57 protein-coding genes and 1 riboswitch (2 of these 58 only partly in view) are annotated in these 57,671 nt (G+C 25.8%); of the genes, 12 read left to right on the top strand and 45 right to left on the bottom strand.

All coding sequences use genetic code 4. The features are described from left to right. The 5 genes from AAHM97_RS01635 to AAHM97_RS01615 all read right to left on the bottom strand — a co-directional run. Positions 1 to 120, bottom strand: partial view of a ThiF family adenylyltransferase gene (locus tag AAHM97_RS01635; RefSeq protein WP_342269437.1) — the 5' end (the start) only. The gene continues 639 nt to the left of window position 1, outside the view; 120 of the gene's 759 nt are visible here — the first part of the coding sequence; it begins with the start codon at positions 118 to 120; its stop codon lies off the left edge, out of view. A gap of 65 nt (positions 121 to 185) precedes the next feature. Then, positions 186 to 461, bottom strand: coding sequence for a hypothetical protein (locus AAHM97_RS01630; protein ID WP_342269215.1), 276 nt, complete (start codon positions 459 to 461; stop codon positions 186 to 188). Positions 462 to 661: 200 nt separating this feature from the next. Then, the gene (locus AAHM97_RS01625) at positions 662 to 988 is read right to left on the bottom strand and encodes a hypothetical protein (protein WP_342269214.1); all 327 of its coding nucleotides are present in this window, start codon (positions 986 to 988) and stop codon (positions 662 to 664) included. A gap of 33 nt (positions 989 to 1,021) precedes the next feature. Then, complete coding sequence (locus AAHM97_RS01620) at positions 1,022 to 1,285, bottom strand: hypothetical protein (protein ID WP_342269213.1); 264 nt, start codon at positions 1,283 to 1,285, stop codon at positions 1,022 to 1,024. A 17-nt stretch (positions 1,286 to 1,302) separates the two neighbouring features. Beyond that, positions 1,303 to 1,623 (bottom strand): hypothetical protein, encoded by a 321-nt coding sequence (locus AAHM97_RS01615; protein WP_342269212.1) that lies wholly within the window; start codon positions 1,621 to 1,623, stop codon positions 1,303 to 1,305. A 654-nt stretch (positions 1,624 to 2,277) separates the two neighbouring features. Here AAHM97_RS01615 and AAHM97_RS01610 point away from each other — a divergent pair. Then, positions 2,278 to 2,646: a hypothetical protein gene (locus tag AAHM97_RS01610; RefSeq protein ID WP_342269211.1), complete on the top strand. Its 369-nt coding sequence runs from the start codon at positions 2,278 to 2,280 to the stop codon at positions 2,644 to 2,646. Beyond that, positions 2,567 to 3,163, top strand: coding sequence for a hypothetical protein (locus tag AAHM97_RS01605; protein ID WP_342269210.1), 597 nt, complete (start codon positions 2,567 to 2,569; stop codon positions 3,161 to 3,163). Before AAHM97_RS01610 ends, AAHM97_RS01605 begins: the two co-directional genes overlap by 80 nt. A 627-nt stretch (positions 3,164 to 3,790) precedes the next feature. Here the strand turns inward: AAHM97_RS01605 and AAHM97_RS01600 are convergent. After that, positions 3,791 to 4,327, bottom strand: coding sequence for a lipoprotein (locus tag AAHM97_RS01600; RefSeq protein ID WP_342269209.1), 537 nt, complete (start codon positions 4,325 to 4,327; stop codon positions 3,791 to 3,793). A gap of 159 nt (positions 4,328 to 4,486) precedes the next feature. On the opposite strand from AAHM97_RS01600, the gene AAHM97_RS01595 reads away from it, so the two are divergent. The 3 genes from AAHM97_RS01595 (at position 4,487) to AAHM97_RS01585 (ending at position 10,543) form a co-directional block, all read left to right on the top strand. Continuing rightward, a complete protein-coding gene (locus tag AAHM97_RS01595; RefSeq protein ID WP_342269208.1) occupies positions 4,487 to 7,252 on the top strand; it encodes a hypothetical protein in 2,766 nt (921 codons plus the stop codon). Further along, a complete protein-coding gene (locus AAHM97_RS01590; RefSeq protein WP_342269207.1) occupies positions 7,245 to 9,386 on the top strand; it encodes a hypothetical protein in 2,142 nt (713 codons plus the stop codon). Before AAHM97_RS01595 ends, AAHM97_RS01590 begins: the two co-directional genes overlap by 8 nt. A gap of 380 nt (positions 9,387 to 9,766) precedes the next feature. Beyond that, positions 9,767 to 10,543 (top strand): lipoprotein, encoded by a 777-nt coding sequence (locus tag AAHM97_RS01585; RefSeq protein ID WP_342269206.1) that lies wholly within the window; start codon positions 9,767 to 9,769, stop codon positions 10,541 to 10,543. A 712-nt stretch (positions 10,544 to 11,255) separates the two neighbouring features. On the opposite strand, the gene AAHM97_RS01580 is transcribed toward AAHM97_RS01585, so the two are convergent. The 11 genes from AAHM97_RS01580 to AAHM97_RS01530 form a co-directional block, all read right to left on the bottom strand. Continuing rightward, positions 11,256 to 11,432 carry a hypothetical protein gene (locus AAHM97_RS01580; protein WP_342269205.1) on the bottom strand — a complete coding sequence of 59 codons (177 nt, stop codon included), beginning with the start codon at positions 11,430 to 11,432 and terminating at the stop codon, positions 11,256 to 11,258. 345 nt (positions 11,433 to 11,777) lie between these two features. Next, complete coding sequence (locus AAHM97_RS01575) at positions 11,778 to 12,428, bottom strand: uracil-DNA glycosylase (RefSeq protein ID WP_342269204.1); 651 nt, start codon at positions 12,426 to 12,428, stop codon at positions 11,778 to 11,780. Positions 12,429 to 12,435: 7 nt separating this feature from the next. After that, positions 12,436 to 13,749 (bottom strand): methylenetetrahydrofolate--tRNA-(uracil(54)-C(5))-methyltransferase (FADH(2)-oxidizing) TrmFO, encoded by a 1,314-nt coding sequence (trmFO, locus tag AAHM97_RS01570; protein ID WP_342269203.1) that lies wholly within the window; start codon positions 13,747 to 13,749, stop codon positions 12,436 to 12,438. Positions 13,750 to 14,473: 724 nt separating this feature from the next. Beyond that, the gene (locus AAHM97_RS01565) at positions 14,474 to 14,623 is read right to left on the bottom strand and encodes a hypothetical protein (protein WP_342269202.1); all 150 of its coding nucleotides are present in this window, start codon (positions 14,621 to 14,623) and stop codon (positions 14,474 to 14,476) included. Positions 14,624 to 14,685: 62 nt separating this feature from the next. Next, a complete protein-coding gene (locus AAHM97_RS01560) occupies positions 14,686 to 14,985 on the bottom strand; it encodes a hypothetical protein (RefSeq protein WP_342269201.1) in 300 nt (99 codons plus the stop codon). A gap of 874 nt (positions 14,986 to 15,859) precedes the next feature. After that, the gene (locus AAHM97_RS01555; RefSeq protein ID WP_342269200.1) at positions 15,860 to 16,813 is read right to left on the bottom strand and encodes a hypothetical protein; all 954 of its coding nucleotides are present in this window, start codon (positions 16,811 to 16,813) and stop codon (positions 15,860 to 15,862) included. After that, positions 16,765 to 16,974: a hypothetical protein gene (locus AAHM97_RS01550; RefSeq protein WP_342269199.1), complete on the bottom strand. Its 210-nt coding sequence runs from the start codon at positions 16,972 to 16,974 to the stop codon at positions 16,765 to 16,767. The genes AAHM97_RS01555 and AAHM97_RS01550 overlap by 49 nt, the downstream gene beginning before the upstream one ends. Positions 16,975 to 17,210: 236 nt before the next feature. Beyond that, entirely contained in the window at positions 17,211 to 17,573 is a 363-nt protein-coding gene (locus AAHM97_RS01545) for an ATP-binding cassette domain-containing protein (RefSeq protein WP_342269198.1), read from the bottom strand. Between the two features lie 85 nt (positions 17,574 to 17,658). After that, on the bottom strand, positions 17,659 to 18,822 hold the full coding sequence (locus tag AAHM97_RS01540; RefSeq protein WP_342269197.1) for a hypothetical protein: 1,164 nt from the start codon (positions 18,820 to 18,822) through the stop codon (positions 17,659 to 17,661). A 393-nt stretch (positions 18,823 to 19,215) separates the two neighbouring features. After that, positions 19,216 to 19,701 carry a PTS glucose transporter subunit IIA gene (locus tag AAHM97_RS01535; protein WP_342269196.1) on the bottom strand — a complete coding sequence of 162 codons (486 nt, stop codon included), beginning with the start codon at positions 19,699 to 19,701 and terminating at the stop codon, positions 19,216 to 19,218. 187 nt (positions 19,702 to 19,888) lie between these two features. Further along, positions 19,889 to 22,102, bottom strand: coding sequence for a PTS transporter subunit EIIC (locus AAHM97_RS01530; RefSeq protein WP_342269195.1), 2,214 nt, complete (start codon positions 22,100 to 22,102; stop codon positions 19,889 to 19,891). Positions 22,103 to 22,428: 326 nt separating this feature from the next. Between AAHM97_RS01530 and AAHM97_RS01525 the strand changes: the two genes are divergently transcribed. Then, on the top strand, positions 22,429 to 22,707 hold the full coding sequence (locus AAHM97_RS01525; protein ID WP_342269194.1) for a hypothetical protein: 279 nt from the start codon (positions 22,429 to 22,431) through the stop codon (positions 22,705 to 22,707). A 119-nt stretch (positions 22,708 to 22,826) separates the two neighbouring features. Here AAHM97_RS01525 and AAHM97_RS01520 read toward each other — a convergent pair whose 3' ends face one another. Genes AAHM97_RS01520 through AAHM97_RS01510 form a run of 3 tightly spaced genes read right to left on the bottom strand, consistent with a single transcriptional unit; the run spans position 22,827 to position 25,644 of the window. After that, positions 22,827 to 23,369, bottom strand: a complete 543-nt coding sequence (locus tag AAHM97_RS01520; protein WP_342269193.1) for a hypothetical protein — start codon at positions 23,367 to 23,369, stop codon at positions 22,827 to 22,829. A 37-nt stretch (positions 23,370 to 23,406) separates the two neighbouring features. Beyond that, positions 23,407 to 24,507, bottom strand: coding sequence for a hypothetical protein (locus AAHM97_RS01515; RefSeq protein WP_342269192.1), 1,101 nt, complete (start codon positions 24,505 to 24,507; stop codon positions 23,407 to 23,409). A 45-nt stretch (positions 24,508 to 24,552) separates the two neighbouring features. Next, positions 24,553 to 25,644 (bottom strand): hypothetical protein, encoded by a 1,092-nt coding sequence (locus tag AAHM97_RS01510; protein ID WP_342269191.1) that lies wholly within the window; start codon positions 25,642 to 25,644, stop codon positions 24,553 to 24,555. A gap of 376 nt (positions 25,645 to 26,020) precedes the next feature. Here AAHM97_RS01510 and AAHM97_RS01505 point away from each other — a divergent pair, with 376 nt between their 5' ends. After that, positions 26,021 to 27,604 carry an amino acid permease gene (locus tag AAHM97_RS01505; RefSeq protein ID WP_342269190.1) on the top strand — a complete coding sequence of 528 codons (1,584 nt, stop codon included), beginning with the start codon at positions 26,021 to 26,023 and terminating at the stop codon, positions 27,602 to 27,604. Here the strand turns inward: AAHM97_RS01505 and AAHM97_RS01500 are convergent. Together AAHM97_RS01500 and AAHM97_RS01495 are read right to left on the bottom strand one after the other, a co-directional pair. Beyond that, a complete protein-coding gene (locus AAHM97_RS01500; RefSeq protein WP_342269189.1) occupies positions 27,585 to 27,947 on the bottom strand; it encodes a hypothetical protein in 363 nt (120 codons plus the stop codon). The genes AAHM97_RS01505 and AAHM97_RS01500 overlap by 20 nt on opposite strands. A 23-nt stretch (positions 27,948 to 27,970) precedes the next feature. Beyond that, positions 27,971 to 29,029, bottom strand: coding sequence for a hypothetical protein (locus AAHM97_RS01495; protein WP_342269188.1), 1,059 nt, complete (start codon positions 29,027 to 29,029; stop codon positions 27,971 to 27,973). A gap of 141 nt (positions 29,030 to 29,170) precedes the next feature. On the opposite strand from AAHM97_RS01495, the gene AAHM97_RS01490 reads away from it, so the two are divergent. Together AAHM97_RS01490 and AAHM97_RS01485 are read left to right on the top strand one after the other, a co-directional pair. After that, positions 29,171 to 29,359, top strand: coding sequence for a hypothetical protein (locus AAHM97_RS01490; RefSeq protein ID WP_342269187.1), 189 nt, complete (start codon positions 29,171 to 29,173; stop codon positions 29,357 to 29,359). A gap of 150 nt (positions 29,360 to 29,509) precedes the next feature. Then, the gene (locus tag AAHM97_RS01485; RefSeq protein WP_342269186.1) at positions 29,510 to 30,238 is read left to right on the top strand and encodes a type III pantothenate kinase; all 729 of its coding nucleotides are present in this window, start codon (positions 29,510 to 29,512) and stop codon (positions 30,236 to 30,238) included. Here the strand turns inward: AAHM97_RS01485 and AAHM97_RS01480 are convergent. From AAHM97_RS01480 to AAHM97_RS01400, 17 genes are all read right to left on the bottom strand, one after another. Next, positions 30,227 to 30,730, bottom strand: coding sequence for an isochorismatase family protein (locus tag AAHM97_RS01480; protein ID WP_342269185.1), 504 nt, complete (start codon positions 30,728 to 30,730; stop codon positions 30,227 to 30,229). The genes AAHM97_RS01485 and AAHM97_RS01480 overlap by 12 nt on opposite strands. Beyond that, entirely contained in the window at positions 30,723 to 31,088 is a 366-nt protein-coding gene (locus AAHM97_RS01475) for a hypothetical protein (RefSeq protein WP_342269184.1), read from the bottom strand. Before AAHM97_RS01475 ends, AAHM97_RS01480 begins: the two co-directional genes overlap by 8 nt. Positions 31,089 to 31,109: 21 nt before the next feature. Beyond that, positions 31,110 to 31,472, bottom strand: coding sequence for a 50S ribosomal protein L20 (rplT, locus tag AAHM97_RS01470; protein ID WP_342269183.1), 363 nt, complete (start codon positions 31,470 to 31,472; stop codon positions 31,110 to 31,112). A gap of 22 nt (positions 31,473 to 31,494) precedes the next feature. Further along, positions 31,495 to 31,689: a 50S ribosomal protein L35 gene (gene rpmI, locus AAHM97_RS01465; protein WP_342269182.1), complete on the bottom strand. Its 195-nt coding sequence runs from the start codon at positions 31,687 to 31,689 to the stop codon at positions 31,495 to 31,497. 42 nt (positions 31,690 to 31,731) lie between these two features. Continuing rightward, on the bottom strand, positions 31,732 to 32,268 hold the full coding sequence (infC, locus tag AAHM97_RS01460; RefSeq protein ID WP_342269181.1) for a translation initiation factor IF-3: 537 nt from the start codon (positions 32,266 to 32,268) through the stop codon (positions 31,732 to 31,734). Positions 32,269 to 32,500: 232 nt separating this feature from the next. Continuing rightward, positions 32,501 to 33,388, bottom strand: coding sequence for an energy-coupled thiamine transporter ThiT (locus tag AAHM97_RS01455; RefSeq protein WP_342269180.1), 888 nt, complete (start codon positions 33,386 to 33,388; stop codon positions 32,501 to 32,503). A 495-nt stretch (positions 33,389 to 33,883) separates the two neighbouring features. Then, a complete protein-coding gene (locus AAHM97_RS01450) occupies positions 33,884 to 36,886 on the bottom strand; it encodes a hypothetical protein (RefSeq protein ID WP_342269179.1) in 3,003 nt (1,000 codons plus the stop codon). Between the two features lie 466 nt (positions 36,887 to 37,352). After that, positions 37,353 to 38,528 (bottom strand): acetate kinase, encoded by a 1,176-nt coding sequence (locus AAHM97_RS01445; RefSeq protein WP_342269178.1) that lies wholly within the window; start codon positions 38,526 to 38,528, stop codon positions 37,353 to 37,355. Next, on the bottom strand, positions 38,529 to 39,536 hold the full coding sequence (locus AAHM97_RS01440) for a phosphotransacetylase (RefSeq protein WP_342269177.1): 1,008 nt from the start codon (positions 39,534 to 39,536) through the stop codon (positions 38,529 to 38,531). 15 nt (positions 39,537 to 39,551) lie between these two features. Further along, positions 39,552 to 42,170 (bottom strand): bifunctional acetaldehyde-CoA/alcohol dehydrogenase, encoded by a 2,619-nt coding sequence (adhE, locus tag AAHM97_RS01435; RefSeq protein WP_342269176.1) that lies wholly within the window; start codon positions 42,168 to 42,170, stop codon positions 39,552 to 39,554. Between the two features lies 1 nt (position 42,171). Then, positions 42,172 to 42,948: a pyruvate formate-lyase-activating protein gene (gene pflA, locus AAHM97_RS01430; protein ID WP_342269175.1), complete on the bottom strand. Its 777-nt coding sequence runs from the start codon at positions 42,946 to 42,948 to the stop codon at positions 42,172 to 42,174. 66 nt (positions 42,949 to 43,014) lie between these two features. Continuing rightward, on the bottom strand, positions 43,015 to 43,251 hold the full coding sequence (locus tag AAHM97_RS01425; protein WP_342269174.1) for a glycine radical domain-containing protein: 237 nt from the start codon (positions 43,249 to 43,251) through the stop codon (positions 43,015 to 43,017). 67 nt (positions 43,252 to 43,318) lie between these two features. Next, positions 43,319 to 45,409 carry a formate C-acetyltransferase gene (pflB, locus tag AAHM97_RS01420; RefSeq protein ID WP_342269173.1) on the bottom strand — a complete coding sequence of 697 codons (2,091 nt, stop codon included), beginning with the start codon at positions 45,407 to 45,409 and terminating at the stop codon, positions 43,319 to 43,321. A 418-nt stretch (positions 45,410 to 45,827) separates the two neighbouring features. Further along, a complete protein-coding gene (locus tag AAHM97_RS01415; RefSeq protein WP_342269172.1) occupies positions 45,828 to 46,790 on the bottom strand; it encodes a hypothetical protein in 963 nt (320 codons plus the stop codon). A 9-nt stretch (positions 46,791 to 46,799) separates the two neighbouring features. Next, positions 46,800 to 47,672: a hypothetical protein gene (locus AAHM97_RS01410; RefSeq protein WP_342269171.1), complete on the bottom strand. Its 873-nt coding sequence runs from the start codon at positions 47,670 to 47,672 to the stop codon at positions 46,800 to 46,802. A 10-nt stretch (positions 47,673 to 47,682) separates the two neighbouring features. Then, positions 47,683 to 48,612 (bottom strand): alpha/beta hydrolase, encoded by a 930-nt coding sequence (locus AAHM97_RS01405; RefSeq protein WP_342269170.1) that lies wholly within the window; start codon positions 48,610 to 48,612, stop codon positions 47,683 to 47,685. Between the two features lie 2 nt (positions 48,613 to 48,614). Beyond that, positions 48,615 to 49,487, bottom strand: a complete 873-nt coding sequence (locus AAHM97_RS01400; protein ID WP_342269169.1) for an HAD-IIB family hydrolase — start codon at positions 49,485 to 49,487, stop codon at positions 48,615 to 48,617. Positions 49,488 to 49,593: 106 nt separating this feature from the next. On the opposite strand from AAHM97_RS01400, the gene AAHM97_RS01395 reads away from it, so the two are divergent. After that, entirely contained in the window at positions 49,594 to 50,064 is a 471-nt protein-coding gene (locus AAHM97_RS01395) for a hypothetical protein (RefSeq protein WP_342269168.1), read from the top strand. Positions 50,065 to 50,350: 286 nt separating this feature from the next. Here AAHM97_RS01395 and AAHM97_RS01390 read toward each other — a convergent pair whose 3' ends face one another. Beyond that, a complete protein-coding gene (locus AAHM97_RS01390; protein WP_342269167.1) occupies positions 50,351 to 51,793 on the bottom strand; it encodes an NCS2 family permease in 1,443 nt (480 codons plus the stop codon). A 65-nt stretch (positions 51,794 to 51,858) separates the two neighbouring features. Next, a riboswitch (purine riboswitch) is annotated at positions 51,859 to 51,953 on the bottom strand. A gap of 377 nt (positions 51,954 to 52,330) precedes the next feature. Between AAHM97_RS01390 and AAHM97_RS01385 the strand changes: the two genes are divergently transcribed. Together AAHM97_RS01385 and AAHM97_RS01380 are read left to right on the top strand one after the other, a co-directional pair. Next, entirely contained in the window at positions 52,331 to 52,816 is a 486-nt protein-coding gene (locus AAHM97_RS01385) for a Holliday junction resolvase RecU (protein WP_342269166.1), read from the top strand. Positions 52,817 to 52,899: 83 nt separating this feature from the next. After that, positions 52,900 to 53,316, top strand: coding sequence for a hypothetical protein (locus tag AAHM97_RS01380; RefSeq protein ID WP_342269165.1), 417 nt, complete (start codon positions 52,900 to 52,902; stop codon positions 53,314 to 53,316). Positions 53,317 to 54,026: 710 nt separating this feature from the next. On the opposite strand, the gene AAHM97_RS01375 is transcribed toward AAHM97_RS01380, so the two are convergent. The 5 genes from AAHM97_RS01375 to der all read right to left on the bottom strand — a co-directional run. Further along, positions 54,027 to 54,899, bottom strand: a complete 873-nt coding sequence (locus tag AAHM97_RS01375) for a hypothetical protein (RefSeq protein WP_342269164.1) — start codon at positions 54,897 to 54,899, stop codon at positions 54,027 to 54,029. A gap of 19 nt (positions 54,900 to 54,918) precedes the next feature. Beyond that, positions 54,919 to 55,488 (bottom strand): DnaD family protein, encoded by a 570-nt coding sequence (locus AAHM97_RS01370; protein WP_342269163.1) that lies wholly within the window; start codon positions 55,486 to 55,488, stop codon positions 54,919 to 54,921. 76 nt (positions 55,489 to 55,564) lie between these two features. After that, positions 55,565 to 55,843, bottom strand: a complete 279-nt coding sequence (locus tag AAHM97_RS01365) for an HU family DNA-binding protein (RefSeq protein WP_342269162.1) — start codon at positions 55,841 to 55,843, stop codon at positions 55,565 to 55,567. Positions 55,844 to 55,869: 26 nt separating this feature from the next. Further along, complete coding sequence (locus AAHM97_RS01360; RefSeq protein ID WP_342269161.1) at positions 55,870 to 56,874, bottom strand: NAD(P)H-dependent glycerol-3-phosphate dehydrogenase; 1,005 nt, start codon at positions 56,872 to 56,874, stop codon at positions 55,870 to 55,872. 11 nt (positions 56,875 to 56,885) lie between these two features. Continuing rightward, on the bottom strand, positions 56,886 to 57,671 hold the 3' portion of the coding sequence (der, locus tag AAHM97_RS01355; protein ID WP_342269160.1) for a ribosome biogenesis GTPase Der. The gene runs 531 nt beyond the window's last position; only the last 786 of its 1,317 coding nucleotides appear in the window; the start codon falls outside the window, past its right edge — the gene reads right to left on this strand; the stop codon is at positions 56,886 to 56,888.

Raw genomic sequence — 57,671 nt, 5'->3', positions numbered from 1 at the left:
TTTTTCAACAATATCTTTATCTATTATCATTATATTTTTTGCACCTATTGATGATAAACAATAAGATATTGCATTTCCTATCCCCCCAGCTCCAATAATAATATAATTAAATTCTGCGATTTTATTCTTAATATCTTTGTAGTTTCCATTGCCCGCAAAATAGTTTAAGTATAAATCGCTTCTACTTAAACTTGAATTTTCATCATAACTGAGTCTATTAAAACAGCTTTGGTATTTATGTAATTTTTAATCTCAATATCAATTAACATTTTTTCACACATTAAATCTATTTCGCCAAGTGAAATAGATTTACTATTAAAAATTCATTCAAAAATTTTTTTGTTTTTATTTCAACTATCAAGGCTAATAATTTTTTGATTAGTGCCTTTATTCAAAATAACAATATTTTTTAATTTATAAATAGTAAACGTCTTTGCTAGACAGTATTTTTTTTCATTCATAAATCCCCAAAAAAATAAAATAAAGATTAAATCTTTATTTTATTAAATTAATTTGACATTTGTCCAATAATTATATCCATTGTATCCACCTCCTTTCTAAGCAAATATGAACCTATGTCACCAGCTGTAAAATAAATATTTTATTTTCATTATGATTGAGCATAAAGGGAGCTAAGTGCACTGTTTTTCACTTAGTTTTTTTACTTATTTCTATTAATATTATAATTGATATCTTTGAAATAATTTCACTTATTTATAAATAATTTAAAATAATTTAAGAAATCTAATTGGTCCTTAGACCTATCGCCAAATGTTCTTATAAATATTTGCTTAATCCAACCATGTAAACTTTCGGTTGGGGAATTGTGTTTAAAACCACTATTTGACATTGAGTGGATTATTTGATGATCATTTTTCATTAATTCATAAACTTTTAGATTTGCAAATGCAGTTCCACGATCTGATTGGATAATTAATTTTCTTTTATTTTTTTTATCAAAAAAAGATATTTGCTTAAAAACTTTCATTACACTTTCAGAATTTTCACTTTTATCAAAATATTATGATAGGACCTTTTTATTTTCTCAAATATATGAAATTAAACAATTAAATTTTTTGTAGCAATGTTTATATTCAAGAAATATTTTGATATTTGTGCCATCAACTCCAACAACATTTGGAGTTTTATAATTCATATGGATAAAATCATCCTTAACATATTGATTATGTTTTTTAGATAAGCGTATGCGTCTTTTTTTTCTGATTGCTGTTTTAAACAAGTTTGGCTCGTCTTGTAAAATTTCTCTAATTAATTTTACGGACACATTTGTATGTTTAAATGTTATAATTCAATTGAAATATCAATTACACTGATGCAAAAAGCCTTATTTTCCTTTAATTTTCAGTAATTTTTGCAATAAGTCATATGCGCTTTCTTCCTTTTCAAAGGAAATAATGAAAGAATTAAATCTCAATTAAAAACTAATTCTCTTATTTTCAATAGATTTGAAAAATTAGTATAACAAAATGATTTTTTTCCAAAGCCGAGAGCAGATTTAATAAAAAATGAAATTTGTCGCTCTGTACAAGATGATGATTGAAAATCTTTATAATAATTTTTTATTCCTTCTAAGTTATTTTTGAGATATGCATAAAATGACATAAATTCTTTTTTCTTACTATAATCAAGATCATTTAGTAATTTATCCTTATGTTTTTCTATATAATTTACAAGGTCGAAAAATTGATATTTGTTCTCTTTATTACAAATTATTTGTCAGAATGAGTGACTCTAAGTAGACCAATAATTTAAAAAATAACTTTTCTTGAATTAGAGGAGAACTAGAATGGGTAAGAGATATAGTGAAAATGTAAAAAACAGCATTATAAAGATTTAAAAAAGGAGAAAATGTTAGAAAAATAGCCAATGAACTAAATATCGTTTCTGGTCCACAATTAATATATATTTGAGAAAAAAATGAAAAATTTTGTTATTCTAAAAGTATTGATAAGTGTAAAGGAATGAATGAGATGGCAAAAAAAATAGAAAAGAATATATGGCAGCTGAATTGAAGGCAAATATAAAAGAAAACAAAGAACTTAAGAAAAAAATGCATTATTGCAAAAACAACATGAAAATGATTTGATTGATAAATTACTTATGAAAGGAGAAATTTAAGTTTTAAAAAGTCCATTCCTTCTTGCACGGCAACAATGATGATCAATTTGATGAGGATGAGTAAGAAGGACAAATTAGAAGTTTAAAACCAAAATATATAAACATTATGCTAGTTCTCAAATTTATATTTTTGAGGCAATGTACGGCATTGGTACAAATAAATTGATTAAATATTTTACCATCACAAAAAACACATATAAAAAATTTAAGGTAAAATGAAATCTTAAATCCCCAATTGAAATCTATAAAAAATGTTTGGATATTCCTTCTATACCAAATTATGTTAGTATTAGTTATTCAAAAGCTCTAGATTATATTTTTGAATTTAAGGCAATAAACAAGGGGATTGTAACCAGCGCTCAAGATATTCATAGCCAAATATTACTCAAAAAAGGTGAAAATGTATCAATTAAAATGGTAAGAAGAGTTGCTAAAGAAAATCCAAATATTTTTAAAACAGTATCTAGACCAAAAAAAACAAAATTATTTTTCATCAAATCACAATAAATATGTTAGGGATGACCGTGTCAAGAATACCTATAAAACCCCAATTGTTATTGGGATTAATGGTACATATTTTAGATTCTATTTAAAAGGTAAAAAGAATATAACAAAAACATGTGCGATAATTTCATATGGTTGAGCTAAAAAGAATATTATTTCATGTTCGTTTCAGCCAACAGAAAATTTTGCTAATGTTTTAAAAGTTATAAAAAAAATTAATAATTATGCTAAGAATGAAAATAAAAAAATAATTATTCAAATAGATCGTGGAACTGCGTTTGCAAATAAATCTATTTATGATTATGTTGATAGTTCAAAAAATATATTCCACTCAATGTCTAATAGTGGTTTTAAACACAACTCTCCGACAGAGAGCTTAAATGGTTGGATTAAACAAAAGTTTTTTAAATCATTCGGTAGAATATTTAGAGATATGAAACATTTTTACAATTGTTTCCAAAAATTTGTTAAAAATTGAAATTGAATAAAGGAAATAAATTATAATTTAGAAAGAAAGTAGAATAGTTATTAGATTAACTGGTCTACTTAGAGTTATTTTTTCTAGTAAAATATAAATAAAATTAAAAATTATTATGTAATCAAATTTAGTTTAAAATTGTTTAATTTTTAGAAGTGATATTACTATATTTTTTAAAAATTTCTATATTAGAATAATCCAAATAAAAAATCAAATAAAATAATAAATACTTGCAGTAAATTTTTAAGATCATTTATATAATCGAAAAGGATTAAATTATTACGTCGTATAGTTTTTAAATTATAAAAAATGTATTCAAGATTAATATTGACAAATTGTCAAAACTCTTTTTATCAGTAAATGTTTAGTACATCGTGTTGTTAGTTAATTTAAGTTTTATCGTTTATATGTTCATAAATTTATGAATTAGTTTTTATTTGTCGATAATGATTATTTATTTTCCATTAATAAATTTTTTGAAAATTTATTTAACTATCACCCTTGATATAGATCAACACTTATTGATAATAGGAATATTAGGGTGCGATATCATAAATGAGGAGTAGTAACTTATATTACATTTTTATTTTTATAAAAAAATGGAGGCTTTGATCCACCCCCAATAAACATAGATTGCTTTTTTTATCAATCATAAACAAAATAATGGTATTATTTTGGATAATTATTGACTCAATCATTTATTTGAACATAATATTTTTCATATTTTTTAGATAAATTAATGAAATATTTATACTCACTATCATAATAATCTTTATCATTTGTTGATATAAAACTTAGTTCGTTACCTTCTACAGTATCAATTTCATCTACATTCTTATTATTATTTGACATAATATAATAAAAATAACCTAAAGCATTATATAATTGATTAAAAACTTGAAATTTTAAATAGTCCTCATTGGTTGAACGAAACTCATCTTCTCATTCTTGTGACCACGGCTTTGTATGATATGCTTTAAAACTTCGCTCATAAAATGGTTGAGCTGATTTAGAAATCTCAATCCCAATATTTTTTAGATCATCCTTATTATTTGGATATTGAGCGGGCATCTTAAACCAAGGTTTTTCTACATTTTCATCTGGTTTATTCGGTTTGTTATTATTATCATTTTCACAGCTTATAACTGTTGTAGATGATGAAATTAGCAAACCAATTCCACCCAATAGCGCTAATATTCTTTTCATATTTAAATCCTCCTATATAATACTATATACCATATTTTATCAAAAAGTTTTTTTTTACCGATTTTTTTACCTTTTTTTATTACATTTTTATTAATTAATGATACATTTTTATTAAGGAGGTGATAATAGATAACAAATATTAGAAAAAAAGGAGGGAAAGTGAAAAAAAAGAATTCATATTTACAATTATTAACTAATATGTTTGATAAACATAAGAATAAGAGTAAATTTAAAAAAATAACATTAATATTATTAACTGGATTAACGATTTCTAGTTCAATAGCAACTGGTTGTGTACTGGCAACAAAACATAACAATATTCAACAGCCAGAACAATTTTATTATAAGTACGATAATACAAACTTTAAAGATAAGGATGATTTATTAAAATATGCTTTGTCTAAATCAAAACAAAAAGAATATGATTATCAAAGCTCACAATACTTATTTCAAGGTCAATATTATCAAAGTCAAGACCAATTAAATAAAGGCTTAGCTGATAAGTTTAAAATTGATGAGGTTTCAACAATTAAAAACCCCATAAACTACATAACAGAATCATCGGGAAAACTATCTAATTTAGTTATTACAGATAAAAATGATAGTAATGTAAAAGTATATCAAGGTAGTAATGGAAGTGCTTATTTAGATAAAAATGATGCGTTAGAAACCTATAAAAATAATTATAATATTACATATAAGGCTTGTGACAAAGAATTTGAAAATATATATTCTGCGCAACAATATTATAAAGATGTAAAACTAAAAGAATTAGAAAATAATAATGAGTCAGCACAAACCTGTTATATGCAAGGTGCATTAGCAGAAACAAAGGATGAAATAAAAAACTGAATTAGAAAAAATATAAAAAAGGGCTTTGATGTTAATGGGAATCAATTTAGTGATTATAATTATTCAGAGTTTCTCAATCAATATAAAAATATTGATAACGGAATAACTGACAAATATATAAAAAAAGCAGATGATGCTAAATTAAATACATATTGAATTGACCAAATTAATACAAATGTAATGGGATATTTTTCAGGACCAAAATATGTAGAAACACCCCAAAATTTAAATGAAAGCCTTAACTTCGAAGAATCAAGTTCATTTGATATCAATGCCCTTTTAATCCCAAAATATCTTGAAGCAGTTGGTGGATGTGTTATCTATAATGTTCTTACACAATCAGAACAATCTAATGAAAATTATGATTTTTTAAAATATTGAGGTGAGGTAAAAGAAACAATTAAAAGTAGCGTTGATGATAGTGTTATTAGCCAAATAGATAATTATATTTCTAAACTAGGTAAAGATATTATTAATAAAGCAAACGAGCAATTAGCATGTATTCAAGACCCCAAACTAAATAATTTTTATAAATTTTTGATATCAATGAAGAGAATATTAGAGAGAATGAAAATGTTTCCAAATCACAGCATAAAACCAGCTGAACTTGAAAAACTTTTCAAACAAATAATTATTGGTGTAATAGATAGTAAAAAAGAATTTTCAAATAAATTTTTTAAACCTTCAAATAACACAAATATACTTTTAGATGATAGTGTTTCATTTAAAGATTTGTATAATTTATTCTTAAATACAAATCAATTTTATAACGATAGCAGTAGCAATCCCCTATCAAAATTAAATAATTTTGTAAAAAATGCACAAGGTGTTCTTAATAATATTTTCGATTTAATAGGAAACGGTGCAAGCATGTGTTCTGGTCTTAACGAATACACTAAAGGACCAAAACAAGATAATAAAGATGTATCTGGTAAAATAAGGGAAAATCAACAAATATGTAAAAATACCCTATCAAACCAATCAGATAAATTGTTTGATGCATTGGGTTTCAAAAATAATGAACTAAAGACGAATTTGAGTATTGGGGCACCATCAGTTTTAGGAATAATTAGTGAAGCATGAAGTCTTGGTAATTCATTAAGTTTTTTATCGGTAAAAACATATGAAGCAAAGATCGATGAAAATCAATCAATTTATTATACTGTTCCAGTACTTAAAATACCTGTAATAAATTTTGATATCACAAAACCTGATATAAAAACACACGTTTATGAATTAACAACCGCACCTGTTCAATACTCACCAGAAGGAAAGAATGCGGATGTTTATCAGTTTAATGACTGTTATTATTTTAATAAAGAACAAGCAATAAATGATTTAAGAATTGATATGTACCAAAATCCTGAAAAATATTTTATCACAAAAAAAATATTTGTATCAAATTTAGACAATTCTGAGTTTATTATTAATCTTGATAAAATTAAGACAGATTACGATAGTAATGGGATAACATCTGCTAAATACCAAAAAGCGTTTAATGAAGCAAAAGAAAATTTTGTTGATAAATTGTTTAATAAATACTACGAAAATACAAAGAAAACTTTTTATCTCGATGGTTTTGGAAATTATTTTGAAGAGAAAGAAAGCGCTATAGCTAGTTTAAATAAAAATGTTGATAAACTGGATAACTATAAAAAATTTTATACATATAAAACAGAAAATGATAAAAAATTTTATTTTGAAAAGAAACAAGATGTAGAAAATTTTATTGTTAATAACCAATTAATCAAAAATAAAAATGTATTATCATCGCAATTATATACAACAATGATTTACGGACAATTAACAAGGTTAGATGACCAATCATATACAATATATAGACTTGATTATTATGGAAAATATTTATATTTTACATCACGTTTGCAAGCTTTTAATTATTTAAAAAACCATGTTGATTATAAAGTTGTGAATACTGATAATCAATTATTTGAATATAATATCAATGATAAAAAATTTTATAATAAAAATGATTTTGATAGATATATTCTCAACTTAGCTGAAAAAATTTATAAGCAATGATGTGATAATAAAGGAGACAAGAAATATGCTTAAAACATACCTATCGATAACAACAGCAATGTCAATTGGTGTTACAACAGCTTCAACAACAGCTATAAATATAACACAAAATGATAAAAATACTGATTATTATCAGAACTTATATGATGATATAAGGTTAAATTCAAAAAATTTAGGGTCATCCTTTTATACTGAATATGACAATCAAAAATTTTATTCTGAAGATGAATTTGATGGTTATTTAGCAAAAAAATCATTAATATCACAAGTAACAACCACATCAAACCCTAGTAAAATTGTTAAGGACTATGAAAATCAGACCTTAGACCCAAATAAAATATATGATACTAATATAAATAAAGCACATCAGGTTTTTAGAGATGCTTTTGGAAATATTGCAATGTCTGCAAATGATGCATTAAATACGTATACAAATGAAGGTTTGGTAAAGGATAGATACAGTTATGATAATATTGATTGATATGCTAGTCCAGAAGAGGCCAAGATTTCTCAAAAAGATAAATTAAATATTCAAAGTTCAATCTTTTATCTTTACAAGGATAGATACTATAACGCTTTTAATACAAAAGATATTTCTCAGTTATTAAATAGATTTGAAGATGGCTATTATGTTAATATCAATAAAAATTACTCAGGTCAACCACTAAGTACTAATATTAATCTTTGAGGTAATGCAAAAGATATTCACGATAAATTGCGTGATTCACCACAATTAAAGGATGATTTTATTTCTAATTATTATAAAAATGCTATTGATTTTACTTCCACAAATGTACTTACAATAAATTGTCATGGAAGTCATGAATTAAGAGTTAAATACGACAATCAAAAAGAAGAGACATATAAAGAGGGTTCTCCGTTTAAATTAAAATTTGCAAATAAATATAAAAGTGATGAGGAAATGTTGAACGATTTTAAATGTAAAAAATTGTGAAACCAGGATAATATGGAAAATCATTGTTTGAAAAAAAGAAATTATTGAACCAGAAAAATGGAAATTTTGGATAATAATGGTGAAAAGCAAGATGTAACATTAGAATTATGAGCGTCAGAATTAGGAGTGAAGGATTGAAGTAATTATACTTCAACTGATGATTTCAAATATACATTTGAAACAGAGGCATCGATTACTCCATTTATTTATAATGATAATGGGTCAAAAGATTATCTTACTCCAATTAAATATTTACCAGGTAGATATACAAAAGATGAATTAACTATTGATGAAAAAGACCAAATTTATAATATATGATTTGATAATTATTTTGACAAAATTTTAACCAATTTTTCATATGGTAAAAATGATAATATTGACTGAAATAATAAAGAAGTTGAATATAATGATCTTCTACAAGAAAAGTATATAAAAAATAATGATGGTACAGTTCTAAAAGATAAATTATTCGCTCTTAACGAAGGCATTGGGAAAAAATATTCACTAATTCAAGCAATGTTAGAATTTAAAGATAAAAAAGCTCAATTATTGAGGAACCCACATTTAATAAATGGAGTTAAAAAATATGAAATAAGACCTGATTTTTTTGCAACAGAAGATGATCTTAATATATTCTTACCACTAATAGATTCAATGGAGAATCGAGTAAAATATTTTGAATCTAATAATAATAAGTTTTCTGACCAAGAGTGTATATTATTATCAAATACACAACAAGAAGCTTTGGAAAAATCATTTGTAAATGCAAATATATCACTTAAAAAAAGATATATTGCCTATGATGTTTTTGGCAATAGCATAACATCGGGAGTAAGTGAAGATGATGCTGTCAGACGTTTACAAAACAATTTAAGTATTGAATCTAGAATGGTTAGCGATAAAGAATATAATTCTTGAAATCTAAATTATAAAAAAGATTTTAGTAGTATAATTTCTGATGGAATATATGTTATCTATAGAATTCAAGACCCATGTAAACAAGATAATTACTTATATTATCCATCCTTTGAATTAGCATTAAAAGCCTTTAAAAGTTCTTTAAGAATTGAAAACACTGTTTTTGATTCCGAAACAGAAACTTTTTTATATAACTATATTGATAAAAATAACAAGCAAGTAGCAATAATTTATTATAATAACGATATTGACGGGGCAATTAATCAAATTAAAAAGTATAATAAAGAACAATAATAAATATTGTAGAAATTTTTATAAAGTATAGGAAAACTAAGCATGCTGGAGGGTAAAACCTCCAGTTTTTTATAAAACAATATTATAACAACTTGATAATAAATATGTTAAAAATAGTTTAAATTATTTTGCCTATTATCATTTTTTTACAATTGATTGTTAGCGTTCTAACACTTGTAGTTAGATATTTTTCATTGTTAATAACATCACAAAACAGCAAAAATTTATTAAAAAATATGTTATTATATAAAAAATTATTTTCCTCAAAAGGCTTTATTAGTAGACATTGCAAAATATTATGATATAATATATCTGTGAGAAAAATATCTATAATTTAATTAACGATATTTTTTCTCAATAAAAACAAAGGAGTAATAAATATGAAAAAATTATTAGGAATACTAGGAGCAATGGGGTTAGTTTGTTCTACAAGTGCAAATGTTATTTCTTGTGGTGATAATAGTCCTAAAGCTGATGATTCAGATATATTGGCTTTATTACCAAAGGAATATCCAAAATCTGTTGATGACCTAAAAGCATTATTGGCCTCAAAAAAAGAAACAATCAAAAATATAAGTGATGCAGCTTATAAAGCTATTATGCAGGCTAATAAAGATAACCCAAAAATTAGTCTTGAACCGAAGGTTGATTCACTTAATAATGATACAAAAGAATTTATAAAATCTAACAATGATTATCAAAAGTTTATTGTTCTTGAGGATGCCGCAACAGCGATTGGTTATTTATATTTTCATTTAACGAATGACAAAGGTGATGGATTTAATTATGCAGATGGGTCACACATAAGCACAATTACTAGTCCATATCATAAATTCGGTTTCGATGATTATCTAACAAATCATACGAACACTATTAAATCAATAGCCGATTGGTATAAAAAAGTTCCAAAACTTAAACTTAGTGACGTGGTAAAAACTACACAATTGACTATTACTTATTCTAAGGATATGGGAGATGACCAGATTATATCAAATATAGATGAGAACAACAAGGATTTAAATTTAGATAGTGAATCAGTTACAATTACAAATAAAAAAGAGGCAGGATTTACTATAACTGCTAATGATGGATCAAATTCCGATGGTGAAATTTGCGCCTTTACTGGAAAAGTTGACCTAACATTTAAAACTACTTAAGACAAAATTATAGCTAAATATTTTCTTTTACAAGGAAAATTAATGATGAAAACCTTGATTTACTTCATATTTCATTGAAATTAAACATGTTGCAAATTATTATACATAATTAAATTTACATAATAATGTGCCTTATTCATACTAAAAATCATTTCCATATGGAAATGATTTTTTATTTATTTTTATATTGTATTATTATATTCTTTTATTTTTGCAATTGCTTGATCTATATCATAGTTAAAAAATATGATTGGTACAAGTTTATTGTTTTTATCAATATAATTGTACAAACATGTTTGTACTTCTGAATCAAAAGCAATGTTACTTGCTCTAAAATTATTTTTTACAGACTTAAGAGCTTGCTCATATGATGCATAATATATATCCTTGCCATTATTATTAACAACCCAATTTTATAGACAACATATCTCCCATCACTAATAATACTTTTATAATCTTTTTTGAAGTTTTTATTTCATGATTTAAATTCATTATCACTTATCATTTTAGACTCAATATTAATTTTATTTTGAAGTTTTAAGATTACATCATCTTCCCTTATACTCGATGTTATACTATTGCCAAAAACATCATAGGCAATATATCTTTTTTTAAGTGAAAGATTAGAATTTACAAAGGATTTTTCTAAGGCTTCTTGGCGAGTTTCGGAAAGTATTTTTCCTTCATAATCTGATAAAAGATTATCATCAGATTAAAAAAATTTTATTTTTCCATCAAGTGCCCCTAAAAAAGGTAAATACACATTTAATTGTTCTTTGGTTACAAAGAAATCTGGTCTTAGTTCATATTTAGTTTGACCGTTAACAATTTGTGGATTTGCTAGGATTTGTTGTTTTATAGGTTGAAAGTCAATGTGAGATTGAATCAATGAATACTCTTATAAAAAATTATAATATTTATTTTAGATAAAATTATGACATCAAATATTTATTTATACTAAATTATAATATTATTTACTCTTTCTAAGGTACCTTTGATTTATTTGTTTTAAATGTGTAACTTAATTTTTTTTAACACTTGTAAAACACTATGCAAATTTTGTGATCTGTAGAATAAATAAAATATATTTCATAATTCTATTTTATATAAAATTATATCGCAGATTTTTCTAAAATAATTTACACATGACATTATCTATTTCAATTGAAAAAAGAACTCTTAAAATGAATCTGATATTTATCTTATAACTATAAATATTGATTTTTCATATAAGCTATTTTTCTCAAAAGATTGGTATTTTTTTAAGTTCTAAAAGTAAACTATTTATCTTTGAAAATGGCTTACTATCTTTAAAATATTTATAATAACTAAATGGTGAAGGATGGCCAGAAACGATAAGATTATTTGAATAAATATTTAGTTGGTCAAATACATTTTTTGCATATTTTCCCCAAAGACAAAAAATAATATTTTTATTTATTTCAAATAAGTGTAAAAGAATTTTTTTTGTTATATTTTCTCAACCCATATTTTTACAACTATTTGGTTGGTTTTTATTAACAGTTCAAACTGTATTAATTAATAAAACACCTTGTCTAACCCATTCACTTAAATCATTATTTTTAAAATGGTTGATATTTAAATCATTATCTAATTCTTTAAATATATTTTGTAGGCTAGGTGGAGTTTTAATATTATTATTTACACTAAAAGCTATACCATTTGCTTGGTCTTTTCTATGATATGGGTCTTGACCAATAATTACAACTTTAACATCCCCATCTTCTACTAAATTAAAAATATTAAATAAATTATCCTTTGGTGGGAAAACTTTAATATTTTGATTGTATATTTTGTTAATTAAAATATTAATATCATTATTTATTTTAGACTCTTTAAAAAAAATATCTCAGCTTTTCTTCATTTTTATCTTAAGTGCTCTCAATCATACAATGTCTTAAATAGTTAATTAATGTCTTTATTTCTTGTTGAGATTGGTCAAAAGAGTAAAATTCACTTTTTGTATTTTTATTTTTTTGGTCAAGAATTCCCAGGTTTGCTTTCATGGGTTTTAGATTTTCATGACGAGGATTTGTAATATAATAGTTTAGTGCACCAATCATACTTCTTCTAGATAATGGTCTTAGTGTTATATTTCTTAAATATGCTAAAACACAAATACCAGTCCAAATTCCACTACTAGCAGATTCAATGTAACCTTCAACTCCAGTTATTTGTCCTGAAAAAAATAAATTATTATTAACTTTTGATTGTTGATTAAAATTGATAACCTTGGGACTGTTTAAATAATAGTTTTTATGAAGAACACCATATCTCACAATCTTTATATTTTTCATTCCAGGTAATGTTTTTAATACTCGATCTTGCTCACCTCATTTAAGATTAGTTTGAAAACCAACAAAACTAAATAAATTGCCAAGACTGTCGTCTTGCCTTAACTGAACAACAGCTGTATAATTAATATCATTATTATTCAAATTATTTGGAGAAAGTGGTCCATTGATAAGTAATTTTTTAGACTTTGTCGCTAATTCTTCAATTGGCTGACAACCCTTAAAAAAGTTATTTTTATCAATTTCATTTAATTTTGTTTTTTTTGCATTAATAAGTTCTTTGTAAAAATCTTCAAATTGTTTTTCGTCTAAACCTACGCATAAATATTTGCCATCATTTTTATGTCGGTTTTGTCAATATGTTTTACTAAAATCTATTGAGTCTTTTTCAACAATAGGACTAGAAGCATCATAAAAAAACATGTCATCTTGGGTAATGTTTTGCTTTATTCAACTTTTTAATTTCTCGCTAGTTAAAGGTCCGGTTGCGATTATATTAATCTCATCATTGTTTAATTTAGTTATTTCCTCATTATTATAGGAGATATTTGGATGATTTATAATTGTATTTTCTATAAAAGATGAGAACATAAAACGATCAACACTTAATGCATCATCACTTACAATTTTAGCTTGTTCTGCTGCCTTTATAATCAATGAATTTAAGAGTTTCATTTCCTCTTTCAATATTCCAGCCGCATTAAGCTTTGATAAACTTCTTAAACTATTAGAACATACCAATTCTGCTAAAAGATCTGATTTTTGAATTTCATTTTTTTTAATTTTTTTTGATTCAAAAAGATTAACCATAACACCGTTATTTGCTAAAAATCATGCAATTTCACAACCAGCAAGTCCACCTCCAATTATATTTACATTTTTATTAGTCATTTATAAATCTCAACATAATTCTTTTAATATTATACCAATATATTTCAATTTTATAAGCTTAAAATGATAAAGTTTATAATAATAATACAACAAAAGTAGTTTTTTCACAAATAATAAGCAAAATTTAAATGTTTTTTTGGACCAAAGCTATTTTTACAAGTTTATTAAATAATTGCTAGATATATTACTATTATAATTAGTAAAAAAAAATAACTATCAAAATAGTGGTTATCTCTTTTTTTAGCTTTTAAAATTAAAATGTCACTTACAAAAAGAAATGATATTTTAATTGATAAAAAAACATATTTTAAACTAATCAATCTATTTTTACAATATATTGTAAAAATAGATTGAATGTATTTATTTGTAAGATCGAAAGTTATTTAAATAACCAATCTCTATTAATTAGTATATTAGTTGTTGATAGTATAAAGTAAATATTAAGGATTAATATAGCATTATCAGGGGTAAAGTTATCATCAATATCTATGATACTTCTATTAGTATATGGATATATTAAATATCTAATAAATACTGCAATTAATCCTATTGATAGAAAGGCCAATCCAATAAAAAATAATATAATGTTTGATTTTGTTTTTCTAAGTTTTAAAAAGAAACGACTATCTTTATGTAGAAATCTATCTGCAAATCTAAGTGCAATGTTACCAATAACAAATATAATTCAAAATATAAATGCAAAATATTCTTTAATAAAATATGATTAATCCTTTAATAAAGTTTCAAGAGCGAATAAAGCTGTATATACTGAGCAAAATGTGCAGACAGATGCGATATAAAGACTAAAGTATATGTGATCAATTTTAGAAAGGTCGTTTTTATTTAATTTCTTAGAACTTTCATATGTTAACATATTATATTCCTCCTTTATTATAATATTAGATAGTTTTTATAATAAATTAATTTAAAGAACCTCTAATTTCAATCAAAATCGCTTGGTAATAAAACTAAATTAAACATAATATATTCTAAAAATTGAATTTTTACACCATTTCCTAAATCCATTAATTTAATTTCCGCCGCAGAAGAAATTATACCCAAGGCTACTGCCTCAGCAATTGTAGACGCTTTAGGAATAGCTTCTGTTGCTTCAGAAATTCCCTTTGCTATTTCAGAAGCATCCATTTCACCTTCTTCAATTTTTTCACATAAAGCATGAATAAAATGCAGCGATCATTCCCCAGTAATTCATTCATATCAATGATTTGGATACATTATACCAAATTCACCAGTTTGTTTTTGTGTTTGTCCAAGTGTTGGGTTTTTAGATTGATACTTTTCAAATATTGTTTTATTAAGTTTATATTTTAATATGTAATTAAATAATTATTTTGTTGAATTTATATAATTATAATTATTTTTTGTATTTCTTGTATCACAAGAAATATTTTTGTTCAATTTCTCATTATTTGCATTTTCATTACTATTAATTAATTTTTAATTAACAACAACAGATAAAGGTGTAGCAACTAAAGCTAAACTGCAAAAGCTTGTAATAAATTTTTTCATAAAAATCTCCTTATTATAGATATTTTAAAAATGATATTAAATATTTAACCTTGATATGGATAATTATATAAAAATTAATATTATATTAACTATTTGGGCAATTTCATTTAAAATAATAAGAATAAAATTACCTATAATTATTGTACAATAAAAATAATAAATATGTGTATTTAGTATATTATTTTTTATTATTGTAAAAAAATATCAAAACTTAAATTGATATGCAATTCTATTTATATTCTATGCTTAAATCTAAAATTAGTTTTTTTAAACACTATTTAGAGTTTTGCAATATACACGTTCTTTTTTTTGCTTATTTCTTTCAAATATGGATTATTTCAAAAAAGGTTACCAGTATGTTAGCAATCATTGTATTACATAAGTTTTTATTACTAAATTTAGTGTTTTTAACTCCTTAAATCTATTTAAAAATTATTAAAATCTTTAATTATGTTTTTTGAAATATTTTAGAAATTTTTAGTTTTATTTGAGGTAACAAAATTATTGATGGGAAAGTATCCTTAAAATTGTTATTAAGATTCCAATCTGTAAAAGCATAGTTAACCTTAAGGGGAGAAAGTTAAATAAATATCTCACCTCTTTTTTGTTTGTAAATATAAGTTTGTAATAAATTTTTGTTTTTAATAAATGTTTTGAATGCTTTGTAAAAATCTGAAAGTGAATTAAAGTGATTTCCAACTGATAAATAGAATTGTTCTTTAATTCAACCATTTAATGCCTCTGTTGATGAATTGTGCTTAAAACCAGAATTAGACATTGATATTATAAAATTGTGTTGATGATTTTCATAATTTAGAACTTCATAGGAAAGATTGGCTGAACCTCTATCCATTTGAACTATACAATTTGTGAAGTCATTTTTTGACAGATATTTAGATATACCATATAATGTTGAAACAACAGTTTGTGTATTTTCACTTTCACCGATTGAATATGACACAATTTTTCAAGTAAATCAATCATAAGCAATTTCACATAATAACTTAGTTTTTTTTCCATTTATAAATAGATCCTTAAATCAAGTTCCATCAATACCAATTTTTTGTCCTGGACATGTTGTATATGTATCATTTCCAATTAAGTCATTTCTAATGTTTTGTTTAATTCGCGCTGCCTTACTTCTCTTAGTTCAACGAACAGCTACAGGAAATTTTAGAGGATACTTTAATTGGTATTCTCGAATGATTTTCTGACTAACATTAACATTATATGTAGTGTTTATTCACTTATTTATTGTAAAAGCGCTTTCAGGAGGATTAAATGTTGTATAAAATTTAGTAATCATATCCTCTGCATTAGGATTAACTTTTGATATATATTCAGGGATGAAAGGTGGATAATTTCAGTATTTGAATTCTGATTTTTTTAACAAATTAAAACGTTTTTTGAATGCATAATATTTACTTACAGATACTCCCAATGCATCACACATTTTTTTAACAATCGCAGTTCTTTTAAATTCTTTTATATATATTTTACAAAATGAATGATGCTTATATGGTTTAGTTGTCATCCTCTCCTTCATTTATGTATCTGTCATGAAGGATTGAACTTTTTTAGCACATTATTTTGCATCTTAAGTTTTTCATTTTCCCATTTTAATTCTTTATTTTCTTGCTCCAGTTTTTTCATTTTTTTCTTGTTTAATATTTCTTCAGATTCAATTTTTACCATATATTCTTCTTCTTTTATTGAAGATAATTTTAATTCTTCAATATTATTATACCTAATAATCCAATATTAAATAAGCGGTGAACCAGAAGTTATGTTGTATTTTTTAACTATTTCACAAATTTTCATTCCATTTGAATAGTCTAATATTGCTTGATATTTTGTTTTGTAACTATATTTTTTCATAAAAAAGTAACCTTTCTACTAGTGAGAGTAAATATTATTTCCTCCCCTTAGGGTTACCTTTGCTCAAAATATTTAACGAGCTTATGATAAAAATCATTGTCAATTTTATTTTTAAATTTCAGTGTCAATTCTAAATATTCTTTTCCTGTTAAATATTCAAATAAATATAATTCTCCAGAAATATAACCAATTTCTTTTAAGATTTCTTCTCATTCATTATTAGATTTACTTTGAGAAAATATGATTGACCCCTTATCAATTTTTATAAATTGCATAATTTGTCTAATCAATGTTGATTTGCCTGACCCATTTGGTCCTAGAATTGCTAATGCTTTTCCTTCTTCAATTTTAATATTAATATCAAAATTTCCCATATCTTTACCATAAATTTTATTTAGATCTTTGATATCAATCATAAAATACCTCCAAAAACAATTAGACATCTGACATACATTAATGTTAAATATTGATAATGTTATAAATGATTAAAAAATACTCATTTTATAAAGAAAATTCTAATGAATCTATCGAAGCTTGACACTCAGATCTAGCTCAATAAGCATTATACCATTCTGCATCTGCAGTTACTGATACTTTGATTTTTATATCTAATATATCTCCGTGTCACAACCAATCAAGTTCAATCGAAGATGACATATTGTTAACATTTGAGTATTTTCTCGATACTAATGTTGTTGACTGGCTATTTGTATTTAAATCAATATTTGTCATTGTTATATTTAATTGGCCAATTTTTTGATTTTTACTATCTGAATTTATATTATTTAATACATCTCTGCCATCTTCATTATCCCGTGTATAACCATTTAATTTGTATAAAATTTTAGAGAATGATTCTTGAAGTTTAGCTCTCCCTAATTTGAAATTTATAGATGATCAACTTTCTTTACTTTCGGATTGTGAATTTGAATATGAATCAACTCTTGCTATAGCTGTTGATAACTTACCATTGATATTAAAGTCAGTTTTATATTTAAATACTATAGTTCCCTTAAAATTGCTATTAGAATTAGCCTGAATTGTGGTTGATTGATAATTTATATCAATAAAAGAAACATCTGATAGAGAAACATCTGTCCTTGGATTGGTAGATATAATTTTTGATCAAATATAGTTTTCTTTATCTGTAAAATCATCATTATTTAATATACCCAAATCTGTGCTGCCAAATTCATCAATTAAGTATTTTTTTTCTGCTGAATTATCATTACTTAATGTTACTTCAAATGTCAATTGACCATTAAAATTTCCCTCTCCTGCATATAATATTTCAATACTATATTCTTCATCTCTCCCTAGGTTAGGATAACTCTTTGGAAACTTTAAAAAAAATCAATCATTTGGATTTTTTAAATAGTCTTTTAATATGGTCATAATATTCTTTGATTCTGATTTGTTAAATTTTATTTCCTCTCCCATAATTAATTTAAAAAGTTCGTCATCATTTACTTTGTTGTTGTTCTTGGCAATATCAAAAACATTTATTGTTAATTTTGATAATGTTATATTATTTAGGTCGATAACTTCTTGGTCAATAGATTTGTCATATTCTAATTTATCATTAATTTTATTGTTAATAATACCTGGTGTAAGTGTTGTTGGAAATGTTGTTAATAAACTAAAAATATAAAATAATTTATTCATTGTTTTCTCCTTATTTAATAATTACAATATTAGTATATCATATAAAATAGAAAAAATAGTAAAATATGTTTGTTGATAAGTTAGGATAATATATTCTTTTTTATTAATATTTCCCTTTTATGAAAAAACTGGGTGAGTATAAGGGAGCTGAGTATACTGGAGGTTAAGCATCCATCGCACTTACTTTTCTTACGATATAACTATTAAAATATTTAAGATTTCTTTTATGACTATTATTATCTTAATTTTAGAATGATTTATTCATATATATTTCTAGTATTATAGTAATTATTTTAAGAAAAAAAGATATCGATAATAAAAACCAATTCTAAGGCGAATTGGTTCTGGATTATATCTTATTATCACGATATAATAATTTATTAAAATAAATATTTACTTAACAGTAATTGTTCCAATGTGATCACCAGCAAAAACTGATCCACTTTTTTCAAGTTTGAATGTAAATTCTAAGTTAGTATCACCCTTGTCAACAACAATAGGTGTTGATGATTTTAATTGTGCAGACTTAATTGTATCAAGGTCAACAATCATTATTTTTGATTTAGGTTTTACTTTTTTACCTTCAGAGACTTTCATTTTAAAAGGTTCACCTTTTAAGGTTACAGTGTCTATACCAAAATGCATTAATATTGATATTTCAGTCTCTATATCTTTAAAAAAGATTGCATGCTTTGTTTCAAAGATTTGTTGGATTTGTCCAAAAACTGGAGATAAAACTTTTAATGATCCATGTTCAATTGCTGGATTAATGAAAAAACCATCACCCAACATTTTTTCTGAAAAAACACCATCATCTAATTTTGAAATTTCCTCCACTGTCCCATCGAATGGGGCATATATTTTAAATTCTTTTGCCATAATTATCCTTTCTTTTTGATTAATTATAAGTTAATTATATTTGAATATTTCTTTTTTATGTGAAAAAAATACAATTAATTAAAGAAATTATCTCATTAAAATTAAATAAAATCGTATTTTATTAAATTTTAATATATATAAAGACAAAAAAAATAGTGCCTAAAGGCACTATTTAAATAATAATATGTTAACTACGTCTTCAGATAGTTTCTAAAGCAACCTTAATATTTTGTGCTTCTCCACCATAAATCAGCTGTACACTATTACCGCGTTTTACAACAGCAATTGCTTTTGCTTCTTTAAGAATTTTTTCATCAACTAAGTTACCGTCTTTAACATTAACTCTTAATCTTGTTGCGCAATTATCCAACACAGTAATGTTTTCATGTCCTCCAAGACCTTGAAGTATTTTTTCTAAATAATCATGACTATATCCAGAACTTGATTTACCAATTTCTTTATTGTCTTTTTTGTACATTGCTTTATCAATAAGTTCCATTATTTCAGTTGAATCTTTTGTCAATAAAGTAACATTGTTTTTATCGATAGTAATTGTTTTAATTCCAGAAGTTTTAATAATTCCTTCATTAACTTTTTTAGCAGATTTAACTTTTACTATAAGTGATGTTTTAGTGTCATTGTATTCAGAAATATTGTCTACACCACCTAGACCGTTAATAATTTTTTCTTCTTTAGTAATATCGTGTTTAGTACCAGAAGCTAGAGAAGCAGAAACAGCTTCTAATGCAACATCATCAACTTCGTCTCCTCTTCCTGGTGTTTTATAATCTTTTCAAATAATAATTCCTCAGAATCCAAAGAAGTATGCTGGTGATAGAATTAATAATCCGTATAGTGGAATTCATAATGCTCCACATCTTCCAGCTCACATGTTTGCAATAGTATTTGGACCATGTGTTGCTACCCCATTTGAAAATGAAGGTATTAATCCAAAGAATGAGTAATCAATAAATCCTGCTGCAAAACCTTGCCCAACATTTATGTTTAATGCATAACAAATTGCAAAACTACATCCTGCCAAGATTGCATCATATACATAAAGTAATGGTGCAACAAACAAGAATGAGAACAATATTGGTTCTGTAATTCCTGTTAGGAATGAAGTTGCTGCTGCAGAACCAATAATACCTATTGTTCTTGATCTGTTTTCTTTTTTAGAAAGCATTATAATTGCTGCAGCTCCGAATGGATATCCATATTGCATAAATGCAAATCTACCACTTGAGAACACTGTTCCAACTTCCATAGTAAAGTGATTATATGCTATGTGGTGTATACCAGCAGAATCAGTTCATACTTGACTTGCAATTTTTGAATAACCATCCATACCTAATAATGTCTTATAGGCTGAATCTGATATTTGATACTCTTTTCCCATATAATTCATTTGTTCAAAGAATATATTATATGAACCAGATGTTGTACTTCAACCATTAATTATTCCATCATGAATTTGTTTTGGATCTGGACCAATTCATTGTCCACCAGCAGATGAATATCAAAATGGTGAGTAGAAAACGTGATGTAATCCTGCGGGAATTAATAAACGTTCAATAAAACCAAATATAAATGTTATTGCCATTCCGCTAACTGTTTTACCAGCAGAGTGTTTATTTGCCTCTGTACCACTATCCATAGCAGCTCCAAGTCCACTACCAACTTCATATAATCCTTTTAATATCATAGGTCATACAAAGAATAATATACTTCCCATTATAATCCCCATTAGGAATGTTGCAATTGGGACAAATTTTTCTCCCCCAAAGAATGCTAACACTTTTGGGACTTTAATATTATATGTTTTATTATGAACAAGAGATGTTAATCATCCAACAAGAATACCTCCAAGTACAGATAAATCTAATGTTGGTGAAATCCCATCAACATTTTTTAACATTCCATTATCTTCACCAGTTTTAATTAATCCATTATCTCCACCTAATTTTCATGGATCAAAACCAAGTGTACCAGCGGTTGTATTTGGGATAAATAATGCAGATATTGTCACTTCCATTGTTAAAAATGCAATGAAACCTGCAACAGCAGCTACCCCTTTACTTGCCTTAGCAAAACCAAATGCCACAGATATTGCAAATAATAAACCTAGGTTTGCAAAAATAATATTACCAATTGTTTTAACAACTGTAAAAGTATTAACAATACCTTCACCTCAGTGATTTGTGTCAGCAGCTGACGCAAATCCTCCTCCAATTCCTAAAAATAGACCAGCAATTGGAAGAACTGCGATTGGAAAAACAATAACTCTGGCAACATTTTGTAAATGACCAAAACTAGTACTTTTGAAATTTAGTCATTTTTTTGAAAATGCAGATTGTTCATGATGCTTCTCATGAACTACAACTTCATCTTTTTCTTTCATTTAAGTTCCCTTTCTTACTTTTAATGAGATTTTCTATTTAGTAAGGTAACATAAAATTATTGCTACAAATATTGATATTTAATTTTGACCATAAAAAAAATATAAGTTTTGTCCGTCAACAATAAATTTGTTAGAAATTTATATTATTTCTTTAACAAATATAAACTATCTTACTAAGAAAATTCATTCACAAACTCTTATAATAAACGCATTGAAATAAACATTACAATACATAATTATTATAAACCTATTTATAAAATATAACAACATTTTGCTACATTTTATGTATAATTAAAATAAAGTTTATAAAAAAAATGGGGGTAAAAATGCAATCTTGAGCATTTATGGTGCTAATTATAATGTCATTAATGGAATTTTCTTTGTGAATATTATTTTTTAATTACTGAATTATTAATTCAACAGATTTTGTAAATAAAACTCTTATATGATTATATACATCACTTTTAGCTTTGGCTAACATTATAATTATTTGAATTCCGATATTTGTATTTACAAATCCAGTATCCCTTGCCTGATTTTCATTACCATTAATGTTTATTCCAATTATTATTGGTCATTTTATATTTCATTTTTTTCGTAAATAAAAATAAAAAACATACAAAAATTAATAATAGTAAAGAAAACTATGAATATACAAGTAAGGTAATAGTATTTTTTGGTTTAGTCCAAGGATCTAATTAATTATAATATGTTGTGACTATTATTAGAAATTAATATCACATATAAAGGGCAATATTTCTTTTAACATTTGTTTTTCAGAATCAATAGCAATAAATAAACCATTTTTCATTTTTCAAATATTTAAATTTGGATATGTTAATACTTCTAGAAAAAAATATCTAACATCAGGATTTGACTTCTCATAGTAATTTAATAGTTGGCGCATTTTAGTGTCCATATTTTCTTCAATAATAGTAAGTCCATCCAATGAATGAGAATTTGAATAGTCTTTATATATTTGATCTATTTGTTTATTAGAATTTATCATATATGTTGAGCGAAAATACATTTTTGTTTCAAAATTTCTTACCAAGTAAATATTTTCTAATGTGTTCAAATGAACAAAAGTAGATATAAAGATTCCATGTTTGTTAATTAAATTAATTAAAAATAAATCATTATAAAATTCTTTCTTTTGACCAATATAATAATAAATATCTTGTTTTTCAATTAGCGTTACATTTTTACAATCGTTATTCTTAAAAAAAGAAACAAACTTATTTATACTTTTTTCGTTTAAAATCATTTATATTTCCATTCTATAAGTAATGAAATTACATAGTTTATTTATTTGATAGTTCACGTATCTCATACAATTCATTTATCCATTCTTCAATAGATAAACAAATTTCCTTCCCCATTTTATTGTAAGAATCTTGACCACATTCAGAAAGATAACTAACACGTTTATCTCAAATTAATACATCCTCTGGTAATTTAATCTTTTGAACCTCTGCAACAACAGTTTCATAAAAATTATTAGTGTGCCGCTCAAGTATATCCCTTGTTCTTTCAATAAGATCATCGGTAACTTTTTTAACATCACCTTCAATGACAATGTTAGGAGAAGTGTTATCTGTTATTACCTCACAAGTAAATGTACATACTCATCGAAATATTTGTGAACCCTTAAAAGCAATAATATTTTTTTGAAATTCTGTTAAACGACATTTTCTTTTAATTTCATCTGCAATTTTAATAAGATCCATTACTGCTGGAAATAATAACACTTGTTGGACAGTACCAAAGTTATCAATAGATATTTTATATGGATTTTTCTTTTTTAAATAACTATTAAGATTTTCTATATGTGGCAGTGAATCTTTAGCTCAATATTCACTTTGTTGGATACAAAAATCATTAAATTTTAGTTCATCTTTTATTGTTGAAAAAACTCTTCTAAGTTCATTTGCAGTTAGTAAATTTTTTCAATAAATGTCATAAAAAGAAATAATATACCTTGATGGAGCAAAACTATGTCCATTCATATAATTTGTTCAAACTTTTCTAGTAACAATAGGCTTCCCAGTTCTCTTAAAGGTTAAATAATATTCTTCTGCAAAATTTGTAAATTTAATTGCCTTTAAAAAAGTTGACTCTATCCCTCATGATTTTTCATTTAATATTCTAATAAAATTAGCATGAGTTTTTGCCAATAATTTATCAATATATTTATTTGTTAAAGCGACTGTAACACGCTTTAGTCTCTTATCAAAACAACAAATATATCCATTTTTTTCACTTGTTTTATGTAATTTTATAAATTTTGCACCAAGTTTTTTGTTAAGTAACTCAACGAATTCATCTGAATAAGTATTTAGTTTAATTTTTGCACCTTTTACTTTACTTACTAACTGCAAATATGACTGATTAATATAATCCATATTAAAATTTCCATCCTTATACATATTATTATATCAAAAATAAATTTATTTACTTGTTTTTTTAGCAAGCCACAATTCTAGAGTGTTACACAATATTTTACCTATTTTTTGAAGGTATTCGTTATCTAATAATTCAAGGTTATATACAAATTCTTTTAAACTTTTAATTTCAGATTCCTTTCTAAATTCTTTTAAATAATATATTATATCTCCTATAGATTTAATAAAGTAATTAACAACAACCCTACCAATTATTTCGATATTATCTTCAATATATTGAATTTTTTCATGTTCAGATTCAATAACATTTTTAATTAAATTTTGGATACAAAAATATATATTTCAAATAAAATCATAAATTTTAAATATAAATAACTTTTTATGAAACTCTGGTGTATAATATTTTTTAAAAATTCTTGAAGTTATTAATTCAATATCAAAAAATACTGGTTTGTTTAACATTTCAATACTAATTCCTAATTTTTTATATGTAGTTCTATTTAGAATTTGTCGATCTAAATTTGGAAAAAATTTTTCATTTTGTTTTTTTAAATCATTTTTTATTTCTAAAATTTGTTCATTAAAAAATTTTACATAGTCCTCTTTTTTATTTTCTCCAGATAAATTTAAGAAATTAATAACATTCTTTCTATCAATTATGTTCATTCAATGTTTACCAAAAATGGAGTTTGAGTAGTCTTTATTTAAATTTTGTCTTCCACAAAAATATGCTTCGTGTTCTTCGGCGCTAAATCAAGGCCTAAATTTTTTCTGAAATTGTTTGTAATAAAAGTAACCAAATCGTGTTGATTTCATCGCTTGTAAAAATGAAATTTCCTCATCCCAATTCATTTCAATTATAAGTTCTTTATAAGCATCGTGTGCTTTAACAACTAATGAATTTACTTTTTTATTACTATATAATTTTGACACATTAACTTTCTTTAGTCTAGTGTCCATTGTTCTTAAAAGACTTTTATTTTGACCAACTTGTTGTCAAATAACATATTCATGTAATAATTTATTATCCAAATATTCAATAAATTTTTGGGTTCCTGGAAAGTCAACAAACCAGACACTTCCTTTTTTAAATATTTTTGAGCCACTAAAACTCGTATTATCAGCATTTGTACTCATAAACAATGCACCTTCTCTACTAATACAATAATTAATTTTTGTTCTTTTTTTATTATATCATATCTGAATGTTAAATTGCCACTTACAATTGAAATTAGGTTTAATAACATCAAGATGAAAATATTTCTATTTTTTGATTTTAAAAATAATTTCATTTTTATTACAAATTCAAACTTAAAATTAACAATTTTTTTACAATATTATTATATATTTATTATTTAAAATTACACTCTTTTTATTAAAATTTCTTCTTGAAAATTATTTTCACCTTATTGCACACTTTTTTTAAAAACATATATATTTCTTTGATATAATATTTTTATTGACATTATTTATAGTTTAATGAATATAAATAAAAATAAAAGGAAAATATATAGTGGATAATATTGAAAAAAAGTTTAATTTAAAAGAATTAATATGAATGGGTTTTAATTTTATATGTAGTATTGCATTTACATTAGTCTTTGCAACAATGCTAATTGCTCAAGATGGAAGTGGGTATGGGCTAGGTATTAATCTTGTGTGAATTTTTGCACTTGATGGTTTAATGGCAGGAATTTGTGGATGGGCATATAATCGAATGTCACAGACGCATAAATCTGGAAATGGAGGGGCTTATATTTATATAAGAACATCCTGAGGAAGTTATGCTGGTTTTTTAGTTTTATTTGCTCAATATACAACTACACCAATAATAATAACATCGCAATTGGTTTCAATGATAAGATCTAATTTTGTTGGATCTGACACATTTTTAGATGCTGCATCGATATTTGGTAACTGGTCTAATCTTTTTTGAGATAGTGTTGGTGTCTTTGTATATTTATTGTCAGCATCAATTCTTTTTTTTGGAATTAAATTTTTAAAAAAGTGACTAAACTGATCAAGTTATATTAAATGAGGATCTACTGGTATTTTGATAATTGCGGCAATTATTCTTTTTTGTATGGATGCAAAAACAAATATTAATGATAATGTTTCTCATTCTTCAATAGAACTACACAGTTTTACAACAGCATTTACATCATCTTTCTTTTTCTTCTTAGGATTTGAAACATATGCTACAATGGGTCAAAATGTTGTTAATCCAGAAAAAAATATTGGTAAATCTGTAATTATTGTTATGGTTCTTTCGACAGCTTTTTACATTATTGTAACAATTATATTTTTAGGAGCACTTTCAGCTCATTATTCTTCTAACCCAAATTTACAAATTTTTAAAATCTTAGGTGATAAAACAAATAAATGAATTAATTGGATTGGTGTCATTATTATGCTATTGTGTACATTTTCTTTAAAAAGCAATTCTGTTACACAAATGACACTATATTCTGGAGCAATGATTGAATCATTTTCACGTGAGGGATATTTTTCTGAAAGATATAAGGAACTTGATGAAGAAAATATTCCAAAAAAAGCAATAAAACTCAACATTGTAATTACTATCCTTTTTTTAATTATTATTCTTTTGATACCAGATTTTATTCAAGGCCTAATGAACAATAAAAACCCTGTATTAGCTTTTTCATCATTTACTGGTGAAGTTAGTTTAATTTTAATAATTATTTATTTATCTGTAATATTAACATGCTTAAGGCTTTCATTTACAAAAAAAATCAAATCAAATTGATTTGAAATTCTTCTTTGGTCGTTAGCATTTATGTTTTTAGTATTTCAATTTGAAGAATTTTTTAGAGGTAACATTAAAACATTGGCATATTGTCTCTCACAGAAAAATATCTCAAATGATGATATATTAGTTATTATTGGTTCAACAATTCAAATAGGATTGGTTGTTATAACATTTACATTTGGCCTATTATGATACAAGCTATATTACAAACCTAAATATATTAAACGGTTAGAAAATAATCCAGAAATACAAGAGAATCTTAATAAGGAATTTGTACTGATTTCTAATATACCTATGGATGTCAAAACTAATCATTTGGATAATTAACAAATTTTATTTTCTTAATATGAGGACTACAGTTATCGCATTTTTTTAATGAAAATATTATCTTATAATCAATCAAAATATTTTGATTTTTTTTAAATTGTCCTTTTAAAATTAGATATTTATGTCATTCGGTATGGTCCATTCTCAAAGAAAAATGCGCACGACAAAAATCTGTTATTTGAAATATCTTTTCATTTTCAATGGCAATCAAAATATTTTTCTCAGGATTACACTCGCATAAGCAAATTATATCACCACATTCTCTTTCATAACCTGGTGTTGCATCACAACCACATGTTGAACAATAACTATTATAATCTTTTGCATATTTACATAAAGACATTAACATCAACCCCTTTTTTATTTTTATTTAAAAATTTTTACACCTATTAAATAAAGCCTTATATAATCACAAATGCTTTTTGCAATATTTTTTTCTTCGGTATTAATAAATTTTGCAAGTTCTTTTAAATTATTAAATCCAAAATTTTTTAAATTGATATATTTATTAGATTCATTTATTATTTTATCATGTAATCTAACCAAAAATGTTGTATAAATATCAATTAATTCGTCATGCATAACCGGATTTGATTGGATAAAAAAACCATAAAAGAATCATAGCTCTCTAACTATAATAGCGATATTATTGCTTACAGAATCTATTATACAGGCCATAATTAATTGCATTAATAATACCTGTGATTCTTCTAATTTATCATCTATATATCTTTGACGTAAATATTCTTCTAGAAATGATGTGTTATCAATTGTAAAAATATCAATGAAAACAAACCTAAAAGCGTGATTTGATTCTAATTCTTCTACACACCTTTCTGACCTTTCGTAAATATCATTAATTGCCTTGTTTAGAAAAATGTCTAATTTAGTGTTTAAAATTCCATCGTACTTTTGATAGTATTCCTCTAAAAAAGAATATTTTCATAATTTTATAATATTTTTTTCATCAATTTGTTTTTCTTGGTCTCAAAGCAACATTGACTCTAACATCTCTCCCTCTGGAGAAGAAGAACTTACTTCTCTCAATAATTTTGATAAAATGTTATCAACAAATTTATTATCATTTAACGCTTTCACAAAAGACTTTGAAAAAAGTTCTGATTTAGTGTATTCATTTTTAAATGAAGCGTGACATCTAGCGATTAAATAATCTAAATCAATATTTGTATTATAACCATTACTTTTTTTAAAATTATCATCTACAAATCGCACAAATTCACTATTTTCATCTTCATATCAATATATAACATCTTTATTATATGATAACCGCTGGTTAAGAACTGATAAAAATTCCCCGGTTTTAGTAAAAGACTCTATTTTAGCAGTAATATTAAAATCACCACTACTATCTTTTATCCAATCATCTTTTTTGATTGGAACTACTACTTTATTAAGTTTTTTCATATTTAAATCCTTATGTATATATTTTACTTGTAAATCAATATAAATATAGGATTTTTTTCAAATAACATATTTTAGTGTATTTTTTATTAAAAATATAAAAAAAGTGGTAAAATAAAAAGGTGATTATGAAAGGAGAATAATATGGCTGAAAGAGGAAAAATCGATGAAATTCAAGAAGAAATTGGTGCAATAGACCAAGAACTTGAAGCTAAAAAAGAGGAAAAAATTGAAAAAGTTACTGAACTAGTTGAAGAAATTGAAAATGAAATTTCTGAACTAGAGGAATTGAAAGATCAATATACTGTTGAATTAGATTCAATGGACAAGTAAATTAAATACCTCATTTAAAATAAAAAACCAGTATAAAATACTGGTTTTTTATTATTAATTTAAAAAATGGTATCTGTCTTTTATGCTATATTTTATTACATAAAAGACAATTACTTGTAAATATTTTATATAATATTAATAGTGAAAGATATGAAAACATTATTAATAGACATTGGAAATTCAACAGTTGATTTTAGAGTATTAGGTGATGGTAAAATAGAAAAATTGTTACGTCCTAATACATCTAATGTTTTTTATCAAAATTATAAAGTTTACCTTGATTATTTGAAGGGTATGAAAATAAATAAAATTATATATTCTTGTGTAGTGTTGATGTATGACGAAATTATAATTAATTTAGCAAGAGAATTAGGTATTGAGGCTAAAAAAGTAACATATAAGGATTTGGACGAAAAATTATTAGATATTGATGATAAAACACAAATTGGTGGTGACTTTATAGCTAATTTTATTGCAATAAACGCTATGAAAAAAAGTGATTATCTGTGTATTTCTATGGGGACCGCAACAACATTTTTTTTAGTTAAAAATGGTATTTTTAAAGGAGCAACAATATCACCTGGAATAGAAATTGGAGCAAAATCCTTATTTTCTAATGCAAATTTATTAAGTGAAGTGCCATGAAAGGAGACTGAAGACCTGATTGGAAAAAATACAAATGATGCATTAACAATAGGAATCGTTAATTCTCATTTTTATATGATTGATGCAATGATAAAAAAAATAAAAGAAAAATACAACATCAAGGATGTTGTATTCACTGGTGGAAATTGCTATAAGGTATTAAGCTTGATTAAATATAATCAATATAATTTTATTGAAGACCTTATTTTCCAGGGGTTAAAATTATTTGCCTAATATAAAATTTTTATCAATTGGTTTTGAGAGTTCTAAATTAACCGATGCTTTATATTTAAATCTTAGTGCATCTAAATAAGTAGCATTTACACATATATCAAGTGCAAGTCCACAAATTTCTAATTCATTAATTTTATTCTTTAATAAAAAGTTGTTCAAAGCAGATTTAATATTTTTTCCAATATAAAAAGCAGAATAACTATCTTCATTAATATTTATTCCCTTTTTAATTACCAAATCATCTGGATTTGGGGCAATACAAAGTTGAGCCCCTAATGTATCCCTGACACAATGAACAGGTCATTCTTTAAAAGATATATGTTCTAAGGGATGTCAATCTTGCGAAAAAATTACTAAATTATTATTTTCACGATATTCTTTTATTCTAGCTATTATTTTATCTTTTAACAGTTCACCACCAGGAACATATAGTGTTCCTTGAGGATCGGCGAAGTCAAATTGATAATCAACAACAATTAATGCTTTAGTCATTTTTAAGATCCTCTTCTGTAATATTTTTTCAAATAAGAGTTTTTATTCTTTTAATAACTTTTGACATGTTAGCCTTTGTTTTAATATCTGCTTTGAAGCAATTGTAATGAATTGCAATGATATTAGAATAAGAATTATAATTTTTTTTCAATTTTGAAGAATTAATAAAATCTATGACCCACCCAGTTTCATTTTTACTATCTTGATAATAATCATCTTTTTTCATAACAAATTTGCACAAATAACACATTTTTAATGATTTATCATCAACATCTATTAAATCAATTGCATTAGTTCATGCCCATTCCATATCTTCAAGTTCAAAAATTATATTATTATCTTTATCAATATAAGGCATTTTAAAACATACTTCTAACTATTATTTTTTTTCTAATGCTTTTTTTGCAGCATCAACTATTTTTGCAAAATCACTTGGTTGATTAATCGCCAATTCTGAAAGCATTTTTCTATTAATATCAATGTTTGCTAGTTTAATACCATTCATAAATTTTGAATAACTTAATCCATATTCCCTTACAGCAGCATTAACCCTAACTATTCAAAGTCTTCTAAAATCACGTTTCTTTTGTTTTCTTCCCACAAAAGCATAGGCATATGATCTAATTACTTGTTCATGTGCCTTCTTAAAACTACTTTTTTTAGTTCCAAAATAACCACGAGCAGCTTTTATCCAACGTTTTCTTCTTTTTCTTGTTACTTTTCCAAATTTAACTCTGGCCATAAATTACCTCATTTCTACAAGATTAGCCTTGTAATAACCCTTTCAATCTTTTCATATCACTTTTAGACACAAATGTAGCTTTTTCTAAGTGTCTTTTTTGTTTTGTTGATTTATTTTGGGCCAAGTGGCTACGATATGCTTTACTTCTTTTTAATTTACCGTTACCAGTTAACTTAACTCTTTTTTTAAGAGCTGATTTTGTTTTCATTTTTGGCATAAATATCTCCATTTCCTTACCTATTTATTATCTTATTTATGTTTACTTATCTTTTTTTGGAACAATATACATATCTAAAAATCTACTTGTTAATTTAGCCTCTTTTTCAATTTTTGCAATGTCTTCTAATCTAGAGAAAAACTTATTAAGAGTTTCTTGTCCATATTCAAAGTGGGTTATTTCTCGTCCTTTAAATTTTAAAGAAATTTTGACACGATCGCCACTTTCTAAAAATTCACGAGCTTTTCTTGCCTTTGTGTCCATATCATGAGCACCAATACTAACAGTTAGCCTTATTTCTTTGTTTTCGACTTTTACTTGTTTTTGTTTGTTTACTTTTGCCTTGCGCTTTTGTTCATACTTGAATTTTCCATAATCAAGGATTTTAGCTATTGCAGTCTTTTTGTCTTGATGACCAACCTGCAAGAGGTCTAAATTCTTTTCCCTTGCATATTCTAAAGCCTTAGATCTTTGTAAAGGTCCAACCTTTGAACCATCTTCTTCAATAATTAGAATATCAAATGCTCGTATCTGACCATTAACTATATCCCCTTTTTCTTTTTCTCGTTCTTCAACCATTAAACCTCCGGTTATTTTAAAAAATAAAAATGTGCGTCTTTGAAATAAAAAACAGGCACATTCTGAGAATAAAAATATAAATAAAATATAAACTTAATTCATCAAAACCATTTCTTTTTCATAATGGTGAGCGCTTGCTTCTTTTTTCAATAATTATATTATATACTAATAGATTTTAAAATTTTAAAAAAATCCCTATTTTAAAATAGAAATTTAATTTTTTCTAATAATTTTAATTTAAAAATCACATTTTTTGATTCAAACGATGACATAAGATTGGCACAATGGCTATAAATATGCAAAAATCACAAATTACATTAAAGGCATTAAAAATTATTGAATATGAAAATCTATTCAACATTACATAATCATCTGAAAATCAATACATAATCCCTGAAGTTATTCTTGATATATAAAATATTACAGAAATTGTTAATATTATAAGTATTCAATAATAAGTTGATAATTTTTTATCTTCTTCTTCAAATTTGAACAAACTTACAAAGCTGCAAGCGATTATACAAAAGCCATAGTCTAAGTAATATTGAAAGGGATTTAGAACATATACACCTGGAAAAAATATTGTTAAAACTGAACAAATAATTGATAATGATAGTGAATATCTAAACTTATTATAGAAAGCAAAATATATAAGTAATATATAACCAACTGGGATTTCAATGAATTCTGGTAAAACAATAAAACTCACAATTAAGAAACTAATGCAATAAAGACCAAGAAAAATTCCCATTAAAATTGATGTTCTTATTATTGAAAATCTATTTTGATGATATTCTTCAACCTTATGTTTTTTTTCTAAAAAAATTATAAACGGGTTTAAAAAGAATAAAGCTGTGATGTACTTAAATTTGTCTTCAATTATATATTGCTTATAAATTATATATAATAAAAATATAGATAATAAAAAATAAACTACAAAAAATATAGATAATAATGTAATAATAACAACAAAATTAAATATGCTTATTTTAGAAATATTGGCTTTGTAGATTTCATTTATAAATATAAAGAATATTATTATTAAAGCAATAATAATTGTTGTATATATTAAATGGTAAATTAGTGCTATCTTATTTAAATGTTTGTAATTATTTTTCATAACTTAATAATAACATAATTTTTCTTTATATATGGTTTTATAGATAACTAACACCTTTTTAATAAATAAATAAATTGTACTCTAGCGCAGTTATTTTACATTATTTCAAAATGAATGAAGGTTTTAAAAATAAAAATACTATTATATGATAAGATAATTTCTAGTATTGTATGTGCTAAAATAAATAAATCTTTTGCATTATTTGTTTATTAGTTAATCATCATATTGTTGTATTTTTTGACTCTTTATTATTGAAAAGATATAAATACAATAAAATTATAAGTATTATCAAAAACTAAAAAATAATCCCAATAATGTATACATAATTGAAATTATTTTGTCTGAGGATACATCTAAAAAAATAGATAAGTACATTATCATAGAAATTATACATTCTATCTAATAATGATATTGTGTTTATTGTTAAAATTTTTTTTAATAACTTAATAACCTCTATAAATTATAATCACATAGACAATTTTTGACTACTAATTTTTAATTATCAAAAATATTTCCTGGGAATCAATATTTATATTCAAATATTTTTAATACAAAGGCTGAAGCGCCGTCAATTTTTTTTGATTTATCACCAATATTAACAGTAATATCAGAATATTTTCCATATGATGTTAATAATTTAACAACAGGATCAGTATCATTATTATGAATTCAAGAATGGACTGTAACCTCTTTAATTGCAAAAATCATACCATTGTCACTGGAGTTGGAAAAAGATGAAATTAGAGGTCCAGTCCCTCGAGATGACTTAAAACCTGCCTCCCCAAGAATATTTATAACTGCATTTGGGGAATAAAAGTTATCACAATTTCAAATTATTGCACTACTATCAAGATTAATACTATCGCTATCATTTATGGTTGCATTATGTTTAATAGTTAATCCCTTCAGATTATCAAAACCTAAGTTTTCATAATAGCACTCACTTTTTGAAAATATAACTCCGACAGATTCGAAAATATTTGATGCATTAGTGATATTTACAGAACCTTCAACATTTACCTGACCAATAATGCCGGTTGTAATTGTGTTAATTAATCCAGTACCAGATCCTGAAAGTGAAGAAGCATAAATATTAACATCCTTCATGAAATTAATTTTTTTATCTTCTGATATTCTTGAGGCGTTAAATTTAATGCCTCCATATTGTTCACTTATAACACCAGACGCTTCAGAAGAGTTATCATTACTTGCAAAATAATTAACGTTTCCTTTGAATAATATGTTTCCATAAATAATGTTTGCATAAGAAACAGAAATAACTCCTCTTCCAATTACATTTATATCACCATCAAAAGTAACATTTCCAACCATACTCCAGTTATTGTTAAACATAAATGGTGATTCACTACCAGAATAATTATAACCATCTGCAAATTCTAAATTAGGAGCACTATCTACACTAAAGTCAAATTGATAAGTAACACCAATTGATCTATTTTCAGCATTTTTACTAACAAAATAATTTACAGACCCAGAAGTTTGTGTGTTTGAAATTTCATAATTTCCTGAGCTAGCATCTTTTCCAACATATGTTCCATAATAAATATCTAATGTAAAGGAATTTCCATCACTTGTTAGTGTTAGTGTTATTTTGCCTTGTTCTACATCTTTTCCTTTTTGACCAATAAGTTTCATTTTAATATAATAATTGTCATCTTTTTTTTCTAAATTATTTTCAACTGCTAATATATCTGTTTTATCGCTTGATATTGCAGCATTTGCTAGCTTATCTTTGTTATCAGCAGAAACACTAAATGTATCAAAAGATAGATCTTCATCTGTTAAATGAATTGAATTAGATAATGTGTCTCCCTGATTTGTTGTTCCATCTACTCCATTGTATGGAATTGAACCTCTTGTGAATTTTACATTGTTTGCTATTGTACCAGAGGCTGCATAATTAAAAACAGCTGTTGCACAACATACATTTCCAACTTTATCATAAAATCTAGAAACAAAATGGATTTTTCCTTTATTTACTTGATCTGTTAGCTTATTAATATTTAAAGTTAGATTATTATCAGTCCCAACTGAAATGTTATCAATTGAAAAGGCTGCTATTTTTGAAAAAGAAGTTTTTGAATCTAAAGCCTTAAAAATTTTAGCATTATCCTCTTTTGAAAGATCAAGGTTTTTAAGGATACTCCAACTATAATAGTCATCATCATTATTTTTTGGATTATCTGCAATTGTTAATGTATCTTTATATGTATATCCAGCTTTTGTGATATCATCTAAATTAGCTGATGTTGTAATAGTTATAGATTGGGGTGCTGGCTTATCTGTTTGCCAATCATCAAATGCATTATTAGTAGATGAATATTTACTAGTATAGCCTATATCAGTATCTGAGGGTTTGTCATATTTACCTCCAGGGCTAAATCTATTTTCTTTGTAATTAAAGCTTTGATTTGCATAATAAACAAAGTGACCCGAACTAAAACGAATATCTATTGTAATATTCCCATGTGCATAACTTAATGTTGGGGCCGTAAATTTAATATTAAGAGTAAAAGATACGTCATCTTGCTGTTGAGAATAACTTGGAGTTGCAGTAAAATCACCATCACTATTGTTACTAAAAGTTATTTTTGGTTTAGATTTTTGGATATCACTAAAAGGAATATTATCTTTAAATTTAACAGTAAAATCATAGTCTTTTTTAACCTTAAAATCAATATCATCATTATTAGATTTTTCTATTGTAAAAGTTCTAACTCCTTTAAAAGGATTAAAGGTAATATCTCCTGTATTTGAAGTATAATTTGCCGAGGTGTTTAATAATGTGAAGGTAACTGTACCGAGCTTGTATTCTTCATCTTTACCTGATAGATTTGGTAAGTGTGAATAGTTAACATTAACATATATATCTCCATTTTCTTCAACTTCGCAACCATTTAATAAGTAATTAATATCTGTATTTTCTTCATCTTTTGATTTCATATTGATTGTAAAGTCTTTATAGTCTAAGTTTGAAAATTTTTGATAATCTGTTAAGTTTCCTACCTTTATTTTTTCAGCAAGTGGGTCAATTGTTTTTTTATCTATATCCCAAGTAACTTTATATTGTGAAAAATCCATAACTGTTATGTTAAATGATCCTTCTTTAATGTCTGTGGTTTCCAAATTTGTAAATTTAACTGTTACTTTTGTAGTTCCCGCACCGGTTCCACTTAATTGAATTGTTTGGTAATTTTTATTAGTTTGATTTTTTTGTGTATCAACATATTTTGCAATCGCAGGATTATCAATAATAACACTACAATTTTTAGTGTATTCACCTTTTACTAAATCTGCAAAATTAGAAATATTAACACTAATTGTTCTTCCAAGCAAAACAGTGTAATCTGATTTTTCAAATTTAACATCATTTTTTGTTTCTTTTTTTGGGTTTTTTGCTTTAGAACAAGAAACCAACATATTTGTCGATGGGACAAATAAACTTATCGAACTTAATAATATCATTATTTTTTTCATTTTTTTCACACTTTCTAAATCAAATATTTTTTGTTAATGTGTTCTTGATAGAAATGATGAATAACAATTATTTTTTTAATTATAGCATATTTTTTTATATAAATCTTTTTTTTATAAAAAATTAAAAAAATATAAAGAATAAATAGAAATAGATAAAACTTAATTGGCTAATATGATCTCTTATTTACACAATAATAAAAAAACATTTTGTACACTTAATAAAATCTATTTAATTAGGATTACTCTTTTTTCTATTGATATAAGATTTGATAAAACTATTTAAATAAGATATTAATAAATATATCAAAAAGATTGAATCGCTCTAAGTAGACCAATAATGAAAAAAGGAATATAAATCCAAAATATTCTGATTTTAAAAATAAAATGTCATCTCTTTGCAGAAATGACATTAAATTTAATAAAATCGCATTGTAATTTGACAAAATACATTAATAAATTAAAATTATTATTTTATAATTTTTTTAGTTGAACTACAAATCATTAGTTCCTCATCGGTTCTAACAGCATATATAGGATAAGCAGATTTTGCTGATGATATTTTTGTAAAGTCATCATATGATTTTTTATTCTCATTTGAATCTATTTCAAGACCAATTATCTTCACATTTTTTATTGCTTCTTCTCTTAATAAATAAGAGTTTTCACCAACACCTGCAGTAAAAATGACTGCATCAACTTTTCCATCTAATTGATTAGCATAATTTACAATAATATCTGATATTCTTTTTTTATAAATATCAAAAGCTAACTTCGCTTTTTTATCTCCTTTTTCCAAAGATTGGGTTACATCTCTAAAATCAGAACTTACACTACTAACACCTAGTAAACCAGATTTTTTGTTAAGCTCATCAACAATTTCGTGAGCAGTTGTATTTTTTTTACCTGCCATATAACTTATTATTGATGGGTCTACATCACCAGATCGAGTTCCCATCATAAGACCAGCTAATGGAGTAAATCCCATTGTTGTATCAAAAGATTTATTATCTTTCACACAACAACAACTAGCACCATTACCAATATGACAAATGATTAGGTTAACATTATCTTTTTTTAAAATTGACTTCATTTTTTCTGTAATAAATTCAAAACTTATTCCGTGAAAACCATATCTCTTTACATCATATTTTTCATAATACTCTCAATTAATCGGATAAAAGTGATTTACTTGTGGAATTGTCGCGTGAAAAGATGTGTCAAAACACCCTACAAATTTAGTTTTTGGTAACACATTTCTAAATGCTTCAATTGTTACCATCGCAGCTTTATTATGTAATGGTGCTAAATCAATACAAGCATTCATTTCCTTTAATACATTATCATCTATTAAGATTGGTCTATCTAATTTTTTTCCACCATGAACAATTCTATATCCAACACCTAATATATCATCTAATTTAGTAATTATTTTTAGATTTAAAAGGTTGTTTATTATTTCTTTAGCAGCTAATGTATGGTTTTTAAAGTTATATTTTTCCTCAAACTTTTTTTCACCATATTTAATTGTAAGTACTCCATCCACTCCAATACGTTCAGCTAAACCTTGAGCAATTTCTTGGTCTTTTACATTAAATATTTTGAATTTTATTGAACTACTTCCAGGGTTTACAACTAAAATCATTTATTTTTTTCCTTTCTGACTAATCTGGGCCATATAGGCTTGGTATAAAGTGATAATAGCAGCTCCGTATATATCATCATATGTAGAACCACGACTAAGGTCATTTACTGGTTGATTTAAACCTAATATGAACGGACCAAAGGCATTAAAACCACCCATTCTTTGTAATATTTTATAACCAATATTTCCAGAATCTAGATTTGGAAATACAAATACATCTGGGGATTGTTTAAGCGCTTTTAATTTTGGTGCTTTTTTAAATCTAACATCTTTATCCACTGCAGCATCAAATTGAATTGGACCATAATATAGATCCTTTTCCTTACTAAGTTGTTCAACAGCCTCTTCAACTTTTTTTGGGCTTGCTCCTTGGCCAGAACCAAATGTTGAGTAACTTAATAATGCTACTTCCGGTTTATCAATACCGCAGAATTTAGCAAATTCATTGTTTAGTTTAGCAATTGATACTAATTCAGTTGCTATTGGGTCAAGATTTAAAGAACAGTCTGCGAATATAAATTCATTTGAAGCAGATTTCATAATAATTGCACTAGCAGCAACACCAACATCACTACGTGTTTTGATTATTTGTAAGGCTGGGCGAATAACATCTGCTGTTGTGGTTCTTAATCCACTCAACATGCAATCTGCCATTTTATTATAAATATACATTGCACCAAAATAGTTTGGAAGTAATACCAATTTTTTAGCATCTTCTTGGGTAACTTTACCCTTTCTCATCTCGAATAATTGATTTGCAAATTTATCTAGTAATTCTGTTTCCTCTTCAATTATAACATACGACAAATTTTCACGCTTTCCACAATCATGGGGAATGTTTTCCTTTTTTTGATAAAAAACTAAACCTTTACAAAGTTGTTGGTCTACAAGAGTTCTAGAAATAGAAACTATTTTATCTTCTTCACCTTCTGGGAAAATTATTGTAAACTTGTTGTTATTATTGTATTGAGTAATGAGAATATTTTTTATTTCTTCTATTGAATACATAATTTAAAACACTAACTATTTCTTAGAACCGGCTAATTTTTTAACAGGTTTTCCATAATAGGCATCTAAATAAATTTGTTTTATATCTTCTACCATTGGGTATCTAGGGTTTGCTCCTGTACATTGATCATCGAAGGCTTCTTCTGATAAAGTATCCAATGTTGCAAGGAAAGCTTTTTCATCAACACCATAATCTTTAAAGTTAGCGTGCAATCCTACAGATTTGGTTAATTTAATAACGTTATCTATTAGAGAATCAACTAATTCTTCTTGACTTTTTCCTTTAAATCCTAATTCTTTTGATATTTGCGCATACTTCTCTAATGTATTTTGAGTTGTATATTGTGAGAAATAAGCTTGTTGACCACCTTCTACAAGACAAGCAGAGTTATAACGAATAACATATGGTAATAAAATTGCATTGGCACATCCATGTATTACACCATGTTCTCCCCCAACTTTATGACTCATTGAGTGAACTAATCCTAGGAATGCGTTGGCAAATGCCATACCTGCCATAGTTGCACCGTTTGCCACTTTTTCACGTGATAATTGTGTACCTTTATTGTAAGCTTCTGGTAGGTATTCAAAGATGTTTTTTGCTCCTTGAACAGCATAACCATCTGTAAATTCTGTTGACATAACAGATGTATAAGCTTCTAAACAGTGTGTTAGAGCATCTAGTGCAGGTGCATTTGTTGCTTGTTTTGGTAATGTCATAGTTAAGCTTGGGTCAACTATTGCAATATTTGGTGTTAAAGAGTAATCTGCTAATGGGTATTTTACGTGTGTTGCATCATCGGTAATAACAGCAAACGGAGTTACTTCAGAACCTGTTCCTGATGTTGTTGGAATTGAAATCATTTTACATTTTTTACCTGTTCTTGGGTATTTAACAATACGTTTACGAATATCTGCAAACGTTACAGCTAAATCTTTAAAAGCAATTTCTTCAGCTTCATTTTCATAAATTAATCACATTAATTTTGCAGCATCTAGTGAACTACCTCCACCAAAACCAATAATTGCATCAGGTTTATATTTTTTAACTTCATTTGCAGCTCTCATGGTTGTTGATAACATTGGGTTTGGTTCTACACTATCAAAAATTGTAAAATCTATTTTTAAATCTCTAAGTACTTTAAAGACTCTTTCACCATATAATTCGCTAATAACTTTATCTGTTACAACAAAAACTCTTTTAATTTCTAATTCTTTAAGATCTTGTAAAGCTTCCTCAAGACAACCAAATTTATGGTAAACTCTTTCAGGTAATCTAACTCATTGCATATTTTCTCTTCTTTCTACAACAGTTTTAATATTTAATAAATTTAATGGCCCAACATTAGTTGAGATTGAATTTCCACCCTTACTTCCACATCCAAGTGTTAAACTAGGATCAAGAGCGAAATTATAAATATCTCCAACCCCTCCTAGTGATGAAGGAGAATTTATTAATAATCTTCCTGCATTTAATTTTTCTTGGAAAATTTCCACATGTTCATTTCCAAGTTTAATTGATGGATCAGTTCAAAGATTGGCAGTATGACCTGCTCCCATTTGTAGTAAATCTTGTGCTTTTTCAATTGCTTCATCAAATGTTTTTGCCTTGTAAATTGAGGCATATGTTGATAACTTTTCATGGGCTAATGGTTCATCGTGAGATGTTTTTTGTGTTTCTACTAAGATAAATTGTGTAGTTTCGGGAACTGTTATTCCCACCAATTTAGCAACATCAGTTGCTTTCTTACCAACAAGGCTAGCATCTAAAACACCATAGGCATCTTTTCTAAACATTGCTTTTTCGAATTTTTCTTTTTCTTCTTTTTTTCTAACAATATATGTATTTTTACTTTCAAATAATTTAATTACAGCATCATATTGTTTTTCTAATACAATAACAGAGTTTTCAGTTGCACAAATTACCCCACAGTCAAATACATTAGATTGAATAATTGAAGATGTTGCAATATCAATATTTGCAAGTTCATCAATTATAGCAGGTGCGTTTCCTGGACCAACTCCAATAGCTGGTTTACCGCTTGAATATGCAGCTTTTACCATTCCTGGACCACCAGTTGCTAGAATAGTATCTGCGTTTGTCATAAGTTCTTGTGTATCTGTCAATGTTGGTTCTTCAATACAAGCTAATATATCTTTTGGTGCTCCAGCTTTTATCGCTGCTTGATAAACAATATCAACGGCGGCCTTTGTACAATTCTTAGCTGATGGATGGGGCGAAACGATTATTGCGTTTCTTGTTTTTAAAGCTATTAATGATTTAAATATTGCTGTTGAGGTTGGGTTTGTTGTTGGGATAACAGCACCAATTACACCAATGGGTTCATAAACTTTAGATATCCCACTTGGAATATCCTTATAGAAACATCCAACAGTTTGTAGATCTTTAAATTTATTATAAATAAATTCACTTGCTACGTGGTTTTTAAGAATCTTGTCCTCAAATATTCCCATCTTTGTTTCTTCCGCTGCCATTTTTGCAAGGAGAATTCTATTTTCATTTGCAGCTAATGCTGCTGCTTTAAAAATTTTATCAACTTGCTTTTGAGAAAATGTTGAAAATGTTTCAACAGCAACTCTTGCCTTTTCTATTAATTCAGTTACTTTACTCATTTTAAGCGCCTTCCTTTAATTCTTTTCTCATAGTATATGCTTTGTTAATAATTGCTTTACATTGTTGAACATATTCTTTACTTGGTGGTTCTACATCCTTTAAATAAAATTTCATTTTTAGGTTTTCATATTTTGGAATCATCATGTTATGATATGGTAAAATCTCAAATCTTTCCATATTCTTCAAACCCGCTATAAATTCACCTATAGCATTAAGATTCTCATCATCATCTGTATAACCTGGTACTAAAACATGTCTAATTCAGGTTTTAGTTCCCTTAGAATCAATATATTTAATACCTTCTAAAATATTTTCATTTGGCCTTGTTGTAAGGTCGATATGTTTTTGATTATCTGTATGTTTAACATCACATATAAATAAATCTGTTAATTTTATTAATTTATCTCACTTTTCTAATAGGGTAGGAGATTCACCGTTAAATGTGCCCAAGCATGTATCAACACAAGTGTGAATACCTTCTTCTTTGGCTTTTCTAAATAAATCAATTAAAAAGTCAATTTGTGCTGTTGGTTCACCGCCAGAACAAGTGATACCTCCCTCTTTATAGAATGAAATATTTCTCTTATAGTGTTCAATTACCTCATCAACTGTTATGGGATTATCACGCAAAAAAGCAATCGTTTCAGGATTGTGACAATATTTGCATTTCAATAAACACCCTTGTAAGAATAATACAAATCTAACTCCTGGGCCATCTACAGCGCCAAATGTCTCATAACTTGAATAATATCCTATAGTAGTATTATTGCTACACATATATCTCTTTCCCTTTGATTGCTTTTTTGTTTTTAAGACTTTTTTGTTTTTATAACAAGTGATTAATTACATTGCTTCGTGGAATGTTCTTGAAATTACTTCTTCTTGTTGTTCTTTTGTTAATTTTACAAAGTTAACTGCATATCCTGAAACACGAATTGTTAATTGTGGATATTTTTCAGGGTTTACTTGAGCGTCTCTTAAAACTTCTCTGTCTAATACGTTAACGTTGATGTGGAATCCACCTTTTCCCATATATCCGTCAATCATATTTACTAAGTTACTTACTTTTTGATCTGTCATAATTTGTTCCTCCTGAGGTTTAACCTCTATATAATTTTATCACTAATACAATGCTAATTTACTAAAATTAGCATTTTCTCCCAACTTTTGCTTCTTCGGGTATTGGGGTAGATAATTCAATTTCACCATGAATTACTAGATCTTCACCTTTTCCCAACGCGTTGGGTACAACTGAAAATGTATTTGAGATTCCATCTGCAGCATCACAGAATGGGATTTTTGCAACGGAAGATAATGAAGCAACAGCTCCAGAATGGTCTCTTCCGTGCATTGGATTTGCCCCTGGGGCAAATGCCTCACCGGCTTTACGACCATCCGGTGTATTACCAGTGTTTTTACCATAAACAACATTTGATGTAATTGTCAATACAGACATTGTAGGTTCACTTTTACGGTAAGTTTCATGTTTTCTAATATAATCCATAAAAGTTGAAACAACTTTTGTTGCTAAATAGTCAACTCTGTCATCATCGTTTCCATAAGTTGGATAATCACCTTCAGCTTTATAATCTACAACAATTCCTTTTTCATCACGAATTGGTGTAACTTTTCCATACTTAATTGCAGAAAGTGAATCAGCAACCACACTTAAACCAGCGATTCCTGTTGCAAAGAATCTATGGCAATCTGTATCCATAAAACACATTTCAGCAGATTCATAATAATACTTATCGTGCATATAGTGGATAACATTTAATGTATTTACATACTTGTCTGCTACCCATGCCATCATATTTTCGAATTTAGTTCATACTTCATCAAAGTTTAATGGGCCATTCCCAGTTGTAACTGGTTCAAATCTTGGTGAAATTTGATCTTTTGAAATTTCATCAATACCACCATTAATAGCGTAAAGTAATGTTTTTGCTAAATTTGTTCTTGCACCAAAGAATTGCATTTGTTTTCCAACCTTCATTGGTGAAACACAACACGCAATTGCATAATCATCTCCGTGAGTTGTTCTCATAATATCATCATTTTCATATTGCATTGATGAATATTTGATTGAAAAGTCTGCACAAAACTCTTTAAATCCGTTTGGTAAATTTTTTGATCATAATATTGTTAGGTTTGGTTCTGGACTTGGTCCCATATTTGCTAAAGTATTTATAATTCTAAACGCTGTTTTAGTAACTAGTGTTCTTCCATCAAGTCCCATTCCACCAATTGATTCAGTTGCTCAAACAGGGTCACCTGAGAAAATTTGATTATAAGCAGGTGTTCTTGCAAATTTTACAATTCTCAATTTCATAACTAAATGGTCTATTAATTCTTGAGCTTGTTCTTCGGTAATAACACCATTTTTTAGATCTCTTTCAATAAAAATATCAATAAAACCAGCATTTCTTCCAATTGATTCAGCTGCCCCATTATTTTGTTTAATAGCAGCTAAATAACCAAGATATAATCATTGAATTGCCTCTTGAGAGTTTTCAGCTGGGCGAGATAAATCAAATCCATGCATTTCTCCAAGTTTTTCAATTTGTTTTAAAGCGTTAATTTGTTCTGTTATTTCTTCTCTTTGACGAATTTTTGCTTCAGTCATTTCGCCATCAAATAATTTAGAATCTTCGATCTTTTGTTCAATTAAGAACTTAGTTCCATATAACGCAAGACGTCTATAATCTCCAATTATTCTACCACGACCATAAGAATCAGGTAAACCTGTTACTATGTGAGAACGTCTAATAGCTCTCATATCTGGTGTATATGCATCAAAAACACCTTGGTTATGTGTTTTACGATAATTTGTAAAAATATTTTTTACACGATCGGATACAACAAATCCATATGATTCATTTGCTTGTACAGCCATATTAATTCCACCAAACGGCATTAATGCACGCTTGAATAATTTATCAGTTTGCAAACCAACTATTTTTTCAAGTTTCTTATCAATGTAACCCGGCTTATGACTAATTATTGTTGATGCGATATCTGTATCGATGTCATAAACACCGCCAGCTTCTCTCTCTTTTTTAGCCATTTCTAATAATTTAGCTCACAATTTATCAGTTGCCTTTGTTGGACCTTTAATAAATGAGCCATCTCCCATATAAGGCGTGTAGTTTCTTTGGATAAAATCCCTGGTATTAACTTTATCAGTTCATTCTCCAGTTTTGAAACCGCCTCATTGTTTAAAACGATCTATTCCCATTCTTTCACCTCTTTTACAATATAATTATACCCCCTTTAAGAATCAATTAAAATTAATTAATTATATATTTAAAAGAATTAGTGAAAGTTTTTAAATTTTAAACATAAAAATATTAAATAGAATAAATCCAAACTTAAAGAAAAATGACATTTTTTTAAGATTAAATAACTATTTTCTTACAAATTTTTAATAAAATTAATCTTATAACGAAATATAAACTTGATTTTAGCTTTTTTGAAAATTTTTTTTACTTTTTTTAGTTATTTATTATTTTCTTTTAATATTTTATTGCAATTTATTATGATTATATTAAAAGAAATATATTTATTTTTTATTGTTTTAAGACATTTATAAGACAAGTATCTAATTACATAAATATAATTGTAAGTTTTTTCTTTAATTAAATAGTTTTCAGTTTCTAAATTAAATGATTTATTCTAAAAAATTCACGGACAGCATCTATATATTCATCTGTTTTCTCATAAAAACCCATTCCGTGGCTTTTATTACATAGGTCATAAAAATGATCATTTTTTTCAAATTTAATTCTATTCAACATAAATTCGTGACTTTCACTAATTAATGAAATATCATCATATTCTGAGGAAAAAAATAATGTTGGTACTGTTGATTTTGTATTTTCTAATGTTCTAGATATTGATGTATCTGATATATTTATATTATGCTTTTCCTTACAATATCGAAGATATTCATCTGTAACAAAATCAAAATTTTTTTTATGGTTCTTTGGTATATCATTATTTGCCATTTTAAATATTAATTTTTTTATAAATTTATAGTATGAATAATATGTAGAATCTGAAATAACAAATTCCAAATTATAAATATCATTTTTATTTAAAAGTATAAATTTATTTGCTATATAAGCGCCGATATCAATTCCATGAATACCAACTTGTTTTGGTTTAAATTTAGATTTCAACCATTTCAAAACAACTTCTAAATCAATTATTTCTTTAACTCCAAAAGTACAAATATTATTATCTGTGAGTTTATGGCCTCTTAGATCAAAAAGTAAGATATTAAATCCAAACTTCTTATAAAATAATAAATTGTGAAGCATTTTTTCTTTACATCCTGTAAATGTATGGATACCAACAATTCAATTCTTAGATTTTTTTTCACAAAGTGAATATAAAATATCCACACTTAATTTAGAATCCAAGTCTACAATTTTATCAAAGATAATGTCATCAATATTATAGCCTGTAATTCTTTTATCATAATTTGTTTCAATCTCTAGGTTTTTTTTGATTGTGTTCAAAAAATTACCATGAACAAGACTTGATTGAAATTTTCTTCAATTATTATTTAAGGCATCAAAAATTACCTTAAGGTCTATATCTGAAATATTGTTCATTATATTCCCCTAATTATCTTTTTTAACATCACTAACCAATTTTTCATAAAGATCTCGTACTTTATTTGATTGTTCTGTTATCTTTGGTTTTAGATGAACCATTATTTGGTATATGCTTTCAAATAGGATTAAATCTCCAGAATAGGCAAAAATATTCTTCATAGGAACATCAATATTATTTAGTGAGTTTTTGCATGCTAAAAATCTAATTTTATGAGCACTTATATTTCTTATCTCCAGTTCGCGCCTTGTTATAGAAATATCTGGAGTTATTAAAACTACATTCATTTTTTTCTTAGAAATTGACCAAGAAATTATGTTATAAACCTCATCTCAAGGTTTATCTCTAAGAATTATAATAGAAAGAGAATTGTTACTAAAGTATATAGATTTTTTAAGGTAATTATAAGAGTTAATAACTAGCTTTATATTAATATTTAATGACTCTAATTTATCAACAAAAACACTTGCACCAAAAATGTTTTCCTCTAAACCATATAATATTATTTGGTCTGAGGCAAAAATTGAAGTCGCAATATTCTCCAATACTTGATTATCTGCAGCATCAAATGTTTCATTAATTGTATACATCACAGATGATTTAATGTTTGTTATTAAAGCTTCGGTTGTTCCTGATTTATCGTGTTTGTAAAAGCCTTTTTTGACAGCCATCCTTTCACTAATTTTTAATTGTGCACTTTTTAAATTTGAGAAACCAAATTTTTTACAAGCTCTTGTGATTGCAGAATTTGAAACTGCATATTTAGTTGATAAACTAGCAATATTATTTGTACAAAAATAAGTTGCATCATTATTAATCTCATTTAAAATATGAATATCTGTACTATTTAAAAGTTTTTCATCAACATCAATGAATTTCATTTATCTCTCCTTATAATTTACTAAAAAATTCGTCTATCGATTTACAATATAAGTCAGTTTTTTGAATTGAAGCTGCAACATGTTCAGTTGTTTCAAAATCTACAATTTTATCATTTTGCTTAAATTTTTTTCTATCATCCATTAATCGATAGCTTTCACTATATAAGGTAACTTGATCTGCTTTAGAACAAATAAAAAGTGTTGGGGCAGATTTTTTACAACTATTAATAGCCTTTTCTAAAGATATTGATTCTATATCATAATTTAGTTTTTCTTTATAATATTTTATTGTAAAATCAAGAATTTTGTCATTAAATAATTCTATAGGAATTATATATTTTAAAACCCTTGCCAATACATCTCTTTGGTTATAATATGTTGAATCTGATACTACTCAGTCAATATTGTATTTCTTGTTTTCATCTAAAAGGTTAAAATAATTACATGTGAAAGCTCCCATACTAAATCCTACCAAGCCAACACTTTTAGGGGCATAATTTTCTTTCAAATGATTTAAAGCAGCTTTAAGGTCGCTTATTTCATTCAATCCCATAGTTATATACCCATCATCAGATTCACCGTGGTTCCTAAAGTCAAAAGAAAATATATTATAACCTAATTTACGATAATAATTTATACTCATAAGAACACTCTCTTTAGAAGCAGAGTACCCATGGACTCCCACGACTCATTTATCAGATACAACATCAGCTCTTAAAACCATGGCTTTTAATATAATATTGCCATCCTTGTTAAAGATATTTTCATATGTTATTTTTGAAATATCTAGTCCCACAATTCTTTCATCGTTGTTTGTCATTAGTTTATATGATTCTAAATATTTAGTTAATATTTCTTGTGAAGATGGACCATTACCATCTTTTGGTTTATGACGGTTATTAATTGCTGAAATAACCTGTTTTATTATTAAATCATCCATTATTATTTAATTTCCCCTTTATTTTTTACTAGTTCATCTAAAAAGTAAGCCACAGCATCTTCTTCAACACTTTTTTCCAATACTTTAAAAGCTATTTTTTTTAATACATCAACACCATTTTTAAGTGTGATACCAAAATTAGAGTTTCTTATGAATTCAAGATCATTATTATTATCTCCAAGTGTAATAATTTCCTTTGGGTCCGTATTTAAATAATTTTTAGCCATATATTTAATAGCAACTCCTTTGTTTGCTTTTGAACTAAAAACATCAATAAGATAGCGACCCATCATATATGTTCCCGCATTGGCGACATCATACTTTGAGATCATCTCTTCAACATCTTTTATAGACTGGATATCATTTTCTGCTAGTGATATTGTGAATTTAACTACATCAATTTTTTTTGCAATAATATCTTTCAACATATCACTTTGTTTTTTGTAAACAACAATATTATTTTTTTGTATTTCGGGATAATCATTTAATTCATTTAAGTAAAAATCTATTCTTTCGCCTGTTTCAATTCCAATAACTTTATCAAATGTATTTGCTACAATGTGATAATCTTTTTCTACACAAAACTTTGTAATATCAACTGCTATTTGATTTGCAATTGCATCTTGGTATAAAACCTTCTGACTTTGACAATCATAGATTACCGCCCCATTTAATGTTATTATTGGCAATTTAACCCCTAATTGGTCTGCTAAATGCTTAGTAACGATAAAGTTTCTACCTGTTGCTATAAAAAACTTGTTATTACTTTCCTTTTGATAAGCAAGAACACTTTCAATCGTCTTTTTAGTTAATTTACCCACAGTTGTTTGTAAACTTGTTCCATCAAGATCACACGCTATATACTTATAACTCATCTAAATAACCTCCTATTTTTATGAATATTGTCTCTATTAATTTTATCAATTATTTAAATGAAAAAGGTTTTTAATGTAAAATAAATAGAGAAAAAAGGATTTATTTATGAAAAATAGTAAGATAATAAACCGGTTAAGAGAAAAAAATAAAGAGAATATTCAAAAAACCAAGGAAGAGGCAAAAAGAAGAATCGAAAATAAAAAAGAAGAATATGAAAATGATGCATATAAATATGATCGGATACGTAAAATTCACTGATATGATTTATTTATTATCATAGCTTTAGCAGCTATAATATTTTTAATTTCATTATTATTTGGATATTTGATTGATAAAACAATTTTTAAAAAAACATGTAAATACACACTGATATTTTTTTTATTATTAGAAAATCTTGTTGCAATAATTATGGGCTTTTTTAGGAATCAACAAGCTATTAAATATTACAATGATAAACGTAGAAGATACTTCCCAATATATACAAATGAGGAGGCAATAATTAAAAAAACTCAAAAAGTTCTATTTTTGAGTTCAATGATATTATTAATTATTTCAGTAATATTATTATTTGTTTAAAATAGTATTTTCAAATTTTAAAAGTTTTTCATTTGAAATAACAAATATTTACTTGTGACCACAATAAGAAATCTAAAAGTAATTATTAATCTTCATACATAGTTATTTTGTAAGTGGTACAAAATATATAATTATTCTCACATAGAAAAACATCTAAAATTTTTATTTTGTTTAGTTTGTATTTACTACTCAAAATGAAAATAACGCCAATATCTAATTATAATATTAATATGTATATTAGATAATTAGCAAAAAATAATTATATCTAATTGCCCAATTTAAAATATTATATAAATGCAGTTATTACAAAGTATAGAATAAATAAAGCAGATAATAAATACATTGTTATTGAAATTTCTTTAAATTTTCTTGTTACTATCATTATAAATGTATAGAATATAATTGCTAGTGATATCCCATTCGATATAGAAAATGTCATTACCATAAATGAAATTGAAAAGAAGCCAGCAATTAGATTTTCAGGTTTATCTCAAGCCACATATTTTGATTCATTTAACATCAAAATCCCAACAAACACACAAGAAGCAGAAGTTACACATTTTGGCATCATTTGAAAAATTGGTGCTATTGCTAAACAAGATAGTATTAAAAGACCAGATACAATTGAAACAACTCCAGTTTTTCCGCCTTGTTCAATTCCAACAGAAGACTCAACTGCTGTTGTCATTGGTGTTGTTCCAAAAAGCGGTGCCATCATTGTCCCGCCAGCATCAACAATCAAGGCTTTTTTAGAAATTTCTCTTTTAAACTTTGTTTGACGATTTAATTTATCATTAAACACCATCATTGTTCCCGTTGCATCAAAGAAGTTAATTAATGTAATAATAAATATTGAGATGTAGAATGTAGGATTTGTTCATACAGATTTATCTTTCATTCTCGAGAATACATGTGACATATTATTCTTTATACCAAATAAATAATTATAATCTCAATGAATTCCACCTCTAAGGTTGGCATTTGCAATTAAATTAAAAGATGAATTATCTTCACTAATTGTATTTGCAATTATTAGAGCAACAATAAACATTATAACTATTCCAATAGCCGCTGCCCCTGTAACATTGTTATAATATAACCCTAAAATTATCATTAATGTTAGCATTCCTAAAATTATTCCTAGATAATTTTCCTTAAATTTAGATAATGAAGCAACAGGCATACCATTATTTAATGAGAATCATCCCATATTTTTTAAACCAACATAGGCAATAAATAATCCTATGCCAATACCAAAAACTTTTGTTAAACTTTCTGGTATTGCCTTAATAACATAAGATCTTAAAGGGGTTATTGAAATTGTAAAAAATAAAATTGATGAAATCATTGTTGCCATCATTGCGCCCTCAAAATATAATGGTTGTGCACTTGTATAGGCAATATTTATAAATAGCCCGGTCATACCCATTGAAGCAATAATAGTTATTGGCACATTTGCAAATAATCCCATAAGAATTGAGAAGAAAGCAGAGACTAAGACTGTTGCAAAGAATGTACCCAGATAATAAGCATCTTTTCCATCTGAAAATGAGTGACCAATCGGATTAGTTACTATTAAACTTGGTTGAACTGACAATATATATATTATTGATAAAAAAGTTGATATCCCAGCTATAAGTTCTTTTTTAAAGATAGCTTCTAATTTATCAAACTTAAAGTATTTTTCGATTCCTCTAATCGTTCTTTTATTTGTTAATTTATCTTTCACGCTAAATCCTTTCATATATTTACAAAAAAAAGACAATAATACAGAAAAACTGTGTATTAATGTCTTTTAAAAATAAAGACACTTATAGTCTTAGATAGGTCTAAGGTAGAAACACCCTCCCAATATGAGGATATATACAAGTTTCATATGTATTGAATTTTTAATGATAAATTAATTATATAATAACTATATTTAAAATAACAAGCAAAATTACCTATAATTTTATATTTAAGGTGAAAAAATGGGGAAAAATCAAGATATATAATTATATTAATTTGCAGGTATAGCTATATCGCGTATTTATGATTATTATCTTAATAATATACCCCCTTATTTGATGATAAACCTAGAATTTTTCAGTCAGTTATTGCTACAATTTCTTAATATATTCTTGAATAAAATTATATTTACTATTAGCAATTGCCTTATCTAATATTCATAATCTCACTTAGTTTATTTTATTTTATTTTTTTTATTTTGTTATTTCTATGCACAAATTATACAAAAATGGTGTTTATATATTTGGGAGAAATATTTATGATTTTAAATAATAGAGGCATGTTTTTAGAAAGTGTTATTAATAATTCAATAGAAAATAATAAAGATAATAATAATTATTTGTTAGCGAAAACTTCAGTTACTAATAAAATTATTTCGATTGACACTGATAATTTTGTTAAAGCAAAATTATTAAAAAATGATTTTTGTGATTATATTGGTGTTTATAAAGGGACCTATTTAGAAATTGAGGCAAAGGAAACTGAACTAGAATATTTTAATCTAAGTAATATTAAAAAACATCAATTTAAAAAATTAACTAATGTTTCAAAACACAATGGTGTTGCACTTATTTTTATTTACTTCCATGAAAATGAAAATATTTATGTTGTTGATATCAAACAATTTATAGAGTTAAATATTCGTAAAATTCCATTGGAATGGTTTAATGAAAATTGTTACTCAGTTAAAATAGATAATTTGTTTTTAGATTTAGAATTAATACTTAAAAAATTTATTACTTAATAGTGTAAAGAATAAAAACTATTTTAAAAATTACTTTTTTCTATTCTAAATAGTGTAGAATAATACTTATGGAGGAATAAAAAATGAGTAAAATGCATAGTGTATTATTAACAGTACTTGCAACAATATTTTTAATGTTTGCATTAATTGTAAATGAAGCATTTGGTTATGCTGGACTAACATTAGGAGATATTAACAGCAAATCTGCTGGATATGGAATAACTATAGGTGCATTAGCTATCCTTGGATTTTCAATATTAATTAGTTTTATGTTTATATTTATTAGAATTGAGGCTGGAGAATTAATATTTAAAATTATTATTCACGCATCAATCTTACTAGCATATTTATTATTAGTTGTAGGTATCGTATTTTTTGCAAAAGATGGAATGCTTTCATCTTTGGGAAAAGCAAGACAATACGGAATATGAATCGGGGCCATAGCTTTATATACAATTGGATTTGCACCAACAACAGGTCTTTTATTTAAACAATGATAAACGATAATATTTTAAAGATAATTATTAATTTATAATTATATATCACATACCATTTCTCTATAGAAATGGTATTTTATTTCCAATAAATTTTGTATTTACTTTGTATATAGGTCTTATATCCTATCAATAAACTTATACCAAAATAAATATAGCTAAATTAATTGATAATTTATAAATAATATATACAAAAAAGGAAGATAACTCTAATAAAACGTAGTTAGCCTCCTTTTTTTATATTTACCATTCTCATATTTTATAAGTTTTTTAGAGATTATATTCACCCTTCTTGTAAATTATTAAACTTTGTCATTTTTTATAAAAAAGTAAAATTTTTAAATATCTAACTCTATTTAAAAATACTTATTATATTTTTATTATAGAAAAACGGCTCTAAGTAGAGTGGTTGATCTATAACCGTTCTACTTTTAATCCTTTTAAATTATAATTTATTTCCTTGAAAAATTTTAATTTGTAATAAATTTTTAGAAACAATTATAAAAATGTTTTATAACTTTAAATATTCTACTGAATGATTCAAAAAAATTTTCTTTAACCCAACACTTTAAACTTTCTGTAGAAGAGTGATATTTAAAAGCTCTATTTTTATTACTAAATCTTGAACATCTTTCAATTTATTTAGGAATAATTTTTAATTTTAATGCTCATATTTTAAATATATGAATAATATTTAAAATAAAACATGATATATTTTAAAAATCAAAAAAATTTACCCAAATCATAAAATAATATAATAAAATATTTAAACATTTTCTTTTTTGTTTTTTAGTTTTTAATTTATGGTATTCTTGAATTATCTTGACGTGAAAATATCATAGTTCTTTATATATGTCAACAATCTCATGATTTAATTTTTTTACCATATCTTTTTCATCTAGAGAATAATTATTTCCTGTAATAAAAAATATGTTGTGCTTACTTTTTAAAAAATAATTGTCGAAATTTAAAAAAACAAAATTTTTTGAAAATTCATAATTCTCAAAGAGATCTTCCATTGTAACAGATTGTCTAACAAAAGCATGTCTTAAAACATTTCTTAAAATTTCTCTATTTTTAATAATTGTTTCAAAAAGTTTTACAAACGATGGGATAAGTAATAGGTCAATCATAACAATTGAACCTTCAGCTATGAATTTATATTCCTCTTCAAAAAAATATATTACTTGTGTTGAAAAAATAATTGAATTTAGAAAATTCACAACAACAATAGTTTTTAAATAACCAATAGATGAATACTTTATAATTCTCTTAAGCGTGCATTTTCAATCTTTAAGCTCCAAAGATTTATCATATATAACAAGAGAAGAGTGGTATAAATCTGTTGAAAATCAACCCATTAATGAAAATAAAATAAGAAATCAAAAATCTAAGAATATATTAACGGTAGCTAATATTTCATTTTTTATTACAAATATATTAACCGGATTTATCACTACCAAAATAAAAAAACACAATACATAAAAATTAAATCTCATTTTTTGAGTATTGTTTTTTTCCATATATGAATCAATCTTAAGTATTCCTTTATTTATAATTGAATTATTTTTAAAGATATCTTTTTTCATATTTGTTTTATTCTATATATTAAATATCAACTCAATTGAATGTTGAAAATTTAATTGAAGTTGTTTCATGAAGTTTTTTAAGAATTCTAATTAATTCATTGCTATCTTGAATATGCTGTTTTGGTTCTAGATTATCATGAACATATGACCAAGATAGACCACTATTAAATAATGCTATTATTATTTCCTTATCACTGTCTGAAAGTATAATGTTATAACTTTTCCTTACATACAGAGTAAGTTTTTTTAGCGCATCACTATTATTAATATTCTCAAGTTCTATTTCATAAATTATTTTATTGTATATTGGTGAAAAATTTATCTTTTGTGTACCAGAAGATTTGTTTTTTTCTATATTAAAAAACTTATTTTCTATTAAAATGTCAATTTCTTTAGAGATACACTCCTTTGAAATATTCATATATTTTGAAATTTCTGATGGCATATATACACGATCAGATTCTCTTTTTAAAGAATTTATCAAAAGAATGATTATTAATTGATTTTCAGAGATACCTATTTTTTTATAGTATCTAATTAGTAAAGCTTCACTATTTAAATATCCTCGGTCAAATAATTCATAAATCATTTCATATCTCCTATTTTAAAGAAAAAAAAATATATAAATTGTTATATTTATATAAAAATCTTTTTATTAAATTGTTTTATTTTGCAACAGCATCTTTTAATTGTTTTGCTGCTTTAAATTTAGTAACTGTTGTTGCGGCAATTTTAATTTTTTCACCTGTAGATGGATTTACACCTTCACGAGCAGCTCTGTCTGCTGTTAAAAATTTACCAAATCCAGCTATTGCTATTTCTTCTCTATTAACTAATGAAGATGCAATTTCATCAAAAATAAATGATATTATTTTTTCACCTTCAGACTTTGATGATAAGTCGAAACTAGTTGCAAGTTTCTGTGCTAATTCTGCCTTTGTCATTTTTTATTTTTACCTTTCAAATTATTTTAATATTTCGCCATTGAATTTGGGAATATTTTTTTAACCCCTAAACTTGGCTTATGTTTATTATACAATATTTCATACATTAATTCAAATAAGGGCATAGAAATATTGTTGATTTTTGCAATTTCTACTGCTAATTTGCAGGTTAAAACACCTTCTACCGTTACTTTATGTGACTCTAATACTTTTTGGGCGCTATCATTAAAAGCAATACTATTTCCCAATGAAAAATTTCTAGAACCTTTTGAACTTGCTGTAAGAACTAAATCTCCCATTGTGGCAAAATTTAGAAAGGTTTCTTCCTTTGCACCAAAATGCTTAGCAAATCTACATATTTCTTGGTGACCAATTGTTATTAAACAAGCATGCGCATTGTCTCCATATCCAAATCCATCAATTATTCCACAAGCAATAGCGATAGTATTTTTTAATGCTCCCGCAATTTCACAGCCCAAAATATCTGTAGTTGTTTGGACATAAAAATGATCATTTATAAATAATTTTGCCAATTCATTGGCAATTTCAATTTTCTCATTAGCCATCATTACACAAGTCGGCTTTTTCATAATACATTCTTTTGCTAATGATGGCCCATAAATACCACCATATGAAATTATGTTTTTGCTATCCCTAAAATAGTTTTTAATCTTTTTAGAAAGAAAATTATGATTATCACCAACCAATCCCTTGGCAGTGTTTATAATATGAACTGGGTGGTCTATGTTTTTGTCTAATAGTTCTAGAATTTTTTCAATTGCAAAAGTTGGAACACAAATTATAACAACATTTGCATCATTTAATGCCTCTTTAATATCACATGTTGCATTAATATTTTTATTTATTAGAATATCCCCAAAAAATTCTTTATTCAAATTATTCTTGTCAATATCTTCTACTTGTTTTCTATCAATTCCATACATTGTTACCTGATTATGATTTTCTGCTATTACATTTGCTAAGACAGTGCCATATGCTCCTGTTCCAATAATTGCTACTTTTGATTTCATATATAATACCTCTATTTCTTTTCTCTGAATATAATATTGATTGGTACACCATCAAAATTAAAATGAGCGCGTATTTGGTTCTCTAAAAATCGTTTATATGAGAAGTGCACATAATTTGGGTTGTTAACAAATAATACAAAAGTTGGCATATATGCCTTTACCTGATTTACAAAATAAATTTTTAATCTTCCACCATTGAAATCTGGAGCAGGATTGATAAGTTGTGCTTTATTGAATATTTCATTAAGAATACTTGTTTTTATTCTTTTTGACATATTCTCTTTAACAAGATCGATTGTTTCAAATACGTTATGAATTCTAGTTCTTTCTATTGCGGACGTAAATACTATTTTAGCATACTGCAAATATTTAAAATAACTTCTAATTTCCTTTTCTTTTTTATTCATTGCAGCCGAAGATTTATCTTCAACTAAATCTCATTTATTTGCAATAATAATAATTGGTTTTTTTTCATCAAATGCAAGACCACCAATATTTGTATCTTGGTCTATAATTGAGTTTGAAATATCAACCACAAGAATAACAATATCAGATTTATTAATACTAGATAGCGATCTTAAATAACTATATTTTTCTATATTTTCATATATCTTGCCTCGTTTTCGAAGACCAGCAGTATCAACTAAAATATAATCTTTTCCTTTGAACTTTATTCTCGTATCAACCGAATCTCTTGTTGTTCCAGGGATATCTGAAACGATCATTCTATCTTCATTTACAAGCGAATTTAATAAAGATGATTTTCCTACATTGGGACGACCAACAATTGTTATTTT

It is taken from the genome of Spiroplasma endosymbiont of Aspidapion aeneum, assembly GCF_964031045.1.
In the GTDB taxonomy this organism is placed as follows: domain Bacteria; phylum Bacillota_I; class Bacilli_A; order Mycoplasmatales; family Mycoplasmataceae.
This window is presented reverse-complemented; position numbering and strand designations above follow the sequence as displayed.